Raw genomic sequence first — 57,671 nt, 5'->3', positions numbered from 1 at the left:
CGCCGGTTATAGATGGCAGCACTGGATTAGAGCCATTTCTATTTTTGCTCTTATTGCAACCGGGTTTTATATTGCCAATCCTTATGTGACATATGCAAATGTTTCTGTAGATCCAACCAGGTTTACACAGGGATATTTTAGGGAATTGCATATTATTTTCGGTTTTGCAATGATTGGCGCAGTTTTGTATAAAACTTTTTATTTCTTCTTTTTTAGGGAAGGAAAATATGAAAGAGCTTCATTAAAAGATGCGTTTAATATAAAAGTGGCTCTCCAACAAGTTGGATATTATTTATTTGTTTCTAAACATCCACACACTAAAGGTGTTTACAATCCGTTGCAATTTTGGGCATATTTTGCACTTTATCTGTTTTTTTACGGTATTATTATTACTGGTCTTGCTTTATATGCCGAAGTTTATCATAACGGAATGGGTGCCTTTTTTTATCCGTTCGCAAAAGCTGTTGAAACATTTTTCGGAGGACTTGCTTATGTAAGACTTTGGCATCATATATTTATGTGGCTGATTATAATTATTGTATTTATTCACATTTATATGGCTGTATTTAACGGTGTATTTAACAAAAACGGTTCAATGGATGCAATATTCTCAGGTATGAAATGGGAAAAAGAAGAAGAATAATCTTCTTTTTCTCTTTTATATAGTAAGTAGTGAACAGAGCCCTGTTTTCTACCTACTATATAATCTTAAAATCAAAGGTAAAAAATGAAAATATTAATTTTGGGAATAGGTAATATATTATTTGGTGATGAGGGAATCGGAGTCCATCTTGCAAATTATATTGATGAAAAATATGACTTCATGGGTCCTCATGAAATTGACATAATTGACGGAGGTACTCTTGCTCAGAGACTGATACCTATAATTGTTGAATACGACAGGGTTTTTGTATTTGACTGTGTGGATGTTGACGAGGCAAAAATAGGAGATGTCTATTTTTTTGATTTTAGAAATGTGCCTGAGTGCGTTAGTTGGCAAGGTAGTGCACATGAAGTTGAAATGCTTCAAACCCTTCAAATGATTGATATGATGGGTGATTTGCCTGAAACAAAAATTATAGGAGTAGTGCCATATGTAATAGGTGAAGATACTACTTTTAGTATAACCCCCGAGGTTCAGGAAGCCGCAAAATTAATGGAAAAGATTTTAATTACAGAACTCAATAAATTAGGGATTGAAGCAAAAATTAAAAATCCTGATGTAAAACTTACAGAAGTTGCTAAAGAATCTTTTAAAAGGGGTGTTCCGGAAGAATCATTAAAAGGATTAGAAGTATGATAATTAAATTTGTTTTAAAATACAGTGGAGATTTGCTGGAGAGATTTTTTATAAGAGTTGCAAAAGAGATGAATTTACCAATTGGCATTAAAAAAGAAAACGAATATTTATATGTATATGTAAAAGGTAATGAAAAAGAAATTGAGCAATATTCCTCAAAATTAGCTCATGAACTTCCGATGTCTATTTTTTTAAATTCTTTAAATGCTGAAGTTACAGAAGAATTTAGTGAATTTTTATCAAATGACTTTCCCAAAAGAAACCTGCCTCCGTGCCCGAGATGTTTAAGTGAGGTAAAAGATGTAAATAATAAAAATTATTATAATCCAATGCATCATTGTGAAATATGCGGATATCAGTTAAATGAAGAATTGAAAATTGATAATGAAAAATTAAATGATAAAAACGAAAGAAAAAAATATTTTGAAGAAATTGCCGAGAAACTGAAAAAAGACGGTGAGGTTTGTATTGGTACGTTTAACGGTAAATATAAATTAACAACAAATTTAGAAAATGTTGATGCAATTTTGGCGGTTGATTTGAGTGCTGTTGCCTCTTATTTTATGAGCTTTGATGGAGATGCGAAGGCTTTGGCAAGTATTGAAAAACCTTTTATTAAATTAAAAACCAATATAGATTTTAAAAAAACGTTTGGACTTTCAACTCCTGCATATTATGTAAAGCTGCCTGATGATATGATACTTGAACTTTTATGCGAAGAAATTAAAAACGATATTAAACTTATAGGATTAAAAGGAGCGGGGGAAGCTGAATTTTTTAATTTTGATATTAAAAAAGATGAAGAAATATTGGCTGTTGTCACAGATACAAAAGAACATGTAATTATTCCCGTAAAAGGTGACAGGGGATTGATTCCCAAATTTGAAAAATCACTTGGTAATTCTGCAGGAATTAATGATAAATATGCCGCTTATTCCACAGAAGAAAAAACTGTTTTAGATTTAAAAGAAAATTTTCCGGAAATTAAGGCAAAAGAAAATCCTAAATATCTTGCCGGTTTTTACGGTGTTGTCGATATGTGGAATTTAGAAGATAAAATTACGCTTGGATATATTTTGTATAAAAGCGATGAAAGTAAAATTTTATTAAATTCTCCAAAATTCGGACTTGTTGAATATATTTCGTTTGAGTTTAAATTTAATTCTTTTGAAGAAATTTTTGCATCAATTGCCGCAATGAACGATACAGGCAAAAAACTTGTAAAGAATTTTTCGGAAAAAAGAAATGATTTGTTTTTGAATGCAATGAAAGCAAATTTAAACACCGATAAAAAAGGGGTTTATTATTTGTGGGGCCTTATAGGTATAGTTTTGGGATTTAGTGATAATATTGACGAAGCTGCCGAAAAAATAATGGAATTTTCAAGTTCTGCAATGACTAAAAAAGGTCCAAGAATTGATTATAAAATGAATGAGCGGAATTTAGATCCTCTCTGGGCAATCAGAACGGCTATGAGCTTCAGGCTTGCCGGTGTTGATGATTATCTGTTAAGTTACGGGATAGTTGAGAGTTTTGCGGAATTTTTAAATAATATTTATGAAACTCTAAATAAAGAAATGGTATTAAGCGGAGCTGTTTTAGCGGGAGACATGTTTGAAGGTGAATTTTTAAATAAAATTTATACTTATATTTCTAAAAACTATTCTGTTTTTGTGCCAAAGGCGCTTCCTCTAAGCGGTGCAATAGAAGCATATGGAAATGCAGTTATTAACTCAAAATCTTAACGATAGTTTAATACCTTTTTTGTATAATTTTATTTGTAAGTCGCTTTTTTCATTTTTTCTCCTTTTTACTTCTTTTAAATAAGGTATTTTATGAGAATAAGATATAAAATAAACGGAATAGTCCAGGGTGTAGGTTTTAGACCCACTGTATACAAAATTGCTAAAAAATTAAATCTCAGAGGATATGTTTTAAACAGTTCTGACGGTGTGATTGTTGAAATAGAGGGTGAAAATATAGATAAATTTATCGATGTTTTAAAAACAAAATCTTCCTCCTCTCGCAAGAATTGATTCTATTAAAAAAGAAGTTTTATCTTTTAAGGGATATAAAAATTTTATAATAAAAGAATCAAAAGAAACTACAAAAACCACTTCAATATCTCCTGATATCTGTGTATGTGAGGAGTGTTTGAAAGAAATGTATGATAAAAATAACAGAAGGTTTTTGTATCCGTTTATTAACTGCACAAACTGCGGTCCTAGATATACGATTATAAAAAATATTCCTTATGATAGAATTAATACTTCAATGAAAAAATTTAAAATGTGTGAAAAATGTTACAGGGAATATACTAATCCGATGGACAGAAGATATCATGCCCAGCCGATAAGCTGTTATGACTGCGGGCCGAAACTCAGTGTTAAATGTAAAGTTGAAAGTGAAAAATATAGAACTATTGAATTTAATGAAGAAATTGAAAAGATTGAATTTATTGCTGAAAAAATAAAAGAAGGGTAAAATTGTATCTATCAAAGGACTGGGAGGTTTTCATTTAGTATGTGATGCTACAAACGAAAAAGCGGTTTTGGAATTGAGAGAAAGAAAAAGAAGACCTTCCAAACCTTTTGCAATTATGTTTAAAAATATTGAAAATATAAAAAAATACTGTGAAATAAATGAAAATGATGAAAAATTAATTCTTTCAAAAGAAAAACCGATAGTTATTGTAAAAAAGAAAAAAGAGCTAACCGGCATTGCTCCCGGTATCGGAAAATACGGCGTGTTTTTGCCTTATACCCCCGTGCATTTTTTACTTTTTAACTTTTTAGATTTTCCTATAGTTGCTACAAGCGCTAATATAAGCAACGATCCAATTATAAGAGATAGTGATGAGTTAATTAAAAAACTTGGAAATGTTGTAGATTATATACTTGATTATAACAGGGATATTGTAAACGCATGCGATGATTCGGTTGTACAAAGTGTTAAAAATAAGTTTATCACTATGAGACTCTCACGTGGATATGCTCCAAAATCATTTAGTATTAAACAAAATATAAAACCAAATATACTTGCAGTTGGAGCTAATCAGAAAAATACTATAACCCTTGCCTTTAATAATAAAATGATACTATCGCCTCATATTGGGGATTTAGGCACAATTGACAGTATTGAGTATTTTGAAAGGACAATTGAGACTTTTAGAAGACTTTATGATTTTAAAGAAGATATTATAATCTGTGATAAACATCCGTATTATGAATCTACAAAATGGGCAAAAAATCAAAAAAAAGAAATTATTCAAATTCAACATCACTTCGCACATGCATTAAGCGGGCTTTTTGAATTTGATTTAAATGAAGCTTTGGTGTTTGCATGGGACGGGACCGGATACGGAGACGACGGGGCTATTTGGGGAGGTGAAGTTTTTATAGCAAACAGAAAAAATTTTGAAAGAGTACATCATTTTAAATATTTTAAATTAATAGGGGGAGAAAAAGCTGTTAAATATCCTGCTAATATGGCGGTCAGTCTTTTAAATGATGAAATTGGAAAAAAATATTCAAATTATAAATTGGCCTCTTCCTTAAAAAACGGAAATTTTCCTCTAACTTCATCTGTAGGAAGAATATTTGATATGGTCGCATTTTTAGGCGGAATGATAGAAAGAAATGAATATGAGGGGTTTTCCGGAATGCTGATTGAAAGATATTACAATCCTTTAATAAAAGAATATATTGATTTAAAAATTAATAAAAGAATTAATTTTTATCCTTTAATTGAATTTTTGGCAAAAAACAGGGGAAATTTTGAATTAATTTCTTCTGTTTTTTTAAATTCCCTTGCCAATTTAATAAAAAAGATTTCAAAAAATTATAATCTGCCTGTATTATTGACAGGCGGTGTTTTTCAAAATAAAACCATGTTATCTTTAGTAGATGGTTTTTATTTTAATCAGAAAATTCCCGTTAACGACGGGGGTATCAGCGTTGGGCAGGCAGCATACGGAGTTTGGAATTTATAGATGAATCTCATAATTTACGAGTTCACTTACGCTTAGTTTAAAATTGTTAAATCTGAATTCGGCTTCTTTTAAATAATATATAAAATTTTTTTCCTTGATACCTTTATATTTGGTAATAAATGTTTCAAAATATTCCCAAAACTGATATATTAAAATCTGTTTTTGTATTTTAATCAACTGCGATTGCCTTAGAAGAGATTTAATTTCCTCATAACTTAAATTTTTGTATTTTTGCATATCGCTTAGCAGTATATTGTATATTTTCCCTCCATAATCGATAGTTAAAAAATTTTGCGCTTTATAAATGGAATTTTTATTTTTTCTGTTTGTTTTGGGTATATATAAATATTCATTAAACTCTTTTAAATCCTGCTTTTTTAAAAATTCCTCTTCACAAATATTTACAACTATTTTTCTTATGTTTTGTATTTCTTTTACCACCGTTGCGTATGAAATATTATATTTTTCAGCAATTTCCGTGGGATTTAATTCATCTAAAAATCCTTTTAATATTTTTGCTTTCCGCTCAATTTTTTTCGGTGAAAATTTTCTTTTGCATTTTGCGCATTTGTAATATCCGTTTTTTAATTTGTATAAAATATAATGATTACAATAGATGCAGCTCATTTTTTAGACCTTTTAACTCTTATTTAATAAAAATGAATTATAATTCACTTGAACCTTTTAGAAAGTTCCTTCTTTTTCTTCTTTTTAAAAATCTGTTCTATAATTATACAAGAAAAAAGTTTTTTTAAGTAATTTTTAAGTTTGTATTATATAATTTCTTTGACCATCTTAGAAAATTCCTCCTTTTTTTTGGTTCAATTTATTTAAAGGATTTGTTATGTTAAAAAAAATTTTATTAATTGCTGTTTGTTTTGTATCAGTTTTTGCTTTGAGTGTTAAAGATTCACTGGGTAGGGTTGTAAACGTTTCAGATAATGTGAAAAGGGTTATTGCCATAGGCCCCGGTGCTTTGAGACTGGTTGTTTATATGCAGGGCGGAGATAAAGTTGTTGGTATTGAAAAAAAAGAAAAATCTCCTTTTTATTCTAAAAAACCTTATATGTTAACACATCCTAATCTTTTAAAACTTCCGGTAATCGGAATGGGCGGGCCAAATCCTAATCCTGATTTGGAAAAAATTATTGCTTTAAAACCCGATGTTATTTTTGCAGGATATATTAACGCTTCTCAGGCTGATAACATTCAAAACAAAACAAATATTCCGGTAGTTGTATTAAGTTACGGAAAAATAGGAACATTCGCAAATGATAAACTGTTTTATTCTTTAAATCTTATCGGAAAAATTATTCATAATGAAAAAAGAGCCGAGAAGTTAAAAGAATTTTTAACTGAAACAGACAAAGATTTGAGAAAAAGGGCGTCAAAAACAGATAAAAAAATTTATATCGGAGCTGTTGCATTTAAAGGAATTCACGGTATAACCTCTACAATGCCAAAATTTCCTCCTTTTGAGTTAATCGGAATAAATAATGTAATTAAATCCAATGCAAAATCTCAGGTTTTTATTTCTAAAGAGGCTTTATATAAAGCAAATCCGGATATTATATTCTTAGACGAATCAGGTTTTAAAATTGTAAAAAAAGAAATGAGTAATTTTAAAAATTTAAAGGCTGTAAAAAATAACGAGGTTTATGGCATACTTCCGTATAATTTATATATGACAAACATAGCAACTGCATATGCAGATACTTATTATATAGGAAAAGTCGTATTTCCGGATAAATTTAAAGATGTAAATCCTGTAAAAAAAGCAGACGAATTATATAAATTTTTACTTGGAAAAGCGTGCTACAAACAAATGGCTAAATTTTTTGGCGGATTTAAAAAATTGGAGATGAATGAAAAGTAAAATTTTTTTCTTTTTTCTCCTTTTATTGGGGATAGCTTTTATATCCCTGAAAATAGGAGATTTCAGTATATCTTTAAAAGATTTATTCTTAAATAATCAAAATCATTTTATCCTTTTTAATATAAGACTTCCGAGAATTTTAAGTGCCTTGCTTTGCGGTGCAAGTTTGGGAATTGCCGGTACTGTTATGCAAACAGTTTTAAAAAACCCTTTGGCGTCTCCGTTTACTTTGGGTATTTCCCACGGGGCGCTGTTTGGGGTTAGTATAGCGGTTGTTTTCTTTAATAATATGTTTTTAATTGAAAGTGCTTTTTTGGGCGCACTGAGTGTTATGGTTTTTATACTGCTTTTTGGAATAATGAAAAATTTTGCAGCCGAATCGCTTATTTTGGCCGGTGTTGCCTTTAGTGCCCTTTTTTCTTCAGGTAGTATGTTTTTGCAGTATTTTTCCGATGAAACCCAGCTTTCTGCAATAATTAACTGGAGTTTCGGGGATTTGGGAAGAGCTAATTTTCAAGAATTAATTGTTTTAGGAACTGTGTTTTTAATTTTTTTTATATTTTTTTATTTAAAATCGTGGGATTTTAATGCTCTTAATATAAAAGAATCAGAAAATATAGGGGTTAATAAAAATAAAATATTGTTTGTTTCTTTAATTTTGGTAACAATCTTGACTTCAATATGTGTGGCATATTTTGGAATTATAGGTTTTATAGGTTTAATAGCTCCCCATATTTCAAAAATAATATTAAATAATTCGAATTTTAAATATATTTTTCCTTTGAGTGCCGTTATAGGTGCTGTTTTATTGCTTATTGCGGATGATGTTTCAAGAACAGTTCTTTCTCCTGTGATTATTCCGGTGGGAATTTTTACTTCTTTTATAGGTGCCCCTATGTTTTTATATTTGCTCTTTAAACTTCACAGGGGTTAAAATGAAATTAAAAATAAATAATCTTGAATTTTCTTATAAAAGTTCAAAAATATTACAAGATATTACTTTTGAGGCTAAAAAAGGGGAAATTGTTTCTATTTCAGGAAAGAACGGAGCAGGGAAATCCACATTGCTTAAAAATATAGCAAAAATATTAAAACCTTTAAAAGGCACTGTTTATTTAAATGAGAAAAACTTAAACAAATTAAAAATAAACGAGTTTGCCAAAACAATCGGTTATGTATCACAAAAAAACGATATTACCGATTTGAATACATATGATTATTTAATGCTTGGAAGAAAGCCTTATTTTAAGTTCTTTCCCAAAAAAGAAGATATTGATAAAGTAAATGAAATAATAGAAAAACTGAATTTAAATGAATTAAAAAATAAACAGATAAATGAAATAAGCGGAGGGGAATTTCAAAAAATTGCAATAGCGAGAGCTATTGTACAGGAGAGCAAAATATTATTGCTTGACGAGCCCACAAATAATCTTGATTTAAAAAATCAGTTGGAAATTCTTAATTTTATAAAAAAAATTACAAAAGAAAAAGAATTAATAACTATAATTATTATACATGATATAAATCTTTCTTTGAAATATTCGGATAAGCTGATATTTATGAAAAACGGAATAATTAAATATCAGTGTAAAAAGAATGAAATTAATAAAAATATTTTAAAAGATATTTATGAAATTAATTTAAATATATTTTTTTATAACAATACTCCTGTAATTATCTGTTGAATTCTGTCTTGAAAATATTATAATTTATTATGTATTATATTACAAATATGAAAGGAGTATTAGTGAAAAAAATTTTAACATGTTCACTGATTTTATCTACATTATTATGCGCTAATGAATTTGATAATGCGCTTAAAAACGGGAAGTTTAAAGGTGATTTTGCTTTGCATTATGAAAGATATGTATAGAAGCGCAAAATTTGATAATTTTAATATTAATTTAGGTTTCAGGGCAAATGACAAAATAAACGAATTGCATGACGGAGATTTTGACAATTCTACGGTAGAAACAAAGAAACTTACCAATGGATACACGGGTTTCAGGAAGAATTGAAACTAAGCGGAAATGCATGAATTCAGACACGGCAGGGCAAACAATCATGAGGAACTGAAAGCATTTAGCACTTTAAATAACGGAAAAGGGTTGAATTTATTGGATGTAGAATGTAAACAGGATTTTTTAAATACAAATGTTTATTTTTATAATGCTCCTACATTGGCTAACTGGTATGGCGTTACTTTAAATGCCGATAAAGATATTTACAGTGGCAAATTAGTATTTTCCAAAAGTAAGGAAATGATAAAAAAAGCAAAATTGAAGGCGGGGTTGATTTTGAAGTTGCTGCTTTAAATATAGGGTTTATAAAAACTGATAAAAAAGGTGGGCTTGGCTCTATGAAAATAGACAGAAACGTATATGACAATATGAATCCATTAGAAGAGGGAAATCATATTTTTGATAAGGATGCAAAAACAATTTATTCCAATATTTCAGTCCCTGTTAATGACAAATTATCTTTATTAGCAAATTATGGCCATATTGATTTTCAAAATAAAAAAGCAAATGAAATTGATTTATATATAGATTATGATGTTTCAAAAGCAATGAGCACAGAAATTTGTCTGGATAAATACTTATAAATTTTAGTTCTGAAATAATACAAGAATCAGTATAATTTAAGTTTTTTTTAAGATAATGAGTTATAATTCACTGTAAAAAATTAAAAGGAGATTAAAATGCATATACCTGATGGTTATCTTTCACCAACAACTGTTGCTGTGAGTTATGCGGTAATGGTGCCTTTGTGGGCATACGGATTTAAAAAATTAAAAGAAAGACTGGATGAAAAAACTCTTCCTCTGCTTGGAACATTAAGTGCACTTAGTTTTTTAATTATGATGTTTAATGTTCCTGTGCCGGGGGGAACAAGCGGCCACGCAATAGGAACGGCCCTGATTGCCATTATGTTTGACCCGTGGATTGCCTTTATTTCTGTATCGTTTGTTTTGTTGACTCAGGCGGTAGTGTTTGGAGACGGGGGAATAAGCACCTGGGCTGTAAATTCGTTTGATATGGCGTTTATTGCCGCATTTGTCGGTTATTATGTTTTTCAATGGTTGAAAGACAAAACAAGATTTGCTCCGTTTTTAGCAGGATATATTTCTATAAATGTGGCGGCTTTATCTGATGCAATAATTCTTGGGATTCAGCCAATTTTCTGGCATACTGCGAACGGACATCCTTTATATTTTCCATTTGGATTAAGTGTGGCTATTCCAGCTATGATGGCAGCACATTTGGGAGTTTTCGGTGTAGTTGACGGTGTATTTACTCAAATAGTATACAGTTTTCTTAAAAGAAGAGAAAAAAATTCTCAGGAGGTTGCGGCATGAATAAGAAAGTTAAAACTGCTTTGATTATAATGGTTATTATGATTGCGGCTGTTCCAGTTGGCTTATTAACAAGTGCACCCGCTTTTGGAGAATGGGACAATGATTATTATCAAAAAGTATTAGGATTTATTCCAAAAGGACTGGCTAATTTTCCACAGTTGGCCCATCCTCTGCTTCCGGATTATTCTCTTCCGGGGACAAATGATGTTTTGGGATATTATGTCAGTGCGGTAGTTGGAAGCGCAGTAGTTTTTATAATCTTATATTTGATAGGAAAATTTTTTGCCAAAAAAAATACTCATAGTTAGAATATTTTTTATTCTGACTTTTTTTCTTTTACTTAGTTTAAAGCATATTGAATTTATATCAGTTGGTATACTGTTCTTATGGATTGTTTCTTTCAAAAAAATTTTAAAACTTAATATAAGAGTGATAAAATCAATTATTGTTTTTAATTTAGGTGTCAGTTTGGGTTATATTATAATGGCTTTTATTAAACATCTTTCTCCATGGCACTATATTTTGTATATCAATCTTAAAGTTTATTCCCTTACATATTTTGTCTTCTGGTTTTTTGCTATAATTTCTCCCGTACAGTTTATGGCTTTTTCAAAAGATTTGGGATATTTAACGACAATTACACTCTCTCAGATTTTTTCTTATAAAAAAACATTCGAAGATTTTAAATTGGCATTTAAAAGCAGGGTTTTAAAACTCACAGACAAAGATCCGAAATTTATAACAAGAACATTTGAATTTTTTTTAAATAAAGCATTACATGATGCAAATGAAAGGACGTTGGCTATGAAAGCAAGGGGATTTTTTGATAATGGATAACGGAGAATGTAAAATGGAAAATATTATTGAACTTGAAAATGTGGAATTTTTTTATGATGAAAAAGTACTTGATAATATAAATTTAAAAATTAAAAAAAATGAAAAAATTTCTTTACTTGGATGCAACGGAAGCGGCAAATCCACACTTCTTAGAATTTTGGCTGCTCTTTATTTCCCCAAAAAAGGCGATTATTTTTTTGAAGGTAAGAAAGTAAATAAAAAATTATCCAAACAATTAAGAAAAAAAATAGGTATACTTTTTCAAAATCCGGATTCGATGATTTTTAACCCTACTGTATTTGACGAAATTTCATTTTCACTCAAAGAATTCGGATTTGAAGATATTGAAGAGAGGGTGGTTAATATTTCAAAAGAATTTGGAATAGAAAAATATCTTAAAAAATCCCCTATTAATTTAAGCGGAGGTGAAAAACAAAAAGTAATGTTGGCTTCCATTTTGGCTTACGAACCCGAAATTTTACTTTTGGATGAGCCTACAACTGCCATGGATCCAAAAACAACAGGCTGGTTTATAGATTTTTTGCTTGAAATTGATAAAACTGTTGTTTTGGCTACACATGATTTAAGTGTGGCTTATGAAACAACCGAGAGGGCCGTGGTTATGAATGAAGGACATAAAATTATTTATGACGGAGATATGGAAGAGCTTATGAAAGATTTGGATGTTTTATTAAAAGCCAATCTTATTCACAAGCATAAACACAAACACAAAAATTTTGCACATTCCCATTATCATTTACATTTTTAGTCTCTTTTTTGTATAAGAAAAGTTTATTTTTACTTTTTTTTAATAAATATAAGATATAATACAACAAAATAAAATGAATTATTATTTATAAAGGAGTAAATATGTGTACAGAATGCGGATGCGGAACACATGGACATGAGCATCATCATAAGCATGAACATAATCATGAACATAGGCATGATCATAACGAGGAATTAATAAATGAAGATATTAAAAACAATCCTCAGTTGAATCATAAAGTTAAAGTTATAGAAAAAATTTTAAGTAAAAATAATGCAATGGCTGATGAAATCAGGGAAAAATTCAATGAACACAAAATTACATGTTTTAATATGATGAGCTCCCCGGGAAGCGGTAAAACAACGACACTTGAAAATCTTTCCGATAAACTTCCTTTTAAATTTGCCGTAATTGAAGGGGATTTGGAAACAAGCAGGGATGCCGACAGAATTAGAAACAAAGGTATCTGGTCTTTCCAATTACAAACAGGAAGAGCCTGCCATTTGGACGCTGGTATGGTAAAAAACGCTATGCCCCATTTTCCATATGAAGACACAGAAGTCGCTTTTATTGAAAATGTGGGGAATTTAGTCTGTCCGGCGAGTTATGATGTGGGAGCACATTATAATATGGTATTTGTCAGCGTTCCGGAAGGCGACGATAAAATTGAAAAATACCCTGTTATGTTCAGAAGGGCCGATATTGTAGTAATTACAAAATGTGATATGCTTGATTTTTTTGATTTTGATATAGAAAAGGCAAAAGTTGCCGCTGATAAACTCAAACCGGGAGTGCCTGTAGTGCTGCTTAACAATAAAACAGGTGAAGGTCTTGATGAAATTATTAACTGGATTAGTGAAAAAAGAAAAGAGCACTTAAGTAAATTATGAATGTTAAATTATGAATGTTGAATATGAGAAAAATATAAAATGAGGAGTAAATATGTGTTTGGCAATACCGAGTAAAGTTTTAAAAGTTGATGAAAAAAATATGGCCGAAGTTGATACATTGGGGGTTAAAAGAAAAGTAAGCCTTGATTTAATCCAGGAAGAGGTAAAACCGGGCGACTATGTATTAATTCATGTCGGATATGCTATGAGTAAAATTGATGAAAAATTTGCACTCGAAAGTATTGAAGTGTATAAACAGCTGGCGGAAGCTTCGATGGAGGATGAAAATCCGATTGCACCTGAAGATTTGGTAAAAGAAGAAGGTCCGCTTTTATATAAACCGGAGGCTGAGAATGAGTGAACTCAGTTTAAAAGATTTATATTTTAAATTCAGAGACCCAAACACCATAAAAGCTTTAAGTAAGGAAATCCACAGGCTTGCCAAAGATCTTGACGAGCCTATGAGGGTTATGGAAATTTGCGGAGGACATACTCATACCATCATGAAGTACGGTATCAAACAACTTATGCCTGAAAATATTGAATTTATTCACGGTCCCGGATGCCCTGTATGTGTAATGCCAAAAGAAAGAATAGACCATGCCATTACCTTGGCAAAACAGCCGGACGTCATACTTGCAACTCTCGGGGATATGATAAGGGTTCCGGGAAGCAAATCAAGCCTTGCAAAAACAAGGGCTGAAGGTTATGATATAAGAGCACTCCATTCCACTTTTGATGTTTTAAATATTGCAAAAGAAAATCCTGATAAAAAGGTTGTTTTTTTCGCAATAGGGTTTGAGACAACAACTCCTATGACCGCCGCACTTATGAAAAGAGCTTTTGATGAGGGAGTTAAAAATATTTATTATCATATAAATCATGTTTTGGTTCCGCCTCCGATGAGGGCTATTATGGACAGCGGGGAAGCAAGAATTAACGCTTTTATCGGTCCCAGTCACGTAAGTGTTATAATAGGGGCTAAAAGTTATCAGTTTTTAGTGGATGAATATAACACACCTGTTGTTGTTGCCGGGTTTGAACCGGTTGATGTTATGGAAAGTATTTTAATGTTGTTAAAACAAAAACTTGAAAAAAAACCCCGTGTTGAAAATCAGTATAAAAGAGTAACTACCTGGGATGGAAATGTGCTGGCTCAAAAAATGATTGATGAGTTTATGGAAGTGAGGGAAACTTTTAGATGGAGGGGGCTTGGAGACATACCTTTTTCCGCCCTTAAATTAAAAGATGAATATGCCGAGTTTGATGCTGAAAAAATATATGCGGATGTATTGCCAAATGAACCTATTGACGACCATAAATTATGTATTTGTGGAAAAATTTTAAGAGGTCTTGCAAATCCAACCGACTGTAAACTTTTCGGCAAGGCCTGTACTCCTTCAACCCCTTACGGAAGCTGTATGGTAAGTGATGAGGGTGCATGCAATGCTTATTACAGATATGCAAGATAATTAAAAATGGTGAAAATAGTGAATGGTGAGTAGTGAGTAGTGAGTGGTGAGCAGTGGGTTGTAATATTAGTATAAAGGATAAAAATGAATAAAATAACTCTCGCATACGGCGGAGGAGGAGAAGAAACCAATAAACTGATAAATGAACTTTTTTATAAATATTTCAATAACGATATTTTAACAAGTGCCGAAGACGCAGCTGTTTTGAATGCAAACGGAAAAATAGCTTTTACGACTGATTCTTTTACCGTCAGCCCGCTTTTTTTCAACGGAGGAAATATAGGAAAACTTGCAGTTGCCGGAACCTGTAACGACTTGGCTATGATGGGTGCGAAACCTGAATATTTAAGCTGCGGTTTTATGATAGAAGAAGGTTTAGATTTTGAAACACTTGAAAAAATTGTAAAAACAATGAGTGAAGAGTTGAACAAAATAGGGGCGAAAATAGTCTGCGGTGATACAAAAGTCGTTCCTGCTGGAAGTGTTGATAAAATTTTTATAAATACCAGCGGAGTGGGGCATATACAAAAAGAAAACATTTCAGCCCATAATCTTACACCCGGAGATATTGTATTGGTTAGCAGAGATATTGGAAAACACGGCAGTATCATTATGGCCCACAGATACGGTGTGGATACCGAAGCAAAAACCGATTGTAAAATATTATGGAATGAAATAGAAGCTCTTATAAATGAAGGTATAGATATAAAAGCTTTGCGTGATGCAACAAGAGGCGGATTAAGCGCCGTTTTGAATGAATGGGCAAATGCAAGTAATATTGGTATTGAAATAAATGAGGAAAAAGTCCCTGTTAGTAATGATGTCGTGGGTCTTTGTGAAATTTTTGGATTTGAACCTATGGATTTGGCAAATGAAGGAACCTTTATTGTGGCCGTAAGTGAAAAAGATGCCAAAAAAGCTGAGGAAATATTAAAAAAATTTAATCCGAACGCTTCTGTTATAGGAAAAGTAACGCAGGGAAATAAAGTTGTATTAAAATCACCATGGGGTTCAAGCAGGTATATTGAACTTCCAAAAGGTGAATTGCTGCCGAGGATATGCTAATGCAGAAATGCAGAAAAAAATAGTTGAAATGTTTGATTCCATTGCTCCCAAATATGATGTTGCAAACAGAATATTAAGTTTGGGGATTGATAAAAAATGGAGAAAAGAGGCTGTACAGGAAGCTGTTGGCAAAATAGATAAAGATGATTTAAAAATACTGGATGTCGCCTGCGGTACGGGTGATATGATTGATATATGGAAAAATACGATTAAAAATAAAAAACTTAAAATATGCGGTTTGGACCCAAGCAAAGGAATGCTTGAAGTAGCAAAAAAAAGGTTTCCGGAAATTAATTTTTATAACTCATATGCGACTGAAATTCCCTGCGAAGACAATTCAGTTGATGCTGTTTCTATATCTTTTGGTATAAGAAATGTTTTGGAAATTGAAAAAGCCCTGAGAGAATTTAACAGAATTTTAAAAGAAAACGGCAAACTTTTAATTTTGGAATTTGTAAAATCGAATAAAGAGAAAAAATTTAGAAAATGTATAGATTTTTATACAAATAAGTTTTTACCTAAAATAGGGGGAATTATTACAAAAAACAAAGAGGCGTATGAATATCTGCCTAAATCCATTGAAAATTTTTATACGGTAAATGAACTGAGAGATTTATTAAAAAAAGCAGGTTTTGAGGTTGAAAAAGTTAAACTGTTTAATTTTTCACAGGTTGCCATGATTATTGCTGAGAAAGCAGGAAAACCTGCCAATTAAAGTTCGCAGGTGTTAACTATTGCGATAATTTCTTCAACAACCTGAGGATTTTCAAGAGTTGAAGTATCCTGCGTAATTTCTTCGCCTTTTGCAATGGCTCTTAAAATTCTTCTCATAACTTTACCGCTTCTTGTTTTTGGAAGTCCCGGAACAAATGCAAAATTGTCAACTGTTGCAATGGCTCCTATTTCTCTTTTGATAATTTCATTTACTTCTTTAATGAATTCAAGCTCTTCTGCAATATTTTCAGGATTTTTAAGTACAATATATGCGAATACACTTTCACCTTTTATTTCGTCAGGTTTTCCTACAACCGCAACTTCGGCAACTTCAGGATGGAATTTAACGGCATCTTCTATTTCTGCGGTTCCAAGTCTGTGTCCTGAGACATTGATAACATCGTCCACCCTTCCTGTAATCCAGATATAACCGTCTTTATCATAAATTGCACCGTCTCCGGAGAAATATACAGCTTTTCCGTTCTTTTTTGCAGTGGAGAAATAACTTTTTACAAATCTCTCAGGATCACCCCAGATAGTTCTTATCATACTCGGCCACGGTTTGGTTATACATAAAAGACCTTTTTCGTTTTCAGGCATTTTATTACCGTTTTCATCTATAATTTCGGCAAAAATTCCAGGAAGAGGAAATGTTGCACTTCCCGGCTTAATAGGTGTTGCCGCAGGAAGAGGGGAAATCATATGACCTCCTGTTTCTGTTTGCCACCATGTATCAACAATTGAACATCTTCCTCCCCCTACTCTGTCATAATACCATTTCCACGCAGCAGGGTCTATCGGTTCGCCTACGGTACCCAATATTCGTAGTGAACTTAAATCGTATTTTTTTGGTTCATCAGGACCGATTTTATGAAGAAGTCTTATTGCCGTAGGAGCAGTATAAAACTGGTTGATTTTATAATTTTCAACCATTTTCCAGGCTCTTCCTGCATCCGGATAAGTGGCAACTCCCTCAAACATAACCGTTGTTGCCCCGGCTGCAAGAGGTCCGTAAACTATATATGTATGACCTGTAATCCATCCTATATCGGCTGTGCACCAGAAAGTGTCATTATCTTTGATGTCAAATACCCATTCCATTGTAAGCTGAGACCAGAGAAGGTATCCGGCCTGGGAGTGTTGTACACCTTTCGGTTTACCAGTTGAGCCTGATGTATAAAGTAAAAACAACGGATCTTCGCTGTCCATCACTTCCGGATCGCATTTGCTTGATTGATTTTGAATAAGCTCATTATAGCTTACATCTCTTCCCTCTATCCATTCTATATCTTCATTGTTTCTTTCCACAACAATTACTTTTTCTACAAAATCAATTCCTTCAAGAGCCTTGTCAACGGTGGGTTTTAACATATAAGGAGCGCCTTTTCTAAATGCCCCGTCGGCTGTTATCACTATTTTGGCATTTGCGTCTATGATTCTGTCTTTCAATGCCTCTGCGGAAAACCCTCCGAACACTACGCTGTGAATTGCTCCTATTCTTGCACATGCAAGCATTGCATATGCGGCTTCCGGAATCATAGGCATATAAATTACGACTCTGTCCCCTTTTTGAACACCGAAATTTTTTAACAGATTTGCAAATTTATTAACTTCTTTATAAAGCTGAAGATATGTGATTGTTTTATTTTCTCCGTTATCGCCTTCCCAGATAATAGCGGCTTTATTTTTTTTATCTTCAAGATGTCTGTCTATGCACTGATAAGTAACATTTAATTTTCCTCCGACAAACCATTTGTAAAAGGGTGCGTTGCTTTCATCCAGAACCTGTTCAAACTCTTTAAACCATGTAATTTTTTCTTTTGCAAGTTTTGCCCATGTCCCTTCGAAATCTTTTTCAAATTTTTCCAACATTTCTTTGTAATCATCCATACTTTTAAACACAGGATTTTTGAATAATTCTTTATGAGGATAATAAATTTCACTTGTCATTGAAACTCCTTTTTTTGTTTATTGTAATGCAAATGTAAATCAATGATGTTAAAATAAAAAAAAGAATAGACAAGTCAATTAAATATTGTGAAGATTGGTAACAAAAAAAGAAAAAAAGAGTTTATTTGTTATAGTTTTGGATAGCTTTATTTATAAGTTCCATCGCTTTTTCTTTTCCTTCAAAGCCTGTAACTTTAACCCATTTGCCTGGCTCAAGGTCTTTATATGTTTCAAAAAAATGTTTGATTTGATTTAGTTTAATTTCAGGTAAATCTTCCAAAGAATTAATTTTTGCCATTTGAGGGTCCAGTTTAGTAACAGGAACGGCTACTATTTTTTCATCCTGCCCGTTTTCGTCTTCCATTATTAAAACACCAATTACCCTTGATTTAATAACGCATCCCGGAACAACGCTTTCGGTTGAAAGAACCAATATATCAATCGGGTCTCCGTCATCTGCGAGAGTATTTGGGATAAAACCGTAATTTGCAGGATAAAACTGGCTTCCGTAAAGAATTCTGTCTAAACATACGGCACCGCTAACTTTATCTATTTCATATTTTATATTGCTTCTTTGTGGAATTTCTATAACAGCGTTTACTGCTTCATCTTCGGTTGGTTTAATTTTTGAAATATCCATAATTTCTCCTTTTTTTCTGTAATTATATCCAAATATTTAATTAAGTAAATTCCGCCTATATAGATTATCCAGTTAATATAAATCCATAAAAACACAAACATTAAAGTGGCAATGGAACCGTAAATAGATGTATATGTTTTATTGATCAACACATAATAAATAAATGTGTTTTTAGCTATAAAAAAGGAGATTGTTACAATAAATGAAGAAATTAGCGTTGATGTTGTTTTTTCGTTTATTAAAACTATTTTATACGATAAAAAAAATGTTATCCAAATAAGTAAAAAAGGAAGAATTTTCCCGAATTTTATCCATGATGTCAAAGTGGATTTGTCAAGAAAAAACTGAAATTTTATAGACAGATACATAGCAACTCCGAAAAGAATCGGAAAAAGCGTAATCATTGTCCAGTAAAGTTTTATTCTCTCCCAGATATTCCTTTTATCCTGTTTAAAAATTCTTGAGACTATTTCTTCGAAGTTATTAAAAAACAGAATAGATGTCACCACTATATAAATACCTCCGATTATTCCCATTTTGGATGAATTTGTCAAAAAATTTTGAAGATAAGATGAGATTATTTCTTTATTTGTAGGAAGCAGGTTTGAAGATATAAAACCTTCCAATTTATCATATATATCCGAAAAAAAAGGAGAGCCTGCTATAAAAGAAAGAATGATAAGAAGAATAGGGACAAGAGAAAAAATTGTATAAAAACTCATAGCTGCGGCATATAGTGTAATTTCATCCAAAATATCTTCTTTTAAATGTTTAAGAAAAATATAAGAATTTTTAATAGTTTTTTTTGTATCCATTTTTTTATCCTTGTATAAGGGATTCTTTTTTTTCTTCTAGTTCAAGATATCTTTCCACTTTTTCATCATAAAGTTTTTTAATCTCTTCCAATTCCCCGGTTAGGTTAACAAGACCTTTTTCATTATAGCAATCAGGATTGCTTAAACATTCTTCAATTTCCGCAATGCTTGCTTCAAGTTCTTCTAAAAGTACAGGCAGTTCTTCAAGCTCACGCTGTTCTTTGTAAGAAAGTTTTGTCTGTTTTCTTTTTGGCCTTTCTTTTTTTTTATTTTCTATTTTTAATTTTTCGTTTTCGATTAATTTTAGCTCTTTTTCAATTTCGAGAAATTCCGTATAAGGTATGAAACTCTCTTCCACAATTCCGTTTCCTTTGAAAACAAACAGTTTTTTTGCAATTTTATCCACAAAATATCTGTCGTGGCTTACAAAAATTACACTTCCTTCATAATTCATTAGGTATTCTTCCAAAATATTAATAGTCGGAATATCCAAATCGTTTGTCGGTTCGTCTAAAATTAATACATTAAAATCTTTGGTAAAAAGAAGTGCAAGCGCAACTCTTGTTTTCTCACCCCCGCTTAAAACACCTATTTTTTTTGTTAGATATTCCGGAGGAAATAAAAATTCTCTCAAATATCCGTAGACATGCATATTTCTGCCTCTGACATTTACCCTGTCTCCTCCTTTTGGGCAAAAAGTTTCTATTAAATCTTTGCTGTCATTAAGCATTGATTTTCTCTGGTCTAGATAACCTATTTTTACATTTTCCCCGATTTTTATTATTCCCTCATCGGGTGTTTCCTCTTTTGTTAGAAGCTTTAAAAACGTAGATTTTCCGCTCCCGTTTTTACCGACTATTGCAATTTTGTCTTTTTGTAAAATTCTTGTGCTAAAATCTTTTATTAATAATTTATTTCCAAGGCTTTTGCTTAAATTTTCAATTTCGAACATAACCTTTTTTTTATTGATTTTATCTTCTTCTTTTGCCAAAAGTTCCCGCTTTAGCTGCATTTCAATCTGTTTTATTTCCATTTTGTCGTATTTTACTTTTTCTTTAAGTTCCAATACCCTTTTTTTTCTGCCTTCGTTTCTTTTAAGTCTGGCTTTAACCCCTCTGCTCAGCCATTCTTCTTCTCTTTTAAGAAGTCTTATTTCGTTTTCAAATTCTTTTTCTTTTGCTTTTAGAAGTTCTTCTTTTTGCTTTAAATAACTTGCATATCCGCCTTTGAAACTTCTGAGGCGGCAGTTTTCAAGTTCTATTACCCTTGAGGCGACTCTGTCTATAAAATATCTGTCGTGGCTTACCACTAAAAAGGTATATTTTTCTTTAAGCAGCATTTCTTCCAAAAATTCAGTCATATACACATCAAGATGGTTGGTCGGTTCATCCAAAAGCAAAACATCCGGTTTTTGAAGCAAAAGACTTGCAAGAGCAACTCTTCTTTGTTCTCCTCCGCTAAGAAGTGATATATCTTTAAATTCATATTTTTTTAAATCAAATTCGTGTAAAATTCTCTCAATCCTGTCATCCAAATTCCAGGCATTGTGGAAATCAAGGAATTTTGAAATTTTGTCCATTTCCATTTGAATTTGAGCATTGTCCGGATTTTTTGCATATGCTTCCGCAAAATGCATGTATTTTTGATAAGCTTCTTTGAATTCGGTAAGTTCATTTTCAATAGCCTCTCTTACACTAAGACCTATGGGAAATGTTGGGGTTTGTTTTAATCTTTTTATTTTTATGCCGTTTTTTGTAATTATTTCTCCCTCATCGGCTTCTATAGTGGCGTCAATTATTTTCATTAAAGTAGATTTACCGCTTCCGTTCTTACCTATAAGCGCTACTCTTTCGCCCTCGTCAAGATGAAATTCTATATTGCATAATATTTTTTGAGCTTCAAATTTTTTGCTTATATTTAATAAATCTATTAGTGCCAATTTTGCCCTTTGTTATCTTTTTGTAATTTTACCTTGTTATCCTTTTATTGCAAAATAACAAAGGAGGTGAAAATGAAAGTAGATATTTTGGTGTTAATAGCAACATTTTTGCTTATTGCTACTTCATTGGCAATAGCTGCCGTTTAAATTTTCAATATCTTCTAAAATCTGTCTTTTTAAATCAGATAAAGTATCAAATTTTTTGTTTTCCCTTAAAAAATCAATAAATTCAATTTCTATAAATCCATTTTCACTACTCACCATTTTTACATTGTCACTTATTATGTGCGTCTCAATTGAAAAATTTCCATCGGTTGAGCGCTTTCCAATAAAAGTAAGCGATTGAAAATTATTTGTTTTGGTTATGTAAACCCCTTCTTTAGGAATTACATACGGCTTAAAGAGTTCTATATTAATTGTTGGGACCAACTCTTTTTTTCCAAGCCCCTGACCTTTTATTGGTGTTCCTTTGATTTTATAACTTCTTCCTAAAAATTTATTTGCTTTTTTTATATCGTTTTTTATAAAGTTTCTGATGATATGGGCATGCACCCCGATTTCTTCTATTTTAATCTCTTTTATTACCTCAACTTCAAAATATTTTTTTAATAAATTAATATCTCCACTTCTGTTTTTGCCGAATTTAAAATCATCACCAACCACAATTTTTTTTACATTCATTTTTTTTAATATTTTTATAAATTCAACAGGTTTTAAATGTTTTATTTTTTCCAAAAACATAAATTCACACCCTAAATTAGTATATTCGCATCTGTCAAACCCCGGTGTGATTGAGCTTCCTTTTTCTATAACAATAAAAAAATCCACTTTTTTTAAAATTTTCTGATGTGCGATGTGCATTCCGTCAAATCCACCAATTGCCACTGTTTTCATTTTTTTTCTTTATAAAAATTATATAAAATCAATGCATCTTTTTTATTTAAAACCTTTTCCAAATCTTTTAAAGATGCGTTTTTAATATTTTCAAATGTTCCAAAATAGTTTATCAGTTTTGTCATTTTTGCTTTTCCTATGCCTTTGATGTTTAAAAGTTCAATTTGAGTGTCGTTTTTTCTTTTTGTTTTACGATGAAATTCAATTGCGAATCTGTGTGCTTCATCCCTTAATTTTTGAAGAAACATAAGTCTTTTATCATTTTCATTAAGTTCTATTTTTTCGATTTTGTATTCTCCGTTATCCATTTTCCAATTAAAATAAATTTTGTCTTTTGCTTTTCCTTTGGCCCTGTGGGCTTTAGCGTCTATTTTTTCTTTTGCAATGCCTAAAATATCAACATTTGCTCCTGTTGAGTCAATTATTTCCTTTGCTATATTTATCTGGGCAGGCCCCCCGTCAATGAGCCAAAGCTCCGGCGGGGGTGTTTTGTCAAAACTTTTTGCCCTTCTTGTCAAAAGCTCTTTCATTTGGGAATATTCGTCTTTTCCCTCAAGATGATAGTGTCTGTATTCAGACTTTTTGAATTCTTCATTTTCCCAAACCACCATTGCCCCGACTGTTGCCTCTCCATGCATATGGGAAGTGTCGAATACTTCTATTTTATATGGTATGTTTTGTAAATTAAACAGCTTTTTTATTTCAAATAGAATATTGTTTTCTTTTTGGTTTTTCATAATTTCATTTGCATTAATTTTAGCCAAATTTATTAAATTTTTTCTCTCTTTTGTGGTCGGTGTAACTATTGAAATTTTTCTTTTGAATTTTTCACTTAAAAATTTGCTTAAAGCAGTTCTTTCCTCAAAATCTTCACCCACTAAAATTTTTGAGGATGTAAAAGGAGTTTCTCTGTTATAAAATTCTAAAATAGCTCTTTTATAGGTTTCATTTTTATCTATTTCAGTTTGAGCATTTATTATATTATGAGTGCCGGAGACTACTTTTCCTTCCCTTACAAATATTCTGATTATTACAGCCTTATTATTAAATGTTTCTACAACAAAAATGTCCAAATCTTCAAGTTTTGCCAAATCCACATTAGAATAAATTTCGGCATTTTCGATAGATTTTATTCTGTCTCTGATTTCAGCTGCTTCTTCGAATTGAAGGTTTTTGGCAAATTTTTCCATTTTTTTATAAAGAATATTTAGAATTTTTTCTTTGTCAAGGATTAGTTCAATTGCTTTATTTATATATTTTTTATATTCTTCCGGGGTAATCTTACCAACGCATGGCGCTAAACATTTTCCTATCTGATAATAAAGGCATGCTTTTTTTCCTTTTATGCAGTTTTTTGACTGAACAAGGGGAATATCTTCGTATATTGTTTTTAAAATTGCACCCGCACCGCTGCTGAAGGGTCCGAAATATTTTATATTTTTGCCTTTTATTATTTTTCTTGTTATTTCAAGTCTCGGGAAAAGCTCATCCATATCCACATAAATATAAGGATATGTTTTATCATCCCTTAAAAGAATATTATATTTGGGTTTTAACTGTTTAATTAAAGAATTTTCAAGTATAAGTGCGTCACTTTCACTTTCGACGACTATATAATTTAGCTCTTTTGCCTCATTTATCATTTTATATATTCTCGGGGCTAAATTATCCGCCGCTCTGAAAGGATTAAATCTAAAATAGCTTTTTACTCTTTTTTTCAGGTTTTTTGCTTTTCCCACATACAACAGTTTGCCGTTTTTGTCAAAATACTGATAAACTCCCGGTTTGGGCGGTAAATTTTTTATTTTTTTTTGCAATATTCTCCTTTTTGATAAAATTATACTAAAAAAGGTTAAAATGAAACTTGAAATAGAGAGTCTGGTAGTAGTGGCATTAATAATAATTGCCGGAATTATTGCACTTGAGATTAGTTTTTCCCCTGCTATTTTTGAAATTATAGCGGGAAGTATAGCCGCTAATTTTTTCCATATGGGTGATTTAAAATGGGCGGAATTTCTGGCAAATGTGGGACTTTTGGGGCTTATGTTTTTTGCGGGTATAGAGAGTGATTTAAAACTTCTTAAGAAAAATTTTATAAAAGCCGTTTTTATAGGGGTGTCTTCTTTTTTATTGCCGTTTGTTTCAATATTTCTGATTGGTAAATTTATTTTACTTTATTCCCTTAAAGCGTCTTTGCTAATAAGCATAGCGCTTTCCACCACGTCTCTGGCGCTCGTGTATCCGCTTTTAAAAGATAAAAATATGCTTCATCTTAATTCCGGTCAGACGCTTCTGACCGGGGCTATGATTGTGGATATAATCAGTATGTTTTCACTGAGCTTTTTGTTTGAAGGAATAAATTATCAGAATATTCTTTTTTTAGGCGTACTGTTAATAGTAATGTTTGTTTTGCCTAAATTAGGTGAAAAATTATTTGCCAGATACACAGGCAATCATATAGAATTTCCTATAAGGTTTATTATTGCAATTTTAATTTCAATCGGTTTTCTCTCAAAAGAGATACATATTAACGAAGCTGTTTTAGCGTTTGCCTTGGGAATATTTTTTTCTGAATTTTTAAAAGAAAATGAAATGATAGAAAAAAAATTAAGGGCTATAATTTTTGGTTTTGTGGCTCCTTTTTTCTTTTTTAAAGCGGGATATTCAATTAAACTTGACGTTATTAATTTTAAGATTTTATTTTTGAGTATAATACTTGGAATTATAGCGTTTGGCACAAAATATCTGGCGACCGTAATTGCGACAAAACCTTTTTTTAAAAAAACTGTATATAAAATTGCGGGGCTTTTTTTTAATATGAGACTTACATTTGGAATAGTGGCGAGTGTTTTTGGACTTGAATTTAAAATTATTGATGTAAATACTTATGTTTCTCTGTTATTAATTATAATTTCAACATCTTTGGCCGCCTCTGTTTTAATGAAAAGAATGCCGAGTGAAATTACAGAGGAAGAGCTGGAAGATTTTATCCTCTAATGCCAAAAGCTTTTTTTATCGTTTTTGTGTCAGGTTTTGTAATCATTGTAACTATTATTAAAGTTATTGTTGAAAGAGGAAGGGCGATAACCATGGCATCTACAAAAGCCCATTTGCTGTGGCCCAAAATAGAATTTACACCAAAAAGCGCCTTGGCAACGCCCAAAGCTTTTGCTTCTTTAAAATGACAAAATAAAAGCCAAAAAAGCGATACAAAAAATCCGGCAAACATACTTGAAATTGCCGCTGTTTTAGTGATTCTTTTTGAAAAAAGCCCAAAAATAAAAGAAGGTAAAAATACAGATGCGCAAAGTGCAAAGAAAATAGCCGTACTTCTCGCAATAATTGCCGGGGCCTTTTGAAATTTAAAAGCTAAAAATACTGAAAACAGAATTACAATGACAATTCCGATTTTTGTCCATAAAGTAGTTTTGTTTTTATCAGCCCCGAGTGTTTCAAAAATGTCCCTGCCGACAGCCGTCCCCATTGTGTGAAACTGACTTGATAAAGTGGACATTGCTGCTGAGATAAGAGCAAAAAGGAAAATAAATCCAAACCAGTGCGGCATTGCCGTATTTATAAAATGGGGGATTACTTTTCCAATTGCCCCCGCCGCTTCAAGGGCGTTTTTACCTCCGTAATTTTCAAAATACCATGCATTGCTTAAGCTTCCCACAATAAAAATAACACCAGTCATTGCCAAAATAAAAATCCCTCCTATTAAAACTGCACGGTTTAGTTCTTTTTTACTTTTTACCGTCATAAACCTAACTATAAGCTGTGGCTGGGCCAGAACCCCAATTCCAACTCCAAGGTAATTGTGGTTATTACAAAAAGCCAACCCGGAGATAAAAATGACGGCATTTTATTCCAGCCCTGAAATCCCCATATCTGAGATAATTTCATCATAAAATCACCGCTTCTTGGAACTAAATCTTTTAAATCGGTATTTGAAAGCTTGTCTATTACCGTAATTTGCCAAACGTTATCAAGTTTTGCAAACGCTTCGTTTATTCCCCCCAGTGAATAAAACACCATTACTATTAAAACAATCATAGCTAAAAACATTATTGAACCCTGAAGTGCATCGGTATACATAACCCCTTTGAGCCCGCCTGCTAAAACATAAGCAGTGATTATCAGTGAAAATATTAATAATGCTATGTGATAATCCACATGAAAATAGACACTGATAAACTGAACACCTCCGATTAGTACAGCCGTGGCATACAAAGGCATAAAAAATAAAATTATAAGCGCTGCAAAAATCTGAATAAATTTTGAATCATATCTTTTGCCCAAAAACTCAGGAAACGTGTGGGCGTCAAGCCTTAATCCCATTTTTCTTGTCGGATCACCTATAAAAACAAATGCAATAAAAATCCCCACAAAAATATTTAAAAAGGTAAGCCACAAAAGCGAATTTCCAAGCCATGCCGCCACTCCACCGAATCCGACGATTGCAGCGGTTGAAATAAATGTGGCACCGTAACTAAGAGACATTACAAACGGATGTGCCTCACGTCCCGCTAAAAGATAATCTGTTGAATTTTTTGTTTTTGAATAACCCATCCATCCAAGATATGCCAAAGCAAACAGATAAAGGATAATTAGTGCAATTTCCCAAAAGCTCATAGTAACTCCTCGTTAAGCTCTTTTTCTTCATCGGCCCATTTTTTTAAAAGAATTTCATTGCTTTCCTCATCACCTTTGTTCCAATTAATCAAACCGTAAATCACACAAAGCAGGGCGCTTAGTATTGTCAGCCAAAAAGCTGAACAGACGCCTATATCAAAATGGCTCATTTTTTTTCCTTTTTTTTAGAATTTTAATATAAAATTAATTAATATTTAAACTTTTTTGATATTATTATAAAAATTGATAAATAAAAGGGAAAAAATGAAACAGACATTAATGGGTAATGAGGCAATTGCATATGGACTAATGCACAGCAATACTCAAATTCTAAGCGGATATCCAGGTACCCCCTCGAGTGAAATATTAACGACTTTTGAAAAAATTTCTAAAAATCTGCCTGTTTATGCAAAGTGGGCGACTAATGAAAAAGTGGGATTTGAAGTGGCTTTTTCCGGTGCAATAGCAGGACTGAACAGTGCTGTCACAATGAAACAGGTAGGGCTTAATGTGGCAAGTGATGCCTTAATGAGCGCAAGTTTTATTGGAAACAAGGGAGGATTTGTTTTAATTGTAGCTGATGATCCGGGTTTTCATTCATCCCAGACAGAACAGGACAGCCGTGAGTTTGCAAGATTCGCAAGAATTCCTGTTTTAGACCCAGCAACTCCTGCTGAGGCTTATGAATTTACAATAAAGGCAAGCGAATTTCTAAAAAGTTTGAAATTCCTGTAATGCTAAGAAGTGTAATGAGAGTTTCGCATTCAAGAGAAATTGTAGAACTTAAAGAGCATAAATTTGAAGCAAAAGAAGGAAATTTTGAAAGGAATATTCCAAGATGGGCTGCTGTTCCAAGGGCTGGAAGACTGGCTCAGGCATATGAGAGGGAAGAAAAATTAGAAAAAATTAAAAAATATAATTATGAGGTATTTATAAAACCAAAAATCAATAAGCTCAAAGGTACAAAAAATTTAATCATCTCTAGCGGAGCGGCTTTTGGATATGTAAAAGAGGTAATTGATGAATTAAATTTAGATATCGATATATTAAAAATTGATATGCCTTATCCTCTGCCGTTAAATCAGCTTAAAGATTTAATTAAAAAATATGAAAAAGTATTGGTAATTGAAGAGACCTATCCGGTAATTGAAGAAGAAATTAGAAGCCATAATGTTTACGGAAAAATGACAAATGATGTGCATTCAATTGACGAGATGACAAAAGAGAGGGTTTTAAAGGCTTTAAAAAATATAGGTTTATATAATGGGGAAAATATTTATAAACCTATATTTACCCAGAATTTTGAAGTGAAGCATAGAAAACCGAATTTGTGTCCCGGATGTCCTCACAGAGATATCTTTTTTGCAATAAAAAAAGTGTTTCGGCCTAAAAAATCGATATATCCTTCAGACATAGGGTGTTATACACTTGGAATCAATCAAAAAGCAATCGACACAGTTTTATGTATGGGGGCCAGTGTGTCAATGGCGCACGGCTTCAGTATTGCCGATAAAGAAAAAACGGTAATTGCCACAATAGGTGATTCAACGTTTTTTCACTCAGGTGTAGCGCCATTAATTAATGCAGTTTATCAAAAAGCTAAATTTATACTTGTGATTTTGGATAATTCAACCGTTGCAATGACGGGAAGACAAGCTACGCCTGAGAGGGCTGTCCCCGGGAAAGTAGATTTAAAAAAAGTTGCTGAGGGATGTGGTGCTGAGGTAATGGAGTATTTTTACGAGCCTGATATTAATAAAACCATAAACTTTTTTAAAGATGTAAAGAAAAAATTTGAAAATGTTGAAGTCCCTTTGGTTGTAATTAGCAGACAATTCTGTGTGTTGGATAAAGAAAAAGCAAAAGAAAACTTAAAAGGTATTTTTGCTACAGTGGACGAAGAAAAATGTGTTGCGTGTGATGTATGCACCACCCAGTTTGTATGTCCTCCAATGGCATATAATGAAAGGGGAAAAATAGAAATTGACCCGCTTTTATGTGTCGGATGCGGTGTGTGTATCAGCGGGGTCTGTCCTACGGACGCATTCATAAGGAGAGATAAATGAAATATCAGATACTTTTAGCAGGATTTGGCGGGCAGGGCGTTGTATTTTTAGTAAAGGTACTCAGCATTTGTGCCGCTAAAAAAGGGTATAAATTTTTAGGAACGGAAAATCACGGGATGAGTCAGAGAGGCGGAAGTGTGAGTTCTCATATTAAAATAGGCGAATTTTATAATCCATTGATTGATTACGGACAGGCTGATTTATTAATTGGGCTTGATCGGGATGAAGCACTTATAAATCTTCCATATTTAAAAAAAGGCGGGGATTTGGTTGTAAATGCAGATAATTTTCCTGAAATTGATGCAAATGAGTATATTGTAGATGCAAACAGACTGGCAGAAGAGGGTCTGTTTGATGTTAAAGGGCTTAATGTGTTTATGCTGGGAGTTGCATTAAAAAATGTTAAAAATTTTCCTTTCAGCGTAGATGAGGTAAAAGAAGCTATAAAAGAGATTAATCCAAAATTTGCTGAGGCTAATTTTGAAATTTTGGATAAAGCACTTAATTATGAAAGATATTAAACTTTTTTTCAGTGAAAATGCTGAATTTGGAAAAAATATAGGTATTAAACTTCTTGAGGTTAAATACGGATATGCAAAAGCAAAAATGAAGGTTACAAAATTTCATTTAAATCTTGCCGGGGTTTGTCATGGTGGAGCTATTTTTACACTGGCTGATTTTGCGTTTGCCGTTGCAAGCAACTCTTTTGGGAAAATTGCCTTGGCAATCGATACGAGCATATCTTTTATAAATGCTGCAAAAGAGGGTGATGAATTAATTGCAGAGGCAAAACTTATAGGAGAAAGTAACCGTTTAGGCACATATGAAGTTAAAATAACTCATAAAGATAAAATTATTGCTTTTTTTAAAGGAACTGTTTATAAAACAAAAAAAGATTTAAAGGAGATAAAATGATTTATAATAAAATAGAAAGTGCAGGCAGGGAAGAAATTGAAAAAGTGCAGCTTAAAAGATTAAAAGAGGTGGTAAGCAGGGTTTATTATCTAAGCCCTTTTTATAAGAAAAAATTTGATGAATTAAATATAACTCCTGATGATATAAAATCACTTGAGGATATACAAAAACTTCCGTTTACTAAAAAACAGGATTTAAGGGACAATTATCCGTTCGGACTTTTTACTGTGCCTATGAGTGAGGTTGTGAGAATTCATTCATCTTCAGGAACTACCGGAAAACCTACTGTTGTGGGTTATACCGCACATGATATGGATGTATGGAATGAAGTGATGATAAGATGCTATTATATGGCGAATGTCACAAGTAAAGATATAGTTCATAACGCATACGGATACGGACTTTTTACAGGCGGACTCGGATTTCACGAAGCGGCTCAAAAAATCGGGGCTGCAATAGTGCCTGCAAGCGGTGGATTTACCCAAAGACAGTTAATGCTAATGCGTGATTTTGGGGCTACAATTTTGTGTGCCACTCCTAGTTTTGCCTTGCATTTGGCAGAAGAGGCAAAAAAAGAAGGCCCTGAATTTAGGAAAAATTATAAGCTTAGAGCCGGTTTTTTCGGAGCCGAGCCGACAAGTAAAGGGCTTAGGGAAGAAGTTGCAAAAGCGTGGCAGATAGATTATTACGAGGTTTACGGTCTCAGTGAAATAATCGGGCCCGGGGTCAGCTGCAGCTGCAACATGGGAGAGGGGCTTCATATAAATGAAGACCATTTTTATCCTGAAATAATAGACCCAAAAACAGGTGAAGTCTTATCTGAGGGCGAAGAAGGGGAACTTGTTTTAACCACTCTTACCAAACATGCGCTTCCGATAATAAGATACAGAACGGGTGATATTACAAGACTTGATAGAACTCCTTGCGCATGCGGCAGAACGTTTGTAAGGATGGAGAGTGTAAGGGGAAGGGCAGACGATATGCTGATAGTAAACGGCGTAAATGTATTTCCTTCCCAGGTGGAACATGTTATTGCGAATACAGAGGGGGTCAGTTTAAATTATCAGATAGTTGTGGATAAAAAAGGTTATTTGGATAAATTGGAATTAATGGTTGAAGTTGATGAGCGTATTATGTTTGATGATGTTGCAAAACTTGAAAAAATCAAAAAAGAACTGCAACAGGCACTTTTGAATAATTTATACATTAATGCCATTGTTCATCTGGTTGAGCCAAAAAGTATAGAAAGAAGTATGGGTAAAGCAAAAAGAATAGTAGATAAAAGGAAATAAAATGAAACAGATTTCAGTGTTTTTGGAAAGGAAAACAGGAAGGCTTAAAGAAATTACCGAGGCTTTGGCAAAAGAGAATGTCAGTATTAAGGCTATTACACTGGTTGAAGCAAGTGATTTTGGAATACTCAGAATTTTGACAAAAGATGTTGTAAAAGCTACCGAAGCAATAGAAAAAAGCGGTTTTTCTCTAACTCTTAGCGATGTGTTAATAGTTGAAGTTGATGATGAAATAGGGGTTCTAAACAAAATTGTTTCAACATTAAATGAAAACGGTATTGATATAAATTATTGTTATACAGTTAATTCGGATAGAAAAGGTTCTTTTGCATTTAAAGTTTCAGATATAAACAAAGCAAAAAAAGCTTTAACCGGGTTTAGAGTTTATTAAATTTTTTATTTCTTCAAATTTTTTTCTTAAATTTTCTTTTTTTGTTTTTATTTCAAATTTTCCAGCTTCTTTAATATAAAATTTTATTTCTTTTGGCGGTGCTAAAGGTTTTTGGTATTTATAAAATGTAACTATTTTTTTTGGATTTATACTGTTGCACTGATTTGCCTTGTGGAGTGTTTTTATAATAGAAAAAATTATATTTTTATTATAAAAAATCTCCTGCCTGAGTGCTGGATGTGATACGTTTATATACAAAATCTCTCCTTTTAAAGAATAAGAAGTTATATATTTATTGTATTTACGGGGCATTAGTGCTATAATTTTTTTTAAACAACGTTTTTCTTGTAATTTATCATTAAAGGGATTAAATAAATGTTTAAGTATATCTTTTGCTTTTTTCATATTATAATTATATCTGTTTTTTTAGGATGTGGCTATAAGGCAGACCCTGTTTGGCCAGGTAAAGAACAAAATATAACCAAAGAAATTAATTCAAGTGAACTTAAAATTATAGAAATAAACAATACTATGGAGATAAAATGAAATTTGACGTAGTTATAATAGGAAGCGGAATCGCCGGACTTTGGGCAGCAAAATATATAAATGACAATTCTGATTTGTCAACTTTAATAATTACAAAAAAAGAAGTGTGGGATGCAAACAGTTTCTATGCACAAGGCGGAGTTACAATGGCTCTTGATAAAGAGGATGTGCCTGCTCATATAGAAGATACTATCAGGGCGGGGGGTTTTCACAACAATAAAGAAATGGTTGAAATTTTATCGCGCTCGTCTCTTAAATTAAAAGAAGATTTAAAAAATTACGGATTTAAATTCGAAGGTGTTACAAGAGAAGCGGCACATTCAGTCCCGAGGGTTTATCATGCCGGGGGAGACGCTACAGGAAGGGAACTTCACAGGTTTTTAATAAAAAAAGACAAAAGTTATTTATTAGATAATGCAGTAGTTTTTGATTTATTAATAGAAGGTGGTGTCTGTTACGGTGTGAGTCTGCTTAAAAACAATAAAAAATATAATGTTTATGCAAATAATATAATACTTGCAAGCGGGGGAATAGGCGCTTTATATAAATATGACACAAACGCAAGAACTATTTCGGGGGATATTCAGGGAATTGCAATAGAAAAGGGAATGGAAATAAACGATATGGAATTTACACAGTTTCATCCCACTGTATTTATTCAAAGTAAATTTTCTCAAAAATTATTGTTGACTGAAGCCTTGCGAGGGGAAGGTGCATGGGTGGTTGACGAAGAAGGAAAAAGGTTTTTGTTTGAATATGATGAAAGAGGGGAGCTTGCAAGCAGAGATATTGTAAGCAGAGCTATTTTTATGCATCAGCAAAAAGGCCATAAAGTGTTTTTGGACGTAAGTATGTTTGAGGAGGAATATTTTAAAAACCGTTTTCCTACAATTTTTAACAAACTGAGGGATTATGATATAAAGGTGCCTTTTGAAAAAATTCCAATATCTCCTGCATTTCATTATTTTATGGGTGGAATTGTGGTTGATGTGAATGCTAAAATAAAAAATTTTAAAAACCTTTATGCTGCCGGGGAAGTGGCAAATACGGGAGTTCACGGTGCTAACAGGCTTGCAAGCAATTCTACGCTTGAATGTTTTGTATTCGGCAGAAAAGCCGCAAGGGATATATTAAAAAACAGATTTAAAACTGATGAAAGAATATTCGATATAAATGATGAAATATTATTTAAAGAAAATGATAAAAAATATAAAAATATGTTAAGGGAAATAATGTGGAAAAATGTTGGTATAATTAGAACAAAAAACGGTTTAAGTGAGGCGTTGGATTTCGTTGAAAAACATATTGATAAGCTCGGGCGGCTTACAAAGTTGAGATTTCTAACGGCAAGGGAAATAATAAAAGCGGCTATTAAAAGAAAAGAGTCTCTCGGGGCTCATTACAGAAAGGATAAAAATGCATGAAGAAATTGTAAATTACACTCATACATGGGTCGGAATAGCTGTTTTGGCTATTTTTGTTGTCGGATATTATTTTATTGCAACAGAAGAAAAATTTGAAATAAATAAATCAAAACCGGCACTTTTTATAGGTACTTTTTCATTTTTGCTAATAGGCACATATTTTTGGTTAAACCATCTTGACCCTTCACCGCTGCACGAAGAGCTTAAACACCTGATTGAAGAAATAGCGGAGATTTTCTTTTTCTTAATGGTTGCCATGACATATATAGAAAGTCTGATAGAAAGAGGTGTGTTTGACGCTTTGAAATACCGTTTAATTTCAAGAGGCTATACTTATAAAAAAATATTTTGGATAACAGGGACACTTTCATTTTGGATAAGCCCTTTTGCCGATAATTTGACTACAGCGCTTATTCTTTCAACAGTACTGATTACTATAGATAAACATAATATCAATTTTTTGGTTCCTGGAGCCATAAATATAGTGGTGGCTGCAAATGCCGGGGGTGCATGGTCTCCTTTTGGTGATATTACAACACTTATGGCATGGACTTCCGGGAAAGGCGAAATAATAGACTTTTTAGCATTGTTTCCGGCTGTATTTATAGGATGGCTTTTAAGCGCATGGCTTTTAAGTCTTTTTGTACCAAAAGGCAAGCCTCATTTTGATGCTTTGACTACCCCTAAAGTTGAAATGAAAAACGGTGGAAAGGTTATTATATTTTTAGGTGCTCTTACTATTGCTATTGCGGTATTCGGGCATATTGTAATGCATTTTCCGGCAATGTGGGGGATGATGTTTGGTTTGGCATTATTGGAACTTTACAGTTTTTATCATAAAAGAAAATATAAAGAAAAAATAGATGTGTTTGTTAATATGGCCAAAATAGAACATGATACACTGCTTTTCTTTTTTGGTATTCTTTCGGCGGTAGGGGCACTCTATTTTCTTGGATGGCTTTTTTATGTTACTAAACTTTATGAAATAATAGGTCCAACATGGGGAAATATCGGTGTTGGGTTTATAAGTTCTATTATAGATAACGTTCCTGTAATGGCGGCTATCTTAAAAGCCGACCCTCCAATGGATGCAGCCCAGTGGATGCTTGTTACTATGACAGCCGGAATTGGTGGAAGCTTAATCAGCTTTGGAAGTGCCGCCGGTGTTGGGGTTATGGGTAGAATGAGAGGGATTTATACATTTAATACACATATAAAATATGCTTGGGCTGTATTAATCGGATATCTCCTAAGCTGTGCCATCTGGTATGTTCAATTCGAAATTCTACACTGGTATTAATTTTCCCTTTCTTTTTGTTACAATTTCATTAAAAAGGATATAAATGCAAGTAGAAATACTGATACTTGATTTTGGAAGTCAATATACCCAGTTAATAGCCAGAAGACTGAGAGAAGATGGAATATACAGCGAAATAGTTCCTTATTTTGACGGATTAAAAGCAGCAAAAGAAAAAAAACCAAAAGGTATAATTTTTAGCGGCGGGCCCGCAAGTGTTTATGATAAAGACGCTTACAGGGCAGATAAAGAAATATATGATTTAGGACTTCCTATTTTAGGAATTTGTTATGGTATGCAGCTTATAACCGTTGATTTCGGAGGTGAGGTAGTTAGGGCCGACCATCACGAATATGGTAAAGCAGAGCTTTTTATAGACGAACCTCATAAAATTTTTAAAGATGTAAGCAATCCTACAATAGTTTGGATGAGCCACTCAGACAGGGTTGAAAAACTGCCTAACGGATTTAAAAGAATAGCCCATACCTCAAATGCTCCATATGCTGCAATTGTAAATGAAGAAAAAGAAATTTATGCAATTCAGTTTCACTCGGAAGTAGCCCATTCAGTTGAAGGAAGTAAAATTCTTAGAAATTTTGCAAAAGAAGTCTGCTCTGTAACAAGTAAATGGGATATGGCTCATTTTGCAAAAGAACAAATCAAAAAGATTAAAGAGCAGGTAGGGGAAAACAAAGTAATATGTGCATTAAGCGGCGGAGTTGACAGTTCGGTTACCGCGGCACTTTTACATGAAGCCATTAGAGATAAATTAATTCCTATTTTTGTAGACACAGGTCTTCTTAGAAAAAACGAAAGAGAAGAAGTCGAGCATGCTTTTAAAAATGTGTTGCACGTGCCTTTAATTACTATTGATGCAAGGGAAAAGTTTTTAGGAAGGCTCAAAGGTGTAACCGATCCTGAAGAAAAAAGAAAAATAATAGGGCATACTTTTATTGAGGTTTTTGAAGAAGCGGCCAAAAAACATAAAGACGCAAAATTTTTAGCGCAGGGGACTCTGTATCCTGACGTAATTGAATCCGTTTCGGTAAAAGGTCCTTCTAAAACAATAAAATCACATCATAATGTAGGAGGTTTGCCTGAATGGATGAAATTTGAATTGATTGAGCCTTTAAGAGAGCTTTTTAAGGATGAAGTCAGAAAACTCGGACTTGAACTTGGTCTTCCAGAAGACTTGGTTTATCGTCACCCATTTCCGGGACCAGGACTTGCTATTAGAATTATGGGTGAAGTTAATGAAAAAGATTTAGATATTTTAAGAGAAGCTGATTACATTTTAATTCAAGAGCTTAAAGCGTGGGGGCTTTATAATGAAGTTTGGCAGGCCTTTGCGGTACTTCTTAATGTAAAAAGCGTTGGGGTAATGGGGGATAACAGGACATATGACAATACGGTTGCAATAAGATGTGTCAGCTCAACTGACGGTATGACGGCAACTTTTTCCCATTTGCCGCATGAATTTTTAGAAAAGGTTTCAACAAGAATTATCAATGAAGTCGACGGTATCAACAGAGTGGTTTATGACATTTCAAGCAAACCTCCTGCAACAATTGAGTGGGAGTAAAATCAAAAATTAAAAATGAAAAGTTAAAAGTGAAAAATTTAAGGTTACCTATTTATTTATTAAATAACGATAAATATGAAGGGGTAATAAATTATCCTGTTATAAAAATAAATTTTCTATCCCCTTCTATTTCTTTTGATGGAATTGATTATCTGATTTTTACTTCTAAAAACGGGGTTAGGGCGATAAATAAATTAACTGATAAATGGAAAAATTTTCCAAGTCTGGCAATAGGAAAAGCAACTGCAAAAGAAATAGAAAAATTAGGAGGAATTGTTGAATTTGTTTCATCTAATGCCTATGGGGATGAATTTGCAAAAGAAATAAATAAAAAATATAAAAATAAAAAATTTCTTTTTTTAAGGGCAAAAGAAATAATATCAAATATAAAAGAAATTTTTGATAAATCTGATAATTCTTTAAGAGAAATTATAGTGTATGAAACTGTTTGCGCTAAACTTGATAAATTTATTAAAAAACCGGCTATTGTAATTTTTACTTCGCCTTCCACTGTTAAATGTTTTTCAAAAATCAATGATTTTGAAAATATTTTACCGATTGCAATAGGAAATAAAACGAAAAATGCTCTTTTGGAATTTACCAAAAATTCTATTTTAACTCCGCAAAATCCTTATATTAAAGAATGCGTCCTGCTTGCAAAAAATGTAAAATTACGGTAAAATTATAATATAACTTCTTTTTTGCTTATAAAGTGTTCTTTAAAAATCTTGATTGACAAAAGCTCAAGTTTTTGTTATAATTTTAATGCCTGGGAGGAGCGCTACCCGTACATTTTGGGGCCCTACAACCTTTTTTTTAGGGGAGACGGTAGCTTCGGGGTGTGCGGCGAGATGGACTCGCCCCTAAACCGATGCTCCCATCCCCACACTGTGACTTGGCGGAGCCCAAAGTCACTACGTGAACGCCCTCTCGGGCAAAATAATGAAAAATTTAAAATGTATAATGTAGAATGAATAAATGAAAAAAGTATTTACAATTAATAATAATTTTAGTATAATAAGTGACAGACACTTATAAATCATAATTTTGAGAATAATCTAAATTTTTTAAATTGATTATTTTAGCTTTGATTTTATTTGCTAATTTTTTTTATAATAATTTTTATTAATATCTTAAATATAATCTTATATTATAACTTCTTAAATAAAAAACAATTTTCTACATATGAAAAAATATAAAAAATCCTTAATTAAAAGTCATTAATTTATTCTGTAATCACATTTTATATATGAATTTATCTATTAAAATTTAATTTAGTCCTAAATTTATATAAGAAAAATTAAATTTTAAGTTATTTTTAAGAATTAATATTATAATTTAACGAAAATTAATCTTAAAAATTTTTATGAAAGGAGTTTTTAATGAAAAAAACAGCCAAGGTTAAAACTTTTTCTCCTACAGAGAAAAATTATGTAAATATAGCAACGGGTACATACAGAGCGGGAGAATTAAAAGGTATTATTAAAATAAATTCTCAAAGCTGTGTAGGCTGCGACACCTGCAGACATGTATGTCCAGCAGATGCGATAAACGGTGCTATTGGTGTTGCCCACTCAATTGATGAAATGAAATGCATTGCTTGTGGACAATGTTTAATTAACTGCCCATTCGGTGCAATAGAACAATTAAGTTTTGTAGAAGAGGTAATGAAAAATCTGGAAAATAAAGAAAAAACTGTTGTGGCGGTAATAGCCCCTGCGGTCCGTGTGGCAATAGCCGAAGAATTTGGAGCACCTCCCGGTACTTTAACAGTTGGAAAACTTCATAATGCATTAAAAAAAGCGGGTTTTAAAATTTATGAAAACAATTTAGCGGCCGATCAAACAATTATGGAAGAAGGAAGCGAATTTATAGCAAAAGTAAAATACTGGCTGTTAGGAGAAAGAAGCGAAGAATTAAATAAAATGGCAAATCATCCTTTACCACATTTTACATCTTGCTGTCCCGGTTGGGTTAGATATGCAGAAATTTATTATCCGGGGTTGATTCCGCATATATCAGGCACCAAATCCCCTATGCAAATAGCAGGTCCTTCAGCAAAAACTTGGGCTGCTTTAGACATTTGGAAAGTGGATCCGAGAAACGTTTACACTGTCGGAATAATGCCGTGTACCGCTAAAATATTTGAAGCAAGCAGACCGGAATTCAAATCTTCTTGGAAATTTTTAAAAGAAAAAGGTTATATTCCAGAAGACACCCCTCCATTCCCTGATACAGATGTAGTGCTTACAACAAGGGATTTAGCCACATTACTTAAAATGAAAGGAATTAATCCTCTTGAGTTACCGGAAAAAGAAAATGAAACGGAAACGGAAATTTACACGGGAGCTGGCACAATATTTGGTAACAGTGGAGGCGTTATGGAAGCTGCTCTTAGAACAGTTTATTATATTCTTTCTGAAAAAGAACCGCCTAAATGGGATTTTTATGCAGTAAGGGGACATACTGACGGATTAAGAGAAGCAGAAATTCCTATTACTCTTAAATCCGGAAAAACAATTGTGGTAAAAGCCGCTGTAGTTAACGGGATAAAAAACCATCTTGATAAAATTGTTAAAGATGTAATAAAAGGCACTTCACCTTACCACATAATTGAAGTAATGAATTGTCCCGGAGGTTGTATTGACGGAGGAGGGCAGCCGGTTAATCCAATGGGAACTTCATGGATAGACCCGTTATTACCTTTAAGATTAAATGCTTAAAATATAAAAGGAGGATAAAAATGAATGAAAAATTACCTTATCAATATGAAGAAAAACCTGCCACCACTTTAATAGACAGAAGAACTTTTCTTAAAGTTACAGGGGTTATAGTATCGGTTATTGCTGTTGGAGGTTATGTGATTACAGATCTTTTCAAAAAAAGAAATAAATACATTAAAATGAGACAAGCTGGTTTATATAAAGATGATATAAGATTACAGCAAAAAGGATTGGCAGCTTCGTATGAAAATCCTGCTGTTCAGGAATTTTATAAAAAATTTGCGAACCATCCGATGAGTGAAATATCAGAAGAACTTTTACATACAAAAGTATATGTTGTTAGAACCAACTTAAATTTAAAAGGAGGAAAACATGCTTGCTGAAAATGAAAGGGTATTGAGATTTCCTGTTTATGAAAAAATGTTTCATAACATCAATGCAATTACATGGTATATATTAGCCTTTACCGGAATGGCTGTATATTTTAAATGGGCATCAGGTGAAAGTGCTAAGTTTTTAATGGAAGTTCACATCTGGACGGCAATTGTTTTTACTTTGAATTTTATTTCTTTTATTTTAATAGTACCGGACAGGTTTTATATTATAATGAAAAATTTATTACAATGGGATAAAGACACATTTGCATGGTTTAAAAATTTAGGCGGATATCCCAGAATGTTCGGTATTCCTTTCGGTCCTGAAAAAACTGCTCCTCAAGGAAAATATAATGCTGGACAAAAAGTCGCTTATTTAATTTTTATATTTATGATTTTCGGATTGATAGTAACAGGATGGGCGCTTTATTTTGCAAAACAAGGGCTTGGCAAAGAACTTATGCTTTATTTCTTTTATTTCCATGTTTGGGGTTCTATAATAACTACAGCCCTTGTAACGTTTGTTCATTTGCCTCTTTCAATAATAAACATAGAAGATTTTAAAGCAATGTGGAGACTGGACAGCGGTTATATGCCTTTTGATGCCGCCGAACATCATTCCCCTAAATGGGTTGAAGACGATTTAGTTCAAATTAACTCAATAAAACAATAAAAAGAGCTGTTCAGCTCTTTTTATTTCAAGTAAAATCACGGAGGTTACTTAGTTGTTTAGAGAAGAAAAAGACAGTTTAGGTGTAGTAAAGATTCCATCTGATAGATATTACGGTATACATACCGCAAGAGCCTATAATAATTTTCAAATATCCGGATATAAAGTGCCAAATGAGTTGATTAAATCATATGCATTGGTTAAAAAAGCATGTGCAACAACAAATGCTAAATTAAATTATCTCAGCGAAGAATATGCCAATGCAATATGTAATGCCTGTGACGAAATAATCGATGAAAAATTTCAGGAAGATTTTATAGTGGACGCATTGCAAGGTGGCGCTGGCACATCAACAAATATGAATATAAATGAAGTGATAGCTAACAGGGCAAATGAAATATTAGGATATCCAAAAGGTAAATATTATCCGATACATCCGCTTGAACATGTAAATCTTCACCAATCAACAAATGACACATATCCAGGCACATTAAAAATAGCGGCGCTTTTTTTATTGGAAAAATTAAGCGAAGTTATAGCGGATTTTCAAAATATTCTACAAAAAAAAGAAAAAGAATTTGCATCCATTTTAAAAATCGGGAGGACAGAACTTCAAGAAGCAGTCCCTTTTACTCTCGGCAGGGAATTTTCGGCTTTTGCCGAAGCTATATCCAGAGACAGATGGAGAATATGGAAATGCAAAGAGAGAATAAGGGTCTTAAATATTGGTTCTACTGCAATAGGAACTGGTTTAACCGCCCCTAGGGAGTATATTTTTTTGGTTATTGAAATTTTAAGAGATTTAACTAGATTAAATATTTCCCGTGCTGAAAATCCTGTAAGTGTAACCGCTTTTGCAGATGATATTGTGGAAGTTGTAGGTATTCTTGATGCTTATTCTTCAAATTTATTTAAAATTTCTAATGATATACGTCTTATGAATTTTTTAAAAGAAATAAAATTAAAGCCAGCTCAAGCCGGTTCTTCTATAATGCCTGGCAAAATAAATCCCGTAATACTTGAATCTGCAATGCAAACAGCAATAAAAGTTAAATCCGATTTTAATGTAATAAGAGACTGTGTTTCTTTGTCATCTTTTCAAATTGTTGAATTTATGCCTTTAATAGCATTTAGTTTTATAGAATCTTTAAAATTGCTTTTGAATATAACTGTAAACTTGAAAGAACATATTAAAGAAATTAAAGCAAATGAAAAAATATGTAATAAATATTTTGAAGAAAGCTTTTCAATTTTAACCGTTTTACTCCCTTTGATAGGTTATGAGAAAACATTAAAAATTGTAAAAGAAATACAAAATAAAAACATAACGAATATAAAAGAATTTTTAAAAAATAGATTTGGCGAAAAAATTCTTGAATTATTTTTTCCTGAAAATCTTAATTCTCTTGGATATGATAAGAATAAATTAAAGGAGCTGTTTAATGATATCAACACCTAAAGGTTTAAGATTACATATCGGTGTTTTTGGAAGAACAAATGTCGGAAAATCGTCTTTTTTAAATATGATTACAGGACAAAATATTTCGATTGTTTCCCCTGTTGCCGGAACTACAACAGATATTGTCGAAAAAACAATGGAATTATTGCCAATAGGACCGGTTGTTTTTTTAGATACAGCTGGATTTGATGATAATTCAGTTTTGGGAAACTTAAGAATAGAAAAAACTTTAAATGTTCTTAAAAAAACTGATATTTGTTTATTAATTTTAGAGCCTGATAAATGGACTGATTATGAAGAAAATATAATTCAGATAATAAAAGAAAAAAAAATTCCTTTAATTGCTGTTATTAATAAAATCGATTTACAAAAGCCTTCGGATGAATTTATAAATAAACTTGAATCAATTTTTGGAAAAAACATTATTAAAGTTTCAAGTTTAGACAGTGATAATAAAGAAAAATATATTAATGCTTTAAAAAAACACATTATTGATATTTGCCCATCTGATTTTTTACAACCGCCGGCGTTAATAGGTGATTTAATCCCCTCAGGGGGATTGGCTGTTTTGGTTGTTCCTATTGATTTAGAAGCTCCTAAAGGCAGATTGATACTTCCCCAGGTTCAAACTATAAGAGACACTTTGGATAACGATTCCATGGCACTGATTGTTAAAGAAAGAGAACTTTCATATGCAATGTCTATTTTAAATCAAAAACCCGATATTGTAGTATGTGACTCACAGGGGGTATTAAAAATGGTTGCGGATATTCCAAAAGATATAAAAGCGACAACCTTTTCGATACTTTTCTCCCGTTATAAAGGAGATTTACTGGAACAAGCCAGGGGCACCGCACATATAGATGCTCTTAAGCCGGGAGATAAAGTTTTAATAGCTGAAGCATGCACTCATCATGCTTTGGAGGATGACATAGGAAGGGTTAAAATTCCAAGATGGCTTAAACAGTATGTAGGGGGGGGATTTGCAAATTGATGTTTATGCCGGAAAAGATTACCCTGATAATGTATCGGATTATAAACTTATTATCCATTGCGGCGGATGTGTATTAAATAGAAGAGGAATGCTTTCACGCATACAAATGGCAAAAGAAGTTAACGTTCCTATTACAAATTATGGTATGGCGATTTCTTTTTTACAGGGAGTTATTAAGAGAACTTTGAGCCCTTTCCCCGCTGCTTTAATGATGTTTGAAAATGAAAGAAAAAAGTTGAAAAATGATGTTAAATAAAACTGAAATTATTCTATCGTTAATAAAAAACGATAATAAAATTTTTGAAAGAGCAACAGAAATCAGAAATAAACACTGTGGTAATGAAGCTCATATAAGGGGAGTTATACATTTTTCCAATTATTGTATCAGTGATTGTTTATATTGCGGTTTAAGAAAAAGTAATAAAGAAATGAAACGTTTTAGGATGGATGAAGAAACTATAATTAAAATAGCCGGTGAAATTGCCCAAAAAGGGATAAAAACCATAGTTTTACAATCAGGGGAAGACCCTTTTTTTACAAGAGAAAAAATCTGCAGCATTATCCGACAAATCAAAAAAAAATATGATGTAGCCATTACATTGAGCTTGGGAGAGTTGTCTTTTGATGATTATAAAGCATTCAAAGATGCCGGAGCCGATAGGTATTTAATGAAACATGAAACAATGAATGAAAAATTATATGAAAAAATGAGACCCGGCAGAAAATTAAAAGACAGAATAAAAGCGTTAGAATTTTTAAGAAAAACAGGTTTCCAGGTAGGAGCTGGCAATATTGTGGGTTTACCAAAACAAACTTTCAATGATTTGGCAGACGATATCCTGTTTTTTCAGGATTTTCAACCCGATATGATAAATATAGGTCCTTTTATTCCGCATCCGCAAACACCTTTAAAAAAGTTTTCTTCCGGAAATTTTAATCTTATGTTGAGAGTTTTTGCATTAACAAGAATTGTAACTAAAAACACGCATATTGCAGCCGCAAATACAGTTGCAACACTTAATCCTGAAAATGGGCAATTTTTATGTTTTACTAAAGGTGGATGTAACGTTTTGATGCCAAATTGCAACCCTTCTTTCGAAAGTAAAAATAAAAAAATTGAATTTGAATTTCAATGTGCACCTAAAAAACGTTATGTAGATATAAATGAAGCTACAAATGTAATTACAAAAGCGGGTATTAAAATTTCAAGAACTAAAGGGAATTCATTAAAAATAAAGGAATACCAATGAAAAAAATAGCAATATATGGTAAAGGCGGTATTGGAAAATCAACAATTACATCCAATTTATCCGCTGCTATTGCAACAATGGGGAAAAGGGTCATACAAATAGGCTGCGATCCAAAAGCAGATTCTACAATAAATCTTTTAGGAGGAGTGCCTCCTAAAACAATACTTAGTTATATTGAAGAAAATGGTATGCCAAAATCAATCGAAGAAATAGTAAAAACAGGTTTTGCAAATACTGTGACTTTTGAAGTTGGCGGTCCAACACCCGGCCAAGGATGCGCGGGCAGAGGTATTGTAACGGCACTCGAACTTTTAAAAGAATTGAATGCTTATGAAATATATAAACCCGAAGTTGTTTTTTATGATGTTTTGGGAGACGTTGTATGCGGCGGTTTTGCGGTTCCAATGAGAAAAGGATATGCCGAAAAAGTAATTGTAGTGACATCCGGAGAAAAACTGTCTCTTTTTGCGGCAGAAAATATTATAAAAGCTGTTAGAAATTTTAAAAACAAAGGATATGCATCTTTATTGGGAATTATTGTCAATTTAAGAAATATACCTAATGAATTGGAAAAAGTACAAAATTTTGCAAAAGAAATGAATGTTGATATATTGGGAGTTTTACCAAGGGATGAATCTATTAATAAGGCGGAACTTTTAGGAAAAACTGTAATAGAATATGACAAAAATGCTCAAATAAGTAAAAATTTTTATTCAATTGCAAAAAGGATTTTAGATGCTTATTGAACAGACAAGAGTTAAAATTTCTGAATTAAATGAAAAAAATTTTCCTTTTGCACCCCTGGAGTCCATGGGTCCGAATCTTGCAGGATGGGGAGTGGTTGAAACCACTTTACTTTTGCCTAACAGTATTTGCCTGATGGTGGGACCTTTGGCCTGTCTTAGACACTCCTCTTTTATGTCCCATGCAAGAAACTTTTACGGGCGTTTTTATATGCTGAATATTGACGAAATAGATATTATAATGGGAAAACATTTTTCAAAAGTGGAAGAAGCTATTTTAAAAATTTCAAAAAAAGAAAAGCCAGAAATACTTATATTGGCGGGAACATGTTGCGATTATTTATTAGAAAGCGATTATACAGATGTAGTTGAAAATATGAAAAAAAAATTAAATATTGAAATAATATATACAGTAATGGCACCTTTAACGATAGGATTAAAACCTTCCCCTTTTGAATTGGCATATCAATCTTTAATTGATATTTTAAAAGATAAAAAAACAGAAATAAATAAAAACAGTGTTAATATTTTAGGAACTTTTATACCATTGAAAGAAGATTCAGAATTATTGGTTTTTCTTAAAAAGTTGGGTTATGAAAATATCTATCAAATTCCTACACTTAAAAATGTCCATGATTTGTATAAATTATCTTCTGCTTCATTAAATATCGTGATTCATCCTTTAGGCTTACTTTTAGCAAAAAAAATGTATAATGAGTTAGATATTCCTTATATATTCGCACCGGTAAGTTACGATATTTTGGAAATAAAAAAACAATATTCTAAAATTGAAGAAATAACAAATAAAAAAATTAATATAAAAGAGAAAAATAATGAAAATTTAATAAGTAAAAACAAATTTATAAAAAATAAAAATATTGCTGTTGGAAGCAGTGTTTACGGCAATCCTTTGGAATTGGCACTGGCTTTAACAAAATTAGGAGGAAATGTTAAAGCAGTTTTTTTGAGAAATTCTCCAAAACTTCATGAAAAAGAATACATTAATGAATTGTCTAAAATATCCCCTGAAACCTATATTTATAACGTTTCACATCCATATTTAAATGAAAATATAAATTTTTTTAACGATATAGAATTAGCGTTTGGGGTTGATGCCGGTATATTTTGCCAAAATGCTGTCAATATCCCTCTTTCAAGATATCAACACTCTTTTTACGGATATGAAAATTTAAAAAATTTATTAGATTCAATACAAGAAAATATTAAAAATCCAATCAGCAATTATGATTGGATATATAAATATAACTATCTTATATAGGAGTAAATATGAAATTAATAGATAATCTTTTACCTCTTGCTTCAGGATATTTTGGGGTTGCTTCAGCACTATATGAACTTGGAGGATTGATGATTACATACGGTCCGGCAGGAGGTGCATGGCATATAAATATCGGAGATGAATACAGATGGTATAGAAATAAAACAAAATTAGTAGGTGCGGGACTTTTAGAAATGGATGCAGTATTCGGAAATGATGCTAAATTTATCGATAGAATTATAAATGTTGCAAAAAACTTAAAACCGAAATTTTTAGTATTAATGGGCACCCCTGTTTCCGCAATTATAGGAACTGATTTAAACGGTTTATCTGAAACTATTCAAAAAGAATTAAATATCCCTCTTTTTTATATTAATACAAAAGGAACTGAAACATATAGTGAAGGCGCTTCAAGAGCTTTTTTAGAATTGGCTAAAACTGTTTTAAAACCTCAAAAAAAAGAGGAAAAAACTGTAAACATTCTCGGGGCTGTACATCTCGATATAGGGCATCATACGCATTTAAATCCATTAATTAATTTACTGAAAAATTTAAATTATAAAATCATCAGTATCTGGGGAATGGAAAAAAATTTTGAAAACTTAATTGAAAGTTCAAAAGCAGCTCTGAATATTGTAATTACTTCAAGCGGATTAAAATTAGCTGAATATATGCATAAGAATTTTGATATCCCATATATTGTAGGTTTTCCTGTGGGAGAAACAATAAAAAATTTAATTAATAAAAAATCTGTAAATAATAAAAAAGTATTGATAATTCACGAGCCAATTATAGCTTTGAGTATAAAAGAATATTTTGAAAAAAATTTAGGTATTGAAGCATTTGCCGCTTCCCCAATAAAAAATGATTTATTGAATAATAACTGCTGTTTTTTTGAAAATAAAAATTTCAGTTTCACAGAAACTGAAGAGGGTTTTAAAAAGTTTAATGATGAATTTTATTATATAATTGCTGATCCAATTTATCAAAAATTTATAAAATCTAAAAAATTTATCCCATTACCCCATTTAGCATTAAGCGGGAGACTTTATATGAATTTAAATTATGATTTTATTGGAAAAGAAGGAGAGATATATTTTAAAAAATTTTTGTGAAAATTATAAAAGTTTAATATTATTTTGTATTTTGTGAAAAAAAATTTAATTATTATAATTTATTTGTAAAATTCTAAAATCTTGGCGTCCCCGGCGCGATTCGAACGCACGGCCTCCACCTCCGCAGGGTGGCGCTCTATCCGGCTGAGCTACGGGGACAGGAATGAAATTATATCAAATTTATCTGGAAATTATAACAGCGGCGATGGCGAATCCTCCGTCATGGGAAATTGAAAGGTCGGCATTTTTTAAATTAAATTTTTTAATTGTTTTTTCTGAAAAATAGGGCTTATTTTTTGAATTTTTTAGAATAATAATATCCTTGAAATTACACTCTTTTCCAATACCCGTTCCAATAGCCTTTGAAAATGCTTCTTTGGCCGCATATGCCCCCGCAACGGAAGAGGGGGTTAAAAAAAATTTCTGTTCTTCTTCATTTAAAAATTTATCTTTTGCTTTTTTACCGAATTTATCAATCATATTTTCAATTCTTGAAATTACTACAATATCTATGCCTATCACTGAATAACAAACTCCGTAAAATAAACATGCCTGATTTCGCCTGTTGTAAGCATTTCATTCAGCTTTCTTTTAATTTCCTCTTTTAATTTTTCTTTTCCTTTTGCCGTTTGAATTTCTTCTACTGTTTTACTGGAAAGAATATTTATTATGGTGTCTCTTACAGCGGGCAGTTTTTTATCAATTTCGTTTTGAAGATCCGGTGAATCCAGTTCCAGGGAAACCTTGCATTTTAAATATCTGTCTGCATTGTTGCTTACTAAATTTACTATAAACTGATCAAGCGGATAAATCGGACCAATTTGAGCCATGTCACTGACTTTCTTTTTTACCGTTTTTTCTTGTGTCTGCGGATTTGTGTTTTGCTCAGATGTGTTTGTAAGTAAAAAATATGCAACCAATCCACCTATAATCAATAATATCAGCAATAATGCAATAATAATAATTAATAATAATTTACTTCCGCTTTTTTCTTTTTTTTCTTCCCCAATTTCCTGATTTTCTTTTTCTTCCGCCATTTTATTCCTTTTTTGTTATAATTTTATCAAAAAAGGGCTTAATTGATAAACCGCTTCTTTTATAATATCGGGAAAAACACAATAAATTTTATCAATATATTGGGCGATTTTTTTATTTTCCAAATAAAAATATTTTTTCTTTTTTTTAAACCTCCGTACAGAATTAAAAATTTGTTAGATCAGATTACATTTATCGGTTACGGCTCAATCGGTGTTATCTTTTTAACCGGTTTTTTTACAGGTCTTGTTGAAGCTGTAAATTTATACGATGCATTTCATAAATTCGGGATAGATGATTTTATGGGTTATACGATATTTATATCTGTGATTAAAGAACTCGGTCCCGTATTCGCCGCATTAATGGTGGTTAGCAGGGGAATGAGCGCTTATGCAGCGGAACTTGGAAGTATGAGAGTAACCGAACAGATAGATGCGCTTGATGTAATGGCTGTGGATTCCAGACATTTCCTGATAGTTCCAAGAATTATTGCTACAATTATTTCACTTCCTTTATTGATTTTGTTTTTTGATGCGGTGGCTAATGTAGGGTCTTATTTGATTTCCATATATTCTCTTGATGTAAACGGTTATGCGTATCTGGATAAAATAAGACAGTTTGGAGAATTAAGTGATTTTAACGAAGGTATTACAAAGGGAATTGTATTTGGCTATTTGATAAGTGCAATTTCAACATATATAGGTTATCATACAAGAGGGGGTGCCAAAGGAGTGGGGATCAGTACCACAAGGGCTGTTGTTGTTTCTTCTGTTGTGGTATTTGCGGCTGATTATGTGATATCAGCCTTTTATTTAATTTTTTAATCTTTCATTCTTCTCATATATGCCGGAATATCAAGCTCATCCACATCAAGTTCTATTCCGCCGACTACTTTTTCTTTTCCCACCAACATTGTTTCAATATTTTTTTTGATATCTTCTTTATTTGCCGCATCATTTTTTTCAAAGCCTGTTGCGACAATAGTTACTTTTATTTCGTCAGGTGCCAATGAGTTATCTGTTGAAGTACCGAAAATTATATCGGCATCATCATGGGCTTTTTCTTCAATTATATTCATACCCTCATAAATTTCATCAAGAGAATAATCCTCATGCATAGTAAAATGAACAAGCACACCCATAGCCCCTTCAATTGAAATGTTGTCAAGTAAAGGAGATTCAATTGCTTTTTTTATGGAATTAAATGCGGCTGATTCACCTTTGTCCTCACCCACACCCATAAGGGCCAATCCCTGATGTGACATTACTGTTTTTAAATCGTTAAAGTCAACGTTTATGTCATTTTCACCATATGAAATTACCATATTTGAAATTCCATGAACAGCTTTAAACAATACATCGTCCACAAGAGAGAATGCTTCTCTTCTTCCTACCTTTCTGTCTATTATTGTTAAAAGTTTGTCATTGGGTATTACAACTATTGAATTTGCCTCTTTTTTAAGCTCATTTGTACCGATTTCAGCCAATTTACCTCTTCTGCTGCCTTCAAATCTGAAAGGTTTGGTAACGACTCCTACTGTTAAGGCGCCTAATTCCTTTGCCGCTTTAGCAATAATACTTGCCGCTCCTGTACCAGTTCCGCCTCCCATTCCTGCTGAAATAAATACTAAATCTGCTCCTTCAAGGCTTTCTTTTATTTCATCAAAACTCTCTTCGGCAGCTTTTGCCCCTATTTCAGGCCTCATTCCAGCACCCAGCCCGTTTGTAAGTTTTACACCAAGCTGTATTTTTTTATGGGCTTTACTTGTTTTTAAAGCCTGAATATCAGTATTGGCAGCTATTAATTCAACATCTTTTATCCCTTTGTTCACCATATAGTTTATCATATTGTTTCCACCGCCGCCGACACCGATTACTTTAATTTTTGGCCCGTCGATTTCTTCTTTTATTGTGAAAAGATTGGTAGTCGCATTTTCCATTTTTTCCCCTTTTAAAATAGATTATTTATCCAGTTGATAAATTTTTTGAACGGATTTGTTTTTTTGTTTACTTTTTTAACAATATCGGCTAATTCTTGTTTTTCATCTTTTTCATTTTTTTTGTTAAACAATTCTTCACTTTCTACTTTATTTGTTTTTTCGAGATCCAAGGAGTTGAAATTTTGATTTGAATCTTTTTCATATTTGTTATTTCCCCCGTTGGCATATAACAGCAGTCCGATAGCTGTGGAAAATTCAGGTGTTTTTAAATTTTTTACAAGACCTTCTATTTCTTTAGGATATCCTATTCTTACAGGCAAACCGTCAAAAAAGTTTGAAGCAATTTCTTTTACATTGTAAAAATTTGTAAAACCTCCGGTTAAAACAATACCTGTACCGATTTTGTCCTTGAGCTTCGAATCATCAATTTTTTTATTTAATAAAAGAAATGTTTCTTCCACCCTTGCGGAAATAACCTGGGTTATGGTTGAAATAGAGGCTTTTTGTTTTTCGTTTTCGTTTCCTATTACAGATATTTCTATTAAATCCTCCGAATTATTTACATAATCTTCAAAATCAAGTTTAATTTTTTCCGCATCTTTTAGTGTTGTATGAAGTGCGATGGATAAATCGTGGGTTATATGATGGCTTCCTATCGGAAGATAATCGGTGTAACTTAACGCCTTATTTACAAATACGGCTATATCACATGTTGCAGCCCCTATATCTATAACTCCCACACCCAGTTCTTTTTCGTCTTCTTTCAAAACTGCAAGAGAGCTTGCATAAGCGGAATTAACAATTTTATCAATTTTTAAACCGGCCAATTTAAATGTTTTTTTAAGATTATCAAGTCCGCTTTTTTGTGCTATTATAATATGAAGGGTTACTTCAAGCCTGCTTCCGCTCATTCCTATAGGATCTTCTATTTCACTTGAATCGTCCAATTTAAAATTATACGGAATAGCCTGAATAGGAACATAATCACTCGGAACAGCTGCATTTATCATTGCGCTGTTGATTGCCCTGTTAATTTCTTTTAATGTTACTTCTTTATTTGGAACATTGACTATGCCGTAACTTTTTATGCTTTTTGTGTATGCTCCGGATATAGATATTACAGCACTTGAAAGCTCTATGCCGGCAACTCTTTTTGCATCGTTTACCGCATTTTTAATTGCTTTACTGGCTTCTTCAATATTAGTGATAATACCTTTTTTTATACCGTTTGATTTAGATATTCCAACACCGCTGACGGTTAAATTACCGTTGTTTTCAGCTATTATTGCCGTTGTTTTAGAACTTCCCACATCTACAGCAAGTATCGCCAATTTAATTCCTTTATTTTACATAGCTTTTTATATGATATTTTTGCATTAATTCGTTAATTAAATCCTGAATAGCCTGAGTGTTAATCAGATTATCCGCGAATATTTTAACCTGTGCTTTGTTTTTTTCAAATTTAATTTTATCCAGCAACTTTTGTTCCAAAATTTTATAAACAACTGCTTTTTTAGGATTTTGGGACGGTATTAAAAAATATCCTTCAGGCTTTTTTGATAAAAAGAGATTAAATAAAAATTCTGTAGCTTCAGTAGGTTTTAAACCTTTTATTTTAACGGCATCGTATTTTGTAACATATCCTATATTCCTGCCTTTAAAGTTTTTAAGTCTGTTTTTAGCTGTTTGAAGAAGTGCTTTTTTTGTTTTTATGTTCAATAATTCTTTTAAAACATAAGCTCTTGCTTTTATATACGGCATAGGGGAGGGTTTTATTTCTTCTATTAATAAAGCGCTGATATAAAAACTATTTTTTATAAACGGTTTTAAATATCCTGTTTTAATAAGTTCCTGCATTTTTTGCGGGGGAATTAAATTATTATTTATGCCCAATGTGTATAATTTATAATTGTTTGCCCCTTCTTTAAGTTTTTTATAAGCCAATATAGCTTCTCTTTTGGATTTTTGGGCCAAAAGTGCCTGTTTGACCTGGCTTTTTGCTTTTTCAAACGGCAATATTTCACCTTTTTCGTTTTTAAAATCATTTTTGTTGTTTTTATAATAATCTTTTAATTCTTTTTCGCTGACTTCGCCGGTGATAGGCGTTTTGACTATTGCAATTTTATACATTGGGGGTGTTTTGTATTTGTCTTTGTTTTTTTTCCAAAAAGCTCTTAACTCATCTTCACTTATATCCACTTTTATATTATTTTTATTTATTATTTGTATTGAAATATTGTCTGCATTATAAAGTGCGCTTGCGAGTGTCAGCAGTTCTGTATCTGAAGGTTTTAAATGTAATGCACTCATAAGCTTTCGGATTAAAAGTTTTTTTCTCAAATTATTTTCAAATTCTTTTGCTTTCAATCCGTTAATTTGAAGATATTTTTTATAAGTGTTGGTGTTTTTGAAGGTATCAATTATCGCTTTTGCCACTTCTTCATCTGTTACATAAAGTCCCAGATTTTTTGCATACGCCCTCAGAATTCCCTGCTCAAGCGCCATTTTAAAAGCCTGCTGTTTCAGACCCAATTTTTCGGCTGTTGCATCATCAAGTTTTCCCCCAAGCTGTTTATTTAAATCCATAAAAAGATTATTGTAAATTTCCTGGACATCCTGAATGTTAACTTTGGTATTTCCGTTTATTTCCGCAACCGTAGAAGATTTTGAGCTTAAATTAAACTGTCCCCATCCTACAAATCCGGCCCCTATAAAAGCAATGGTGGCTATCCAGATGGTAATTACCAGCCATTTTCTGTGTGTCTGCATCCATTCAATCATTAACTGCCTTTTGTTTTTTGATATTATAATAAAAAAAAACATCCGAAAAAAGGGATTTTTAATGAAAAACAGAGAAATTATGAAAAAAGACTTAAAATACAACTGGCATCCGTGCACTCAAATGAAAGATCACGAATTTTTGCCGTTAATACCGATAAAAAAAGGTGAGGGTGTTTATTTGGAGGATTTCGAAGGAAACAGATATATTGACGCCATAAGCAGCTGGTGGGTTAATCTTTTTGGCCACAGCAATAATTATATTAACAAAAAAATTCAAAAACAGCTTGAAACGCTTGAACATGTAATTTTTGCAGGATTTACCCATCCCCAGGCCATAAGGCTCAGCGAAAGGCTTTGCAAACTGAGTGGGTTTGATAAGGTTTTTTATGCCGATAACGGAAGCTCTGCCGTGGAGGTTGCCATAAAAATGAGCTTTCATTACTGGAAAAACAGAGGTAAAACCAGACCTCTTTTTTTCTCTCTTGAGAATTCCTATCACGGTGAGACAATAGGAGCTTTAAGTGTGGGTGATGTGGGTCTTTACAAAGACACATATAAAGAAATTTTAATAAAAAACATGACTGTTCCGATTCCGAAAGACAAAAGCGAAGAGGAAACTAAAAAAGCTTTAGATAAAACCAGAATAATTTTTGAAAAATATCATAAAAAAGTAAGTGCATTAATAATAGAGCCTCTTATACAGTGTGCGGGTTATATGAAAATGCATTCTCCTTCTTTTGTAAAAGGGCTTAAAAAACTGTGTGAAGAATTTAATATTCATTTTATTGCCGATGAAATTGCCGTTGGGTTTGGTAGAAGCGGGAGCATGTTTGCCTGTGAGCAGGCCGGAATAAAGCCAGATTTTATGTGCTTAAGCAAGGGGCTTACAGGTGGCTATCTGCCTTTAAGCGTTGTACTTACTACAGATGAGATATACTCCGCATTTTACTGTGATTATAAAGAACTAAAAGCATTTTTACATTCGCATTCATATACTGCCAATGCCCTCGGGTGTGCGGCCGCCAATGCAACACTCGATATATTTGAGAACGGAAAGTGGATTGAAAGTAATGGAGAATGGGAACTTATAATGAAAAATGAAAAATGGAAAATGGAAAATGAGCTTTGCTCATCTGGCTACTTGAAGAGTTGCCATGATGAAAAATGGGAATTTGATGTTAAAAGTGAAAAGTGTAAAGTGAAAAATGAAAATTTGAGTATTTTAGAATACAATGAAATGATAAGCAAATATATATGGGATAGAATGCAGGAATTTAAAAAATTAAAAAATGTAAAAGAAATCCGTCAGACCGGGATGATTGGCGCAATAGAAATGATTGATTATCCATGGGAGAGGAGAATGGGCCTTAAAGTATATGAATACGGGTTAAAAAACGGAGTTTTACTTAGACCTCTTGGAAATGTAATATATTTTATGCCGCCTTATGTTATAAAAAAAGATGAAATCGATAAAATGATAGATATTGCTTTTGAAGGTATAAAAAATTTAGAGTAATATTATTATGTTAAAATAAGTCTTTGATATTATTTTTATAAACTTTAATTTTTAATATTAGTTTAATTTTAATATGGTATTAATAATTTTGTTCTATGAAAAAGAGGGGGCTTAAATTTTCAATGTATTTCAATATAAAATTATCTGAATATAGAATTATTGCCGAACACTTTTTTTTAATTACTGTTTTATTAATAAACGCTTTTGTTTTTACACAGAATAGAATTTCTTTTTTTATACAATTATCTGTTGTGTTTATTATTATAATTCATCATTTTATAGGCTTGAAATTCACTAAGCAACTTTCCGGTCTTGCCCATTATGATATGTTAACAATGTTGCCTAATAGGTATAAATTTATGTATGATGTGGAAAAATTGTTTTCCGTTGCTAAAAGAGAAAAATTATCATTCGCTTTAATTTTTTTTGATTTAGACGGTTTTAAAAATATTAATGACACTTTTGGGCATAAATATGGTGATGAAATATTAAAAAAAGTTGCTGATATTGTAAAACAGACCTTTTTACGATCAAACGATGCATACTGCAGATTGGGAGGGGATGAATTTCTGATTTTTACAATACCGTCTAATTTTGAAAATTTTGAAAAATTTTTAAATATTCTTTTAGAAAAAATCAATAATATTAAGATAAAAGATAATTTTAAAATAGGAGTAAGTATAGGAGCCGTTTATGTAAGGGAACCTGCAAAAAATTTAAAACTTGAAAATTTTATTAAAACTGCGGATAAAATTATGTACGAGGTCAAAAAAACAGGCAAAAACGGTTATCTGATTAAAATTATTTGATTACAATTATAAAATCTGCTTTGAAATCTCTTATATCACCTTTAATTACATTAACCATATGTTGCCTTTTTTATTATAATTATAGTCAAAAAAGGCTAATGTTGATAAATATAAAAGGAAGCTATTAAAAATTCTCTATTAAATCCTATAAAGCATTTTAAAATTAAATATTTACCTCTACTTATGGTCTATTTTGCATACGGAGCAAGCGGTATAAGCGGGGTTGCCGAGACCTTCTGGGTAAAAGAACAGCTGCATCTTTCAGCTGCCGCTTTAATTTCCCTTGGTGTTTGGCTAAGTGTCCCCTGGACTATAAAAATGGTTTTCGGGCAACTTGTAGACAGTATTCCGATATTCGGTTCACAAAGAAGAGCTTATGTGTATATAGGTGCTGGATTTATAGCAATGGGGACTATTTTGCTAATAGGACTTGCTGGAAATCATTCCTGGGCACAATTCAGCTCTAAAGACAATGTTTATATTATAGCTTCATTTTTAAGTGTTATAGGATTTGTCCTTCAGGATGTTGTGGCGGATACAATGAGCACCGAGGTTGTGGACAGAAACCAGCCTGAAGAAAAAGTGGAGGAAGAGCTCGCATATGTTCAGATTTTAGGAAGACTTGCAATATCTTTGGCTGCAGTTTTGGTGGCAGGCTTAAGCGGATGGATTGCCGAGATTCTTCCTTATGAAAAAGTGTTTGAAATTGCTCTTTTAATACCTTTAATTTCGGTTACAGGAGTTACATTGGTCAAACTTGATGTTGCAAAACCGAGTCCAATTAACTGTAAAATTTTGTGCGGAGGGCTCATTTTTGCGGTGTTTGTTGTTTTAATGGGATATGCTGAATATCAAAAATGGGATAATAAAATATTGGCTTTTCTTTTTAAACATTCCCAGGATATTATTTTTATTGTAAGTTTGGCTGTTATAAGTTATATGCTGAGTCTGGTTTTAAAAGATATAAATGAAATAAAAAGAAAATTTATTATAAAAACGGCAATTGTTATTTTTATTTACCGTGCAATGCCGAGTGTCGGTCCGGGGCTTCAGTGGTGGGAAATAGATGTATTGCATTTTAATAAAGCGTTTTTCGGTACACTTGCCCAAATAGGTGCAATACTTTCAATATTGGGAATGTGGCTTTTCAGCGATTTTATAGCAAAAAAACCTGCCCATTACACGCTTTTGTGGCTTACAATTGTAACCACCATACTGTTTTTACCTATAATCGGACTTTATTATGGAATTCCCCAAGCAATGGGATTGGCTCCAAAAACTGTTGCAATTATAGATACCGCTGTTGAATCTCCGTTTGATCAGCTTAGTATGATACCCCTTTTGACACTGATTGCAATACATGCACCCGAAGGGAAAAGGGCTACATGGTTTGCGCTTATGGCAAGTCTTATGAATTTAGCTTTAACGGCTGGGGGAATACTCACGAAGTATTTGAATCAAATTTTTATAATCAGCAGACAGATTGTCCAAAACGGGAAAATAATTGTTCCTCAGGATTATTCGCAGCTTGGAATTTTAATGATAATAGTAACAGTTTTAAATGTTACAATTCCTACAGTTACTATCTATTATTTGATGATTAGAAAATCATCCAAAATTAACTGAATTTTTGTATAATTTAAAAAATTAAGGAGGAGAAATGGCAATTTTAATGCTTATTATTATGAACCTTGCCGTTATGGCTTCAATATATTTAACAATATTTATCATAGAAGCTGTTTTTCACATCAGGTTAGACCCAGGAACTGTGAGCGGACTTGCAGTTTTGGCGGTAATTGTTGGATTTAGCGGCAGTATAATTTCACTAATGCTATCTAAATGGCTTGCAAAAATGAGTGCGGGTGTCAGGGTTATTGAAACTCCTTCAAATGAAGCTGAAAAGTGGCTTGTTGACACCGTTGCAAAACTTGCAGGGAACGCCGGTATTCCTATGCCGGAAGTCGGGATATTTGATGGTCCTCCGAATGCGTTTGCAACAGGCCCTTCTAAAAGCAATGCACTTGTAGCTGTTTCAACAAGCCTTTTTGATATGCTGGACACAAAAGAAATTGAAGGCGTATTAGCACATGAAATAAATCACATCAAAAACGGGGATATGATAACAATGACATTAGTCCAGGGTGTGTTGAATTCGATTGTGTTTTTTATTTCACGCCTGATAGCAAATATTGTTGCACCGAAAGATGAGGAAGGAAATGTAAATCCTTTTACATATATGGCAATTTCATTTGCACTTGAGATGGTTTTAAGCATATTTGCCACAATAATCGCCATGTGGTTTAGCAGATACAGGGAATATAAAGCCGAT

At 32.3% G+C, this 57,671-nt stretch carries 62 protein-coding genes, 1 tRNA gene and 1 pseudogene (2 of these 64 cut by a window edge); 48 read left to right on the top strand and 16 right to left on the bottom strand.

Going from position 1 to position 57,671, the window contains the following annotated elements; translation table 11 throughout:
* From cybH to hypF, 6 genes are all read left to right on the top strand, one after another.
* Positions 1-643, top strand: the 3' portion of a protein-coding gene (gene cybH / locus DZ64_RS0100610; RefSeq protein ID WP_024789020.1) for a Ni/Fe-hydrogenase, b-type cytochrome subunit. Its footprint begins 50 nt before the window's first position; only the last 643 of its 693 coding nucleotides appear in the window; its start codon lies off the left edge, out of view; it ends in the stop codon at positions 641-643.
* An 84-nt stretch (positions 644-727) separates the two neighbouring features.
* Complete coding sequence (locus DZ64_RS0100605; protein ID WP_024789019.1) at positions 728-1,300, top strand: HyaD/HybD family hydrogenase maturation endopeptidase; 573 nt, start codon at positions 728-730, stop codon at positions 1,298-1,300.
* Positions 1,297-3,045 (top strand): hypothetical protein, encoded by a 1,749-nt coding sequence (locus DZ64_RS0100600; RefSeq protein ID WP_024789018.1) that lies wholly within the window; start codon positions 1,297-1,299, stop codon positions 3,043-3,045. The genes DZ64_RS0100605 and DZ64_RS0100600 overlap by 4 nt, the downstream gene beginning before the upstream one ends.
* Before the next feature lie 90 nt (positions 3,046-3,135).
* Entirely contained in the window at positions 3,136-3,336 is a 201-nt protein-coding gene (locus DZ64_RS13030; RefSeq protein WP_236618618.1) for an acylphosphatase, read from the top strand.
* A 127-nt stretch (positions 3,337-3,463) separates the two neighbouring features.
* A complete protein-coding gene (locus tag DZ64_RS13025) occupies positions 3,464-3,784 on the top strand; it encodes a hypothetical protein (RefSeq protein ID WP_236618704.1) in 321 nt (106 codons plus the stop codon).
* Between the two features lies 1 nt (position 3,785).
* Positions 3,786-5,291 (top strand): carbamoyltransferase HypF, encoded by a 1,506-nt coding sequence (hypF, locus tag DZ64_RS10350; protein WP_369792100.1) that lies wholly within the window; start codon positions 3,786-3,788, stop codon positions 5,289-5,291.
* On the opposite strand, the gene DZ64_RS0100590 is transcribed toward hypF, so the two are convergent.
* Complete coding sequence (locus DZ64_RS0100590) at positions 5,286-5,918, bottom strand: helix-turn-helix domain-containing protein (RefSeq protein WP_024789017.1); 633 nt, start codon at positions 5,916-5,918, stop codon at positions 5,286-5,288. The two genes, hypF and DZ64_RS0100590, sit on opposite strands and share 6 nt — an antisense overlap.
* 217 nt (positions 5,919-6,135) lie before the next feature.
* On the opposite strand from DZ64_RS0100590, the gene DZ64_RS0100585 reads away from it, so the two are divergent.
* From DZ64_RS0100585 to ubiE, 16 genes are all read left to right on the top strand, one after another.
* On the top strand, positions 6,136-7,167 hold the full coding sequence (locus tag DZ64_RS0100585) for an iron ABC transporter substrate-binding protein (RefSeq protein ID WP_024786767.1): 1,032 nt from the start codon (positions 6,136-6,138) through the stop codon (positions 7,165-7,167).
* A complete protein-coding gene (locus DZ64_RS10345) occupies positions 7,157-8,101 on the top strand; it encodes an iron ABC transporter permease (RefSeq protein ID WP_035002992.1) in 945 nt (314 codons plus the stop codon). Before DZ64_RS0100585 ends, DZ64_RS10345 begins: the two co-directional genes overlap by 11 nt.
* A gap of 1 nt (position 8,102) precedes the next feature.
* The gene (locus DZ64_RS0100575) at positions 8,103-8,852 is read left to right on the top strand and encodes an ABC transporter ATP-binding protein (protein WP_024789016.1); all 750 of its coding nucleotides are present in this window, start codon (positions 8,103-8,105) and stop codon (positions 8,850-8,852) included.
* Positions 8,853-8,914: 62 nt separating this feature from the next.
* A complete protein-coding gene (locus DZ64_RS13625) occupies positions 8,915-9,040 on the top strand; it encodes a hypothetical protein (protein ID WP_255327496.1) in 126 nt (41 codons plus the stop codon).
* Positions 9,012-9,185, top strand: a complete 174-nt coding sequence (locus tag DZ64_RS12125; RefSeq protein WP_236618617.1) for a hypothetical protein — start codon at positions 9,012-9,014, stop codon at positions 9,183-9,185. Before DZ64_RS13625 ends, DZ64_RS12125 begins: the two co-directional genes overlap by 29 nt.
* A gap of 12 nt (positions 9,186-9,197) precedes the next feature.
* Positions 9,198-9,482, top strand: a complete 285-nt coding sequence (locus DZ64_RS0100560; protein WP_024789015.1) for a hypothetical protein — start codon at positions 9,198-9,200, stop codon at positions 9,480-9,482.
* Positions 9,483-9,526: 44 nt separating this feature from the next.
* The gene (locus DZ64_RS0100555; RefSeq protein ID WP_024789014.1) at positions 9,527-9,772 is read left to right on the top strand and encodes a hypothetical protein; all 246 of its coding nucleotides are present in this window, start codon (positions 9,527-9,529) and stop codon (positions 9,770-9,772) included.
* A 96-nt stretch (positions 9,773-9,868) separates the two neighbouring features.
* Complete coding sequence (gene cbiM / locus DZ64_RS0100550; RefSeq protein ID WP_024789013.1) at positions 9,869-10,525, top strand: cobalt transporter CbiM; 657 nt, start codon at positions 9,869-9,871, stop codon at positions 10,523-10,525.
* Positions 10,522-10,833 (top strand): PDGLE domain-containing protein, encoded by a 312-nt coding sequence (locus tag DZ64_RS0100545; protein WP_024786763.1) that lies wholly within the window; start codon positions 10,522-10,524, stop codon positions 10,831-10,833. The genes cbiM and DZ64_RS0100545 overlap by 4 nt, the downstream gene beginning before the upstream one ends.
* 121 nt (positions 10,834-10,954) lie before the next feature.
* Positions 10,955-11,362: an energy-coupling factor transporter transmembrane protein EcfT gene (locus DZ64_RS0100540; protein WP_236617778.1), complete on the top strand. Its 408-nt coding sequence runs from the start codon at positions 10,955-10,957 to the stop codon at positions 11,360-11,362.
* On the top strand, positions 11,355-12,131 hold the full coding sequence (locus tag DZ64_RS0100535) for an energy-coupling factor ABC transporter ATP-binding protein (RefSeq protein WP_236618616.1): 777 nt from the start codon (positions 11,355-11,357) through the stop codon (positions 12,129-12,131). The genes DZ64_RS0100540 and DZ64_RS0100535 overlap by 8 nt, the downstream gene beginning before the upstream one ends.
* A gap of 101 nt (positions 12,132-12,232) precedes the next feature.
* Positions 12,233-13,021: a hydrogenase nickel incorporation protein HypB gene (gene hypB / locus DZ64_RS0100530; protein WP_024789011.1), complete on the top strand. Its 789-nt coding sequence runs from the start codon at positions 12,233-12,235 to the stop codon at positions 13,019-13,021.
* Positions 13,022-13,073: 52 nt separating this feature from the next.
* Positions 13,074-13,382, top strand: coding sequence for a HypC/HybG/HupF family hydrogenase formation chaperone (locus DZ64_RS0100525; protein ID WP_024789010.1), 309 nt, complete (start codon positions 13,074-13,076; stop codon positions 13,380-13,382).
* Positions 13,375-14,493 carry a hydrogenase formation protein HypD gene (gene hypD, locus DZ64_RS0100520; protein ID WP_024789009.1) on the top strand — a complete coding sequence of 373 codons (1,119 nt, stop codon included), beginning with the start codon at positions 13,375-13,377 and terminating at the stop codon, positions 14,491-14,493. Before DZ64_RS0100525 ends, hypD begins: the two co-directional genes overlap by 8 nt.
* 84 nt (positions 14,494-14,577) lie before the next feature.
* Positions 14,578-15,558: a hydrogenase expression/formation protein HypE gene (hypE, locus tag DZ64_RS0100515; protein WP_024789008.1), complete on the top strand. Its 981-nt coding sequence runs from the start codon at positions 14,578-14,580 to the stop codon at positions 15,556-15,558.
* Positions 15,559-15,565: 7 nt separating this feature from the next.
* Complete coding sequence (ubiE, locus tag DZ64_RS0100510) at positions 15,566-16,273, top strand: bifunctional demethylmenaquinone methyltransferase/2-methoxy-6-polyprenyl-1,4-benzoquinol methylase UbiE (RefSeq protein WP_024789007.1); 708 nt, start codon at positions 15,566-15,568, stop codon at positions 16,271-16,273.
* On the opposite strand, the gene acs is transcribed toward ubiE, so the two are convergent.
* The 6 genes from acs to uvrC all read right to left on the bottom strand — a co-directional run bounded on the left by acs (position 16,270) and on the right by uvrC (position 24,327).
* Entirely contained in the window at positions 16,270-18,222 is a 1,953-nt protein-coding gene (acs, locus tag DZ64_RS0100505; RefSeq protein ID WP_024789006.1) for an acetate--CoA ligase, read from the bottom strand. The two genes, ubiE and acs, sit on opposite strands and share 4 nt — an antisense overlap.
* A 121-nt stretch (positions 18,223-18,343) precedes the next feature.
* Entirely contained in the window at positions 18,344-18,862 is a 519-nt protein-coding gene (ppa, locus tag DZ64_RS0100500) for an inorganic diphosphatase (protein WP_024789005.1), read from the bottom strand.
* The gene (locus DZ64_RS0100495) at positions 18,820-19,677 is read right to left on the bottom strand and encodes a YihY family inner membrane protein (RefSeq protein WP_024789004.1); all 858 of its coding nucleotides are present in this window, start codon (positions 19,675-19,677) and stop codon (positions 18,820-18,822) included. The genes ppa and DZ64_RS0100495 overlap by 43 nt, the downstream gene beginning before the upstream one ends.
* Positions 19,678-19,681: 4 nt before the next feature.
* Complete coding sequence (gene abc-f, locus DZ64_RS0100490; RefSeq protein ID WP_024789003.1) at positions 19,682-21,616, bottom strand: ribosomal protection-like ABC-F family protein; 1,935 nt, start codon at positions 21,614-21,616, stop codon at positions 19,682-19,684.
* 123 nt (positions 21,617-21,739) lie between these two features.
* On the bottom strand, positions 21,740-22,510 hold the full coding sequence (locus tag DZ64_RS0100485) for a bifunctional riboflavin kinase/FAD synthetase (RefSeq protein WP_024789002.1): 771 nt from the start codon (positions 22,508-22,510) through the stop codon (positions 21,740-21,742).
* Complete coding sequence (gene uvrC, locus DZ64_RS0100480) at positions 22,507-24,327, bottom strand: excinuclease ABC subunit UvrC (protein ID WP_024789001.1); 1,821 nt, start codon at positions 24,325-24,327, stop codon at positions 22,507-22,509. The genes DZ64_RS0100485 and uvrC overlap by 4 nt, the downstream gene beginning before the upstream one ends.
* 40 nt (positions 24,328-24,367) lie before the next feature.
* Between uvrC and DZ64_RS0100475 the strand changes: the two genes are divergently transcribed.
* The gene (locus tag DZ64_RS0100475) at positions 24,368-25,507 is read left to right on the top strand and encodes a cation:proton antiporter (protein ID WP_035002987.1); all 1,140 of its coding nucleotides are present in this window, start codon (positions 24,368-24,370) and stop codon (positions 25,505-25,507) included.
* Here DZ64_RS0100475 and DZ64_RS13935 read toward each other — a convergent pair.
* Positions 25,497-27,142 (bottom strand): annotated as a pseudogene (locus tag DZ64_RS13935) (sodium:solute symporter). The gene DZ64_RS0100475 and the pseudogene DZ64_RS13935 sit on opposite strands and share 11 nt — an antisense overlap.
* Positions 27,139-27,312 carry a symporter small accessory protein gene (locus DZ64_RS12510; RefSeq protein ID WP_173391327.1) on the bottom strand — a complete coding sequence of 58 codons (174 nt, stop codon included), beginning with the start codon at positions 27,310-27,312 and terminating at the stop codon, positions 27,139-27,141. Before DZ64_RS12510 ends, DZ64_RS13935 begins: the two are co-directional and overlap by 4 nt.
* A 94-nt stretch (positions 27,313-27,406) precedes the next feature.
* On the opposite strand from DZ64_RS12510, the gene DZ64_RS12555 reads away from it, so the two are divergent.
* The 6 genes from DZ64_RS12555 to DZ64_RS0100440 are packed head-to-tail and all read left to right on the top strand — an operon-like array spanning position 27,407 to position 31,806.
* A complete protein-coding gene (locus DZ64_RS12555) occupies positions 27,407-27,877 on the top strand; it encodes a hypothetical protein (RefSeq protein WP_201768452.1) in 471 nt (156 codons plus the stop codon).
* Complete coding sequence (locus tag DZ64_RS10335; protein ID WP_201768451.1) at positions 27,877-29,208, top strand: thiamine pyrophosphate-dependent enzyme; 1,332 nt, start codon at positions 27,877-27,879, stop codon at positions 29,206-29,208. The genes DZ64_RS12555 and DZ64_RS10335 overlap by 1 nt, the downstream gene beginning before the upstream one ends.
* Positions 29,205-29,729 carry a 2-oxoacid:acceptor oxidoreductase family protein gene (locus DZ64_RS0100455; protein ID WP_024788999.1) on the top strand — a complete coding sequence of 175 codons (525 nt, stop codon included), beginning with the start codon at positions 29,205-29,207 and terminating at the stop codon, positions 29,727-29,729. Before DZ64_RS10335 ends, DZ64_RS0100455 begins: the two co-directional genes overlap by 4 nt.
* On the top strand, positions 29,716-30,123 hold the full coding sequence (locus DZ64_RS0100450) for a PaaI family thioesterase (RefSeq protein ID WP_024788998.1): 408 nt from the start codon (positions 29,716-29,718) through the stop codon (positions 30,121-30,123). The genes DZ64_RS0100455 and DZ64_RS0100450 overlap by 14 nt, the downstream gene beginning before the upstream one ends.
* Positions 30,120-31,415, top strand: coding sequence for a phenylacetate--CoA ligase family protein (locus tag DZ64_RS0100445; protein ID WP_024788997.1), 1,296 nt, complete (start codon positions 30,120-30,122; stop codon positions 31,413-31,415). Before DZ64_RS0100450 ends, DZ64_RS0100445 begins: the two co-directional genes overlap by 4 nt.
* 1 nt (position 31,416) lies before the next feature.
* Complete coding sequence (locus tag DZ64_RS0100440; protein WP_035002985.1) at positions 31,417-31,806, top strand: hypothetical protein; 390 nt, start codon at positions 31,417-31,419, stop codon at positions 31,804-31,806.
* Here the strand turns inward: DZ64_RS0100440 and DZ64_RS0100435 are convergent.
* Complete coding sequence (locus DZ64_RS0100435; protein WP_024788995.1) at positions 31,783-32,211, bottom strand: DciA family protein; 429 nt, start codon at positions 32,209-32,211, stop codon at positions 31,783-31,785. The genes DZ64_RS0100440 and DZ64_RS0100435 overlap by 24 nt on opposite strands.
* Positions 32,212-32,348: 137 nt before the next feature.
* Here DZ64_RS0100435 and nadB point away from each other — a divergent pair, with 137 nt between their 5' ends.
* From nadB to DZ64_RS0100365, 14 genes are all read left to right on the top strand, one after another.
* Positions 32,349-33,776, top strand: a complete 1,428-nt coding sequence (gene nadB / locus DZ64_RS0100425) for an L-aspartate oxidase (RefSeq protein ID WP_024788994.1) — start codon at positions 32,349-32,351, stop codon at positions 33,774-33,776.
* A complete protein-coding gene (gene nhaD / locus DZ64_RS0100420) occupies positions 33,769-35,076 on the top strand; it encodes a sodium:proton antiporter NhaD (RefSeq protein ID WP_024788993.1) in 1,308 nt (435 codons plus the stop codon). The genes nadB and nhaD overlap by 8 nt, the downstream gene beginning before the upstream one ends.
* 43 nt (positions 35,077-35,119) lie before the next feature.
* Complete coding sequence (gene guaA / locus DZ64_RS0100415) at positions 35,120-36,655, top strand: glutamine-hydrolyzing GMP synthase (protein ID WP_024788992.1); 1,536 nt, start codon at positions 35,120-35,122, stop codon at positions 36,653-36,655.
* Positions 36,656-36,684: 29 nt separating this feature from the next.
* Positions 36,685-37,335, top strand: coding sequence for a uroporphyrinogen-III synthase (locus DZ64_RS0100410; RefSeq protein WP_051430028.1), 651 nt, complete (start codon positions 36,685-36,687; stop codon positions 37,333-37,335).
* Between the two features lie 702 nt (positions 37,336-38,037).
* Complete coding sequence (locus DZ64_RS0100405) at positions 38,038-39,378, top strand: [Fe-Fe] hydrogenase large subunit C-terminal domain-containing protein (RefSeq protein ID WP_024788990.1); 1,341 nt, start codon at positions 38,038-38,040, stop codon at positions 39,376-39,378.
* A gap of 20 nt (positions 39,379-39,398) precedes the next feature.
* Positions 39,399-39,761, top strand: a complete 363-nt coding sequence (locus tag DZ64_RS0100400; protein WP_024788989.1) for an iron hydrogenase small subunit — start codon at positions 39,399-39,401, stop codon at positions 39,759-39,761.
* A complete protein-coding gene (locus DZ64_RS0100395) occupies positions 39,751-40,425 on the top strand; it encodes a cytochrome b/b6 domain-containing protein (RefSeq protein ID WP_024788988.1) in 675 nt (224 codons plus the stop codon). The genes DZ64_RS0100400 and DZ64_RS0100395 overlap by 11 nt, the downstream gene beginning before the upstream one ends.
* 52 nt (positions 40,426-40,477) lie before the next feature.
* Positions 40,478-41,881, top strand: a complete 1,404-nt coding sequence (locus DZ64_RS0100390) for an aspartate ammonia-lyase (protein WP_024788987.1) — start codon at positions 40,478-40,480, stop codon at positions 41,879-41,881.
* Positions 41,865-42,875, top strand: a complete 1,011-nt coding sequence (gene hydF, locus DZ64_RS10330) for a [FeFe] hydrogenase H-cluster maturation GTPase HydF (RefSeq protein WP_255327494.1) — start codon at positions 41,865-41,867, stop codon at positions 42,873-42,875. Before DZ64_RS0100390 ends, hydF begins: the two co-directional genes overlap by 17 nt.
* Entirely contained in the window at positions 42,865-43,131 is a 267-nt protein-coding gene (locus tag DZ64_RS13610) for a hypothetical protein (RefSeq protein ID WP_255327493.1), read from the top strand. The genes hydF and DZ64_RS13610 overlap by 11 nt, the downstream gene beginning before the upstream one ends.
* Positions 43,118-44,125 (top strand): [FeFe] hydrogenase H-cluster radical SAM maturase HydE, encoded by a 1,008-nt coding sequence (gene hydE, locus DZ64_RS0100380; protein ID WP_024786732.1) that lies wholly within the window; start codon positions 43,118-43,120, stop codon positions 44,123-44,125. Before DZ64_RS13610 ends, hydE begins: the two co-directional genes overlap by 14 nt.
* Entirely contained in the window at positions 44,122-44,871 is a 750-nt protein-coding gene (locus tag DZ64_RS0100375; RefSeq protein WP_024786731.1) for an AAA family ATPase, read from the top strand. Before hydE ends, DZ64_RS0100375 begins: the two co-directional genes overlap by 4 nt.
* Positions 44,861-46,147 (top strand): nitrogenase component 1, encoded by a 1,287-nt coding sequence (locus DZ64_RS0100370; RefSeq protein ID WP_024786730.1) that lies wholly within the window; start codon positions 44,861-44,863, stop codon positions 46,145-46,147. Before DZ64_RS0100375 ends, DZ64_RS0100370 begins: the two co-directional genes overlap by 11 nt.
* A gap of 8 nt (positions 46,148-46,155) precedes the next feature.
* Positions 46,156-47,262: a nitrogenase component 1 gene (locus tag DZ64_RS0100365; RefSeq protein WP_024786729.1), complete on the top strand. Its 1,107-nt coding sequence runs from the start codon at positions 46,156-46,158 to the stop codon at positions 47,260-47,262.
* An 82-nt stretch (positions 47,263-47,344) separates the two neighbouring features.
* Here the strand turns inward: DZ64_RS0100365 and DZ64_RS0100360 are convergent.
* The 3 genes from DZ64_RS0100360 to fliL all read right to left on the bottom strand — a co-directional run bounded on the left by DZ64_RS0100360 (position 47,345) and on the right by fliL (position 48,299).
* A tRNA-Arg gene (locus tag DZ64_RS0100360) sits at positions 47,345-47,421 on the bottom strand.
* A 21-nt stretch (positions 47,422-47,442) separates the two neighbouring features.
* A complete protein-coding gene (acpS, locus tag DZ64_RS0100355; protein WP_024788986.1) occupies positions 47,443-47,784 on the bottom strand; it encodes a holo-ACP synthase in 342 nt (113 codons plus the stop codon).
* Positions 47,781-48,299: a flagellar basal body-associated protein FliL gene (gene fliL / locus DZ64_RS0100350; RefSeq protein WP_024788985.1), complete on the bottom strand. Its 519-nt coding sequence runs from the start codon at positions 48,297-48,299 to the stop codon at positions 47,781-47,783. Before fliL ends, acpS begins: the two co-directional genes overlap by 4 nt.
* A gap of 171 nt (positions 48,300-48,470) precedes the next feature.
* Here fliL and DZ64_RS0100345 point away from each other — a divergent pair, with 171 nt between their 5' ends.
* Positions 48,471-49,121 (top strand): ABC transporter permease, encoded by a 651-nt coding sequence (locus DZ64_RS0100345; protein ID WP_304412267.1) that lies wholly within the window; start codon positions 48,471-48,473, stop codon positions 49,119-49,121.
* Here the strand turns inward: DZ64_RS0100345 and ftsZ are convergent.
* Genes ftsZ through DZ64_RS0100330 form a run of 3 tightly spaced genes read right to left on the bottom strand, consistent with a single transcriptional unit; the run spans position 49,118 to position 53,017 of the window.
* On the bottom strand, positions 49,118-50,236 hold the full coding sequence (gene ftsZ / locus DZ64_RS0100340; protein ID WP_024788983.1) for a cell division protein FtsZ: 1,119 nt from the start codon (positions 50,234-50,236) through the stop codon (positions 49,118-49,120). The two genes, DZ64_RS0100345 and ftsZ, sit on opposite strands and share 4 nt — an antisense overlap.
* 11 nt (positions 50,237-50,247) lie before the next feature.
* The gene (gene ftsA, locus DZ64_RS0100335) at positions 50,248-51,567 is read right to left on the bottom strand and encodes a cell division protein FtsA (RefSeq protein ID WP_024786725.1); all 1,320 of its coding nucleotides are present in this window, start codon (positions 51,565-51,567) and stop codon (positions 50,248-50,250) included.
* A 10-nt stretch (positions 51,568-51,577) separates the two neighbouring features.
* The gene (locus DZ64_RS0100330) at positions 51,578-53,017 is read right to left on the bottom strand and encodes a peptidylprolyl isomerase (protein ID WP_024788982.1); all 1,440 of its coding nucleotides are present in this window, start codon (positions 53,015-53,017) and stop codon (positions 51,578-51,580) included.
* A gap of 61 nt (positions 53,018-53,078) precedes the next feature.
* Between DZ64_RS0100330 and bioA the strand changes: the two genes are divergently transcribed.
* The 4 genes from bioA to htpX form a co-directional block, all read left to right on the top strand.
* Positions 53,079-54,533 (top strand): adenosylmethionine--8-amino-7-oxononanoate transaminase, encoded by a 1,455-nt coding sequence (gene bioA, locus DZ64_RS0100325; RefSeq protein WP_024788981.1) that lies wholly within the window; start codon positions 53,079-53,081, stop codon positions 54,531-54,533.
* A gap of 95 nt (positions 54,534-54,628) precedes the next feature.
* Positions 54,629-55,342 (top strand): GGDEF domain-containing protein, encoded by a 714-nt coding sequence (locus DZ64_RS10325; RefSeq protein ID WP_051440273.1) that lies wholly within the window; start codon positions 54,629-54,631, stop codon positions 55,340-55,342.
* 183 nt (positions 55,343-55,525) lie between these two features.
* The gene (locus DZ64_RS0100315; protein ID WP_024788979.1) at positions 55,526-56,968 is read left to right on the top strand and encodes a hypothetical protein; all 1,443 of its coding nucleotides are present in this window, start codon (positions 55,526-55,528) and stop codon (positions 56,966-56,968) included.
* A gap of 34 nt (positions 56,969-57,002) precedes the next feature.
* On the top strand, positions 57,003-57,671 hold the 5' portion of the coding sequence (htpX, locus tag DZ64_RS0100310; protein WP_024788978.1) for a protease HtpX. Its footprint extends 210 nt past the window's final position; 669 of the gene's 879 nt are visible here — the first part of the coding sequence; the start codon lies at positions 57,003-57,005; the stop codon falls past the right edge of the window.

Origin of the sequence: Lebetimonas sp. JH292, from assembly GCF_000523275.1 — a bacterium.
GTDB lineage: Bacteria > Campylobacterota > Campylobacteria > Campylobacterales > Nautiliaceae > Lebetimonas.
This window is presented reverse-complemented; position numbering and strand designations above follow the sequence as displayed.

Bases quoted from the DNA above. Each gene is read 5' to 3' on its own strand.
- DZ64_RS0100605 (WP_024789019.1), top strand. From the start codon at position 728: ATGAAAATATTAATTTTGGGAATAGGTAATATATTATTTGGTGATGAG.
- DZ64_RS0100600 (WP_024789018.1), top strand. From the start codon at position 1,297: ATGATAATTAAATTTGTTTTAAAATACAGTGGAGATTTGCTGGAGAGA.
- DZ64_RS13030 (WP_236618618.1), top strand. From the start codon at position 3,136: ATGAGAATAAGATATAAAATAAACGGAATAGTCCAGGGTGTAGGTTTT.
- DZ64_RS13025 (WP_236618704.1), top strand. From the start codon at position 3,464: ATGTATGATAAAAATAACAGAAGGTTTTTGTATCCGTTTATTAACTGC.
- DZ64_RS0100590 (WP_024789017.1), bottom strand. From the start codon at position 5,918: ATGAGCTGCATCTATTGTAATCATTATATTTTATACAAATTAAAAAAC.
- DZ64_RS0100585 (WP_024786767.1), top strand. From the start codon at position 6,136: ATGTTAAAAAAAATTTTATTAATTGCTGTTTGTTTTGTATCAGTTTTT.
- DZ64_RS10345 (WP_035002992.1), top strand. From the start codon at position 7,157: ATGAAAAGTAAAATTTTTTTCTTTTTTCTCCTTTTATTGGGGATAGCT.
- DZ64_RS0100575 (WP_024789016.1), top strand. From the start codon at position 8,103: ATGAAATTAAAAATAAATAATCTTGAATTTTCTTATAAAAGTTCAAAA.
- DZ64_RS0100560 (WP_024789015.1), top strand. From the start codon at position 9,198: ATGCATGAATTCAGACACGGCAGGGCAAACAATCATGAGGAACTGAAA.
- DZ64_RS0100555 (WP_024789014.1), top strand. From the start codon at position 9,527: ATGAAAATAGACAGAAACGTATATGACAATATGAATCCATTAGAAGAG.
- cbiM (WP_024789013.1), top strand. From the start codon at position 9,869: ATGCATATACCTGATGGTTATCTTTCACCAACAACTGTTGCTGTGAGT.
- DZ64_RS0100545 (WP_024786763.1), top strand. From the start codon at position 10,522: ATGAATAAGAAAGTTAAAACTGCTTTGATTATAATGGTTATTATGATT.
- DZ64_RS0100535 (WP_236618616.1), top strand. From the start codon at position 11,355: ATGGATAACGGAGAATGTAAAATGGAAAATATTATTGAACTTGAAAAT.
- hypB (WP_024789011.1), top strand. From the start codon at position 12,233: ATGTGTACAGAATGCGGATGCGGAACACATGGACATGAGCATCATCAT.
- DZ64_RS0100525 (WP_024789010.1), top strand. From the start codon at position 13,074: ATGTGTTTGGCAATACCGAGTAAAGTTTTAAAAGTTGATGAAAAAAAT.
- hypD (WP_024789009.1), top strand. From the start codon at position 13,375: ATGAGTGAACTCAGTTTAAAAGATTTATATTTTAAATTCAGAGACCCA.
- hypE (WP_024789008.1), top strand. From the start codon at position 14,578: ATGAATAAAATAACTCTCGCATACGGCGGAGGAGGAGAAGAAACCAAT.
- ubiE (WP_024789007.1), top strand. From the start codon at position 15,566: ATGCAGAAAAAAATAGTTGAAATGTTTGATTCCATTGCTCCCAAATAT.
- acs (WP_024789006.1), bottom strand. From the start codon at position 18,222: ATGACAAGTGAAATTTATTATCCTCATAAAGAATTATTCAAAAATCCT.
- ppa (WP_024789005.1), bottom strand. From the start codon at position 18,862: ATGGATATTTCAAAAATTAAACCAACCGAAGATGAAGCAGTAAACGCT.
- DZ64_RS0100495 (WP_024789004.1), bottom strand. From the start codon at position 19,677: ATGGATACAAAAAAAACTATTAAAAATTCTTATATTTTTCTTAAACAT.
- DZ64_RS0100485 (WP_024789002.1), bottom strand. From the start codon at position 22,510: ATGAAAACAGTGGCAATTGGTGGATTTGACGGAATGCACATCGCACAT.
- DZ64_RS0100475 (WP_035002987.1), top strand. From the start codon at position 24,368: ATGAAACTTGAAATAGAGAGTCTGGTAGTAGTGGCATTAATAATAATT.
- DZ64_RS12510 (WP_173391327.1), bottom strand. From the start codon at position 27,312: ATGAGCCATTTTGATATAGGCGTCTGTTCAGCTTTTTGGCTGACAATA.
- DZ64_RS12555 (WP_201768452.1), top strand. From the start codon at position 27,407: ATGAAACAGACATTAATGGGTAATGAGGCAATTGCATATGGACTAATG.
- DZ64_RS10335 (WP_201768451.1), top strand. From the start codon at position 27,877: ATGCTAAGAAGTGTAATGAGAGTTTCGCATTCAAGAGAAATTGTAGAA.
- DZ64_RS0100455 (WP_024788999.1), top strand. From the start codon at position 29,205: ATGAAATATCAGATACTTTTAGCAGGATTTGGCGGGCAGGGCGTTGTA.
- DZ64_RS0100450 (WP_024788998.1), top strand. From the start codon at position 29,716: ATGAAAGATATTAAACTTTTTTTCAGTGAAAATGCTGAATTTGGAAAA.
- DZ64_RS0100445 (WP_024788997.1), top strand. From the start codon at position 30,120: ATGATTTATAATAAAATAGAAAGTGCAGGCAGGGAAGAAATTGAAAAA.
- DZ64_RS0100440 (WP_035002985.1), top strand. From the start codon at position 31,417: ATGAAACAGATTTCAGTGTTTTTGGAAAGGAAAACAGGAAGGCTTAAA.
- DZ64_RS0100435 (WP_024788995.1), bottom strand. From the start codon at position 32,211: ATGAAAAAAGCAAAAGATATACTTAAACATTTATTTAATCCCTTTAAT.
- nadB (WP_024788994.1), top strand. From the start codon at position 32,349: ATGAAATTTGACGTAGTTATAATAGGAAGCGGAATCGCCGGACTTTGG.
- nhaD (WP_024788993.1), top strand. From the start codon at position 33,769: ATGCATGAAGAAATTGTAAATTACACTCATACATGGGTCGGAATAGCT.
- guaA (WP_024788992.1), top strand. From the start codon at position 35,120: ATGCAAGTAGAAATACTGATACTTGATTTTGGAAGTCAATATACCCAG.
- DZ64_RS0100405 (WP_024788990.1), top strand. From the start codon at position 38,038: ATGAAAAAAACAGCCAAGGTTAAAACTTTTTCTCCTACAGAGAAAAAT.
- DZ64_RS0100400 (WP_024788989.1), top strand. From the start codon at position 39,399: ATGAATGAAAAATTACCTTATCAATATGAAGAAAAACCTGCCACCACT.
- DZ64_RS0100395 (WP_024788988.1), top strand. From the start codon at position 39,751: ATGCTTGCTGAAAATGAAAGGGTATTGAGATTTCCTGTTTATGAAAAA.
- hydF (WP_255327494.1), top strand. From the start codon at position 41,865: ATGATATCAACACCTAAAGGTTTAAGATTACATATCGGTGTTTTTGGA.
- hydE (WP_024786732.1), top strand. From the start codon at position 43,118: ATGATGTTAAATAAAACTGAAATTATTCTATCGTTAATAAAAAACGAT.
- DZ64_RS0100375 (WP_024786731.1), top strand. From the start codon at position 44,122: ATGAAAAAAATAGCAATATATGGTAAAGGCGGTATTGGAAAATCAACA.
- DZ64_RS0100370 (WP_024786730.1), top strand. From the start codon at position 44,861: ATGCTTATTGAACAGACAAGAGTTAAAATTTCTGAATTAAATGAAAAA.
- DZ64_RS0100365 (WP_024786729.1), top strand. From the start codon at position 46,156: ATGAAATTAATAGATAATCTTTTACCTCTTGCTTCAGGATATTTTGGG.
- fliL (WP_024788985.1), bottom strand. From the start codon at position 48,299: ATGGCGGAAGAAAAAGAAAATCAGGAAATTGGGGAAGAAAAAAAAGAA.
- ftsZ (WP_024788983.1), bottom strand. From the start codon at position 50,236: ATGGAAAATGCGACTACCAATCTTTTCACAATAAAAGAAGAAATCGAC.
- DZ64_RS0100330 (WP_024788982.1), bottom strand. From the start codon at position 53,017: ATGATTGAATGGATGCAGACACACAGAAAATGGCTGGTAATTACCATC.
- bioA (WP_024788981.1), top strand. From the start codon at position 53,079: ATGAAAAACAGAGAAATTATGAAAAAAGACTTAAAATACAACTGGCAT.
- DZ64_RS10325 (WP_051440273.1), top strand. From the start codon at position 54,629: ATGAAAAAGAGGGGGCTTAAATTTTCAATGTATTTCAATATAAAATTA.
- DZ64_RS0100315 (WP_024788979.1), top strand. From the start codon at position 55,526: ATGGTCTATTTTGCATACGGAGCAAGCGGTATAAGCGGGGTTGCCGAG.